This is a genomic window from Gorillibacterium massiliense, assembly GCF_000455485.1.
Lineage (GTDB): Bacteria > Bacillota > Bacilli > Paenibacillales > NBRC-103111 > Gorillibacterium > Gorillibacterium massiliense.
Genome location: NZ_CBQR020000072.1, coordinates 1 through 54,307 on the forward strand (window position 1 = coordinate 1; position 54,307 = coordinate 54,307).

At 52.1% G+C, this 54,307-nt stretch carries 48 protein-coding genes and 1 pseudogene; 35 read left to right on the forward strand and 14 right to left on the reverse strand.

What is annotated here, in order from left to right:
• Positions 1-111 precede the first annotated feature (111 nt).
• From TJ79_RS08175 to TJ79_RS08205, 7 genes are all read right to left on the reverse strand, one after another.
• The gene (locus TJ79_RS08175; RefSeq protein WP_040949808.1) at positions 112-675 is read right to left on the reverse strand and encodes a hypothetical protein; all 564 of its coding nucleotides are present in this window, start codon (positions 673-675) and stop codon (positions 112-114) included.
• On the reverse strand, positions 676-1,746 hold the full coding sequence (locus tag TJ79_RS08180; RefSeq protein WP_040949809.1) for a glycoside hydrolase family protein: 1,071 nt from the start codon (positions 1,744-1,746) through the stop codon (positions 676-678).
• Positions 1,747-1,755: 9 nt separating this feature from the next.
• Entirely contained in the window at positions 1,756-2,628 is an 873-nt protein-coding gene (locus TJ79_RS08185; RefSeq protein ID WP_040949810.1) for a carbohydrate ABC transporter permease, read from the reverse strand.
• A 12-nt stretch (positions 2,629-2,640) separates the two neighbouring features.
• Complete coding sequence (locus TJ79_RS08190; RefSeq protein ID WP_040949811.1) at positions 2,641-3,594, reverse strand: ABC transporter permease; 954 nt, start codon at positions 3,592-3,594, stop codon at positions 2,641-2,643.
• Positions 3,595-3,672: 78 nt separating this feature from the next.
• Positions 3,673-5,373, reverse strand: coding sequence for a type 2 periplasmic-binding domain-containing protein (locus TJ79_RS08195; RefSeq protein ID WP_040949812.1), 1,701 nt, complete (start codon positions 5,371-5,373; stop codon positions 3,673-3,675).
• 94 nt (positions 5,374-5,467) lie between these two features.
• Positions 5,468-7,153, reverse strand: a complete 1,686-nt coding sequence (locus tag TJ79_RS08200; RefSeq protein ID WP_040949813.1) for a response regulator transcription factor — start codon at positions 7,151-7,153, stop codon at positions 5,468-5,470.
• Between the two features lie 11 nt (positions 7,154-7,164).
• Positions 7,165-8,940 (reverse strand): sensor histidine kinase, encoded by a 1,776-nt coding sequence (locus TJ79_RS08205; RefSeq protein ID WP_040949814.1) that lies wholly within the window; start codon positions 8,938-8,940, stop codon positions 7,165-7,167.
• A 205-nt stretch (positions 8,941-9,145) separates the two neighbouring features.
• Between TJ79_RS08205 and TJ79_RS08210 the strand changes: the two genes are divergently transcribed.
• From TJ79_RS08210 to TJ79_RS08235, 5 genes are all read left to right on the forward strand, one after another.
• Positions 9,146-10,576: a glycoside hydrolase family protein gene (locus TJ79_RS08210; RefSeq protein WP_155987809.1), complete on the forward strand. Its 1,431-nt coding sequence runs from the start codon at positions 9,146-9,148 to the stop codon at positions 10,574-10,576.
• A 200-nt stretch (positions 10,577-10,776) separates the two neighbouring features.
• A complete protein-coding gene (locus TJ79_RS08220) occupies positions 10,777-11,691 on the forward strand; it encodes a GNAT family N-acetyltransferase (protein WP_040949817.1) in 915 nt (304 codons plus the stop codon).
• Positions 11,692-11,830: 139 nt separating this feature from the next.
• Complete coding sequence (locus TJ79_RS08225; RefSeq protein WP_155987810.1) at positions 11,831-12,535, forward strand: lysophospholipid acyltransferase family protein; 705 nt, start codon at positions 11,831-11,833, stop codon at positions 12,533-12,535.
• Positions 12,536-12,694: 159 nt separating this feature from the next.
• A complete protein-coding gene (locus TJ79_RS08230; RefSeq protein WP_040949819.1) occupies positions 12,695-14,806 on the forward strand; it encodes a glycoside hydrolase family 36 protein in 2,112 nt (703 codons plus the stop codon).
• Positions 14,807-15,161: 355 nt separating this feature from the next.
• Positions 15,162-15,911: a class I SAM-dependent methyltransferase gene (locus TJ79_RS08235; RefSeq protein ID WP_040949820.1), complete on the forward strand. Its 750-nt coding sequence runs from the start codon at positions 15,162-15,164 to the stop codon at positions 15,909-15,911.
• Here TJ79_RS08235 and TJ79_RS08240 read toward each other — a convergent pair.
• Positions 15,906-16,841, reverse strand: coding sequence for a DMT family transporter (locus TJ79_RS08240; RefSeq protein WP_420319380.1), 936 nt, complete (start codon positions 16,839-16,841; stop codon positions 15,906-15,908). The two genes, TJ79_RS08235 and TJ79_RS08240, sit on opposite strands and share 6 nt — an antisense overlap.
• The gene (locus TJ79_RS08245; RefSeq protein ID WP_052339397.1) at positions 16,838-17,698 is read right to left on the reverse strand and encodes an AraC family ligand binding domain-containing protein; all 861 of its coding nucleotides are present in this window, start codon (positions 17,696-17,698) and stop codon (positions 16,838-16,840) included. The genes TJ79_RS08240 and TJ79_RS08245 overlap by 4 nt, the downstream gene beginning before the upstream one ends.
• 255 nt (positions 17,699-17,953) lie before the next feature.
• Here TJ79_RS08245 and TJ79_RS08250 point away from each other — a divergent pair, with 255 nt between their 5' ends.
• Entirely contained in the window at positions 17,954-18,418 is a 465-nt protein-coding gene (locus TJ79_RS08250; protein ID WP_040949822.1) for a hypothetical protein, read from the forward strand.
• A 253-nt stretch (positions 18,419-18,671) separates the two neighbouring features.
• On the opposite strand, the gene TJ79_RS08255 is transcribed toward TJ79_RS08250, so the two are convergent.
• From TJ79_RS08255 to TJ79_RS08270, 4 genes are read right to left on the reverse strand one after another with little or no spacing between them, the layout of a single operon-like run.
• Positions 18,672-19,805 (reverse strand): ABC transporter permease subunit, encoded by a 1,134-nt coding sequence (locus tag TJ79_RS08255; protein ID WP_040949823.1) that lies wholly within the window; start codon positions 19,803-19,805, stop codon positions 18,672-18,674.
• The gene (locus tag TJ79_RS08260) at positions 19,802-20,737 is read right to left on the reverse strand and encodes an ABC transporter ATP-binding protein (RefSeq protein ID WP_081756784.1); all 936 of its coding nucleotides are present in this window, start codon (positions 20,735-20,737) and stop codon (positions 19,802-19,804) included. The genes TJ79_RS08255 and TJ79_RS08260 overlap by 4 nt, the downstream gene beginning before the upstream one ends.
• Positions 20,727-21,506: a hypothetical protein gene (locus tag TJ79_RS08265; RefSeq protein ID WP_040949824.1), complete on the reverse strand. Its 780-nt coding sequence runs from the start codon at positions 21,504-21,506 to the stop codon at positions 20,727-20,729. Before TJ79_RS08265 ends, TJ79_RS08260 begins: the two co-directional genes overlap by 11 nt.
• A complete protein-coding gene (locus TJ79_RS08270; protein WP_040949825.1) occupies positions 21,496-22,041 on the reverse strand; it encodes an RNA polymerase sigma factor in 546 nt (181 codons plus the stop codon). The genes TJ79_RS08265 and TJ79_RS08270 overlap by 11 nt, the downstream gene beginning before the upstream one ends.
• A 191-nt stretch (positions 22,042-22,232) precedes the next feature.
• Between TJ79_RS08270 and TJ79_RS08275 the strand changes: the two genes are divergently transcribed.
• The 15 genes from TJ79_RS08275 (at position 22,233) to TJ79_RS08350 (ending at position 35,669) form a co-directional block, all read left to right on the forward strand.
• Positions 22,233-22,547 carry a DUF1806 family protein gene (locus TJ79_RS08275; protein WP_040949826.1) on the forward strand — a complete coding sequence of 105 codons (315 nt, stop codon included), beginning with the start codon at positions 22,233-22,235 and terminating at the stop codon, positions 22,545-22,547.
• Positions 22,544-23,290, forward strand: a complete 747-nt coding sequence (locus tag TJ79_RS08280; RefSeq protein ID WP_052339398.1) for a PIG-L family deacetylase — start codon at positions 22,544-22,546, stop codon at positions 23,288-23,290. Before TJ79_RS08275 ends, TJ79_RS08280 begins: the two co-directional genes overlap by 4 nt.
• 213 nt (positions 23,291-23,503) lie before the next feature.
• The gene (locus tag TJ79_RS08285) at positions 23,504-24,403 is read left to right on the forward strand and encodes a LysR family transcriptional regulator (protein WP_040949827.1); all 900 of its coding nucleotides are present in this window, start codon (positions 23,504-23,506) and stop codon (positions 24,401-24,403) included.
• Between the two features lie 257 nt (positions 24,404-24,660).
• A complete protein-coding gene (locus TJ79_RS08290) occupies positions 24,661-25,569 on the forward strand; it encodes a transporter substrate-binding domain-containing protein (RefSeq protein ID WP_040949828.1) in 909 nt (302 codons plus the stop codon).
• Between the two features lie 26 nt (positions 25,570-25,595).
• Positions 25,596-26,378 (forward strand): amino acid ABC transporter permease, encoded by a 783-nt coding sequence (locus TJ79_RS08295; protein ID WP_040949829.1) that lies wholly within the window; start codon positions 25,596-25,598, stop codon positions 26,376-26,378.
• Positions 26,375-27,085: an amino acid ABC transporter permease gene (locus TJ79_RS08300; RefSeq protein ID WP_040949830.1), complete on the forward strand. Its 711-nt coding sequence runs from the start codon at positions 26,375-26,377 to the stop codon at positions 27,083-27,085. Before TJ79_RS08295 ends, TJ79_RS08300 begins: the two co-directional genes overlap by 4 nt.
• Positions 27,082-27,834, forward strand: coding sequence for an amino acid ABC transporter ATP-binding protein (locus TJ79_RS08305; protein WP_040949831.1), 753 nt, complete (start codon positions 27,082-27,084; stop codon positions 27,832-27,834). Before TJ79_RS08300 ends, TJ79_RS08305 begins: the two co-directional genes overlap by 4 nt.
• 18 nt (positions 27,835-27,852) lie before the next feature.
• The gene (locus TJ79_RS08310; protein ID WP_040949832.1) at positions 27,853-28,863 is read left to right on the forward strand and encodes an LLM class flavin-dependent oxidoreductase; all 1,011 of its coding nucleotides are present in this window, start codon (positions 27,853-27,855) and stop codon (positions 28,861-28,863) included.
• 42 nt (positions 28,864-28,905) lie between these two features.
• Positions 28,906-30,138, forward strand: coding sequence for an amidohydrolase (locus TJ79_RS08315; RefSeq protein ID WP_052339399.1), 1,233 nt, complete (start codon positions 28,906-28,908; stop codon positions 30,136-30,138).
• Positions 30,131-31,297 (forward strand): N-methyl-L-tryptophan oxidase, encoded by a 1,167-nt coding sequence (solA, locus tag TJ79_RS08320; protein WP_040949833.1) that lies wholly within the window; start codon positions 30,131-30,133, stop codon positions 31,295-31,297. Before TJ79_RS08315 ends, solA begins: the two co-directional genes overlap by 8 nt.
• Before the next feature lie 12 nt (positions 31,298-31,309).
• Positions 31,310-32,311 carry a GNAT family N-acetyltransferase gene (locus TJ79_RS28545; RefSeq protein ID WP_081756786.1) on the forward strand — a complete coding sequence of 334 codons (1,002 nt, stop codon included), beginning with the start codon at positions 31,310-31,312 and terminating at the stop codon, positions 32,309-32,311.
• A gap of 25 nt (positions 32,312-32,336) precedes the next feature.
• Positions 32,337-33,674: an LLM class flavin-dependent oxidoreductase gene (locus TJ79_RS08335; RefSeq protein ID WP_040949834.1), complete on the forward strand. Its 1,338-nt coding sequence runs from the start codon at positions 32,337-32,339 to the stop codon at positions 33,672-33,674.
• A 145-nt stretch (positions 33,675-33,819) separates the two neighbouring features.
• Positions 33,820-34,317 carry a hypothetical protein gene (locus TJ79_RS25810; protein WP_052339400.1) on the forward strand — a complete coding sequence of 166 codons (498 nt, stop codon included), beginning with the start codon at positions 33,820-33,822 and terminating at the stop codon, positions 34,315-34,317.
• Positions 34,318-34,330: 13 nt separating this feature from the next.
• Positions 34,331-35,080, forward strand: a complete 750-nt coding sequence (locus TJ79_RS08345) for a hypothetical protein (protein WP_040949835.1) — start codon at positions 34,331-34,333, stop codon at positions 35,078-35,080.
• A 43-nt stretch (positions 35,081-35,123) separates the two neighbouring features.
• Entirely contained in the window at positions 35,124-35,669 is a 546-nt protein-coding gene (locus tag TJ79_RS08350; RefSeq protein WP_040949855.1) for a GNAT family N-acetyltransferase, read from the forward strand.
• A gap of 2 nt (positions 35,670-35,671) precedes the next feature.
• Here the strand turns inward: TJ79_RS08350 and TJ79_RS08355 are convergent, their stop codons facing one another.
• Positions 35,672-36,376: an MBL fold metallo-hydrolase gene (locus TJ79_RS08355; RefSeq protein ID WP_040949836.1), complete on the reverse strand. Its 705-nt coding sequence runs from the start codon at positions 36,374-36,376 to the stop codon at positions 35,672-35,674.
• A gap of 351 nt (positions 36,377-36,727) precedes the next feature.
• Between TJ79_RS08355 and TJ79_RS08360 the strand changes: the two genes are divergently transcribed.
• The 14 genes and pseudogenes from TJ79_RS08360 to TJ79_RS08425 form a co-directional block, all read left to right on the forward strand.
• The gene (locus TJ79_RS08360) at positions 36,728-37,432 is read left to right on the forward strand and encodes a hypothetical protein (RefSeq protein ID WP_040949837.1); all 705 of its coding nucleotides are present in this window, start codon (positions 36,728-36,730) and stop codon (positions 37,430-37,432) included.
• A 121-nt stretch (positions 37,433-37,553) separates the two neighbouring features.
• The gene (locus TJ79_RS08365; RefSeq protein ID WP_040949838.1) at positions 37,554-38,000 is read left to right on the forward strand and encodes an SMI1/KNR4 family protein; all 447 of its coding nucleotides are present in this window, start codon (positions 37,554-37,556) and stop codon (positions 37,998-38,000) included.
• A gap of 240 nt (positions 38,001-38,240) precedes the next feature.
• The gene (gene hemH / locus TJ79_RS08370; protein WP_040949839.1) at positions 38,241-39,281 is read left to right on the forward strand and encodes a ferrochelatase; all 1,041 of its coding nucleotides are present in this window, start codon (positions 38,241-38,243) and stop codon (positions 39,279-39,281) included.
• A gap of 584 nt (positions 39,282-39,865) precedes the next feature.
• Positions 39,866-41,263, forward strand: coding sequence for an ethanolamine ammonia-lyase subunit EutB (locus TJ79_RS08375; protein ID WP_052339401.1), 1,398 nt, complete (start codon positions 39,866-39,868; stop codon positions 41,261-41,263).
• Positions 41,264-41,296: 33 nt separating this feature from the next.
• Positions 41,297-42,024: pseudogene (gene eutC / locus TJ79_RS08380) on the forward strand (ethanolamine ammonia-lyase subunit EutC).
• Between the two features lie 268 nt (positions 42,025-42,292).
• A complete protein-coding gene (locus tag TJ79_RS08385; RefSeq protein ID WP_052339402.1) occupies positions 42,293-43,924 on the forward strand; it encodes an amino acid permease in 1,632 nt (543 codons plus the stop codon).
• A gap of 197 nt (positions 43,925-44,121) precedes the next feature.
• A complete protein-coding gene (locus TJ79_RS08390; protein ID WP_040949840.1) occupies positions 44,122-44,511 on the forward strand; it encodes an iron chaperone in 390 nt (129 codons plus the stop codon).
• 83 nt (positions 44,512-44,594) lie between these two features.
• Positions 44,595-45,575: a substrate-binding domain-containing protein gene (locus TJ79_RS08395; protein WP_040949841.1), complete on the forward strand. Its 981-nt coding sequence runs from the start codon at positions 44,595-44,597 to the stop codon at positions 45,573-45,575.
• Positions 45,572-47,038 (forward strand): sensor histidine kinase, encoded by a 1,467-nt coding sequence (locus TJ79_RS08400; RefSeq protein ID WP_040949842.1) that lies wholly within the window; start codon positions 45,572-45,574, stop codon positions 47,036-47,038. The genes TJ79_RS08395 and TJ79_RS08400 overlap by 4 nt, the downstream gene beginning before the upstream one ends.
• Positions 47,013-48,569 (forward strand): response regulator, encoded by a 1,557-nt coding sequence (locus TJ79_RS08405; RefSeq protein ID WP_040949843.1) that lies wholly within the window; start codon positions 47,013-47,015, stop codon positions 48,567-48,569. The genes TJ79_RS08400 and TJ79_RS08405 overlap by 26 nt, the downstream gene beginning before the upstream one ends.
• 22 nt (positions 48,570-48,591) lie before the next feature.
• A complete protein-coding gene (gene xylF, locus TJ79_RS08410; RefSeq protein WP_040949844.1) occupies positions 48,592-49,734 on the forward strand; it encodes a D-xylose ABC transporter substrate-binding protein in 1,143 nt (380 codons plus the stop codon).
• 816 nt (positions 49,735-50,550) lie between these two features.
• Positions 50,551-51,660 carry a sugar ABC transporter substrate-binding protein gene (locus tag TJ79_RS08415; protein ID WP_040949845.1) on the forward strand — a complete coding sequence of 370 codons (1,110 nt, stop codon included), beginning with the start codon at positions 50,551-50,553 and terminating at the stop codon, positions 51,658-51,660.
• Between the two features lie 104 nt (positions 51,661-51,764).
• Positions 51,765-53,285 (forward strand): sugar ABC transporter ATP-binding protein, encoded by a 1,521-nt coding sequence (locus TJ79_RS08420; RefSeq protein WP_040949846.1) that lies wholly within the window; start codon positions 51,765-51,767, stop codon positions 53,283-53,285.
• 11 nt (positions 53,286-53,296) lie between these two features.
• Positions 53,297-54,307, forward strand: a 1,011-nt coding sequence (locus tag TJ79_RS08425) for a sugar ABC transporter permease (protein WP_040949847.1), incomplete at its 3' end; no start/stop codon positions are given.

Consider the following 54,307-nt stretch of genomic DNA (forward strand, 5'->3'; position numbering starts at 1 on the left):
ATGCCGTCCTTGCGCCCGGGATGCTCCAGCCGCCGGACAAGCTGATCGACGGGGAGAACGGGAAAAGATTTCATAGTGTATACCTCCAAATATCCAAATATAAGATTTCGTTCAATGATCGTAGGCAACTTCATCATACCAAGGAAGATCGGCGAAGGCAGCCACCCGGCGGCAGAACCCTGCCGAAGCTTCCGGCGAGAGTCCGTTCATGAGACAGAGGGCGAAAGCGCCTGTCCATGCTTCCAGATTTTCACCCTGCTTAAGAGGGATGACCGTCTGCGGAGTGCCTGTCCAAGTCGCTTCCGGTTCGTGGATCAGGATTTCCGTGAAACCGCTGATCTGACGGACTGCCCCCTGGGTGCTTGTTTCCGTCTTCAAGCCAATGACTACTCGGGCTCCCGCCTGAACGGCATATTCGCTCGCCAATGCCTGCAACGGACCGGGCAAGGTTCCGTCCATAAGCAGAAAATCGCCGGGAAACAGGCGGTGGTACAGCCTTTGCAGCCGTTTTCGGGTAAGCTCGCCCTCCTCCCACATATCCCGGATAAAGACGTGATTTTCCTCCAGCCAGGAGGCTGTTTCGGCATCAAGCAACCCTACATAATTGACATCCGCTTTCATTCGCGCAGCTGCTACAGCGAGGCGGGGGGCTTGCAGCACATAGATTCTCGACATTTACCATTCCTCCCGGCCAGAGAGCCCGCTATCCGGCAGAAGCAGCTCCCGGTGATAGATGCGGTATGTCCAAAGGAAGTCCCGATCCTTCAGTTCGGAGACGGTCAATGCCATGGGCAATCTGCAGGAATCCTGCAACCAGCCGTAAGCATTCTTGATGATGCCGGCATTATGGTTCCGCTCAAAGCCCGTATCTTCTGCTCCGAAATTATGAACGACGGTCCAGCCCCCCTCATTGCGCTCAAAATCGCTGCGGGAAATGACGGCAAGTTGGGTATAGGGGGCGATGAAATCCGGTGACCGGGTTTTATCAAAAGGAGTGCCTTCCCGCGATAGATAGATGAGATCGCGTTCTCTATCCCAGGCGATGGTCGGATTAAAAGCAGCCTCCGCTTTGGAGCCGTCGCGGTTCATGAGACCGCCCTCATGCATCGCTACCTCCTCACCGATGATGGGGTGGTCCGCATCCGACAGATCCAGATCACGCCAGAAGGTGCGGCAGAGCTGCAAACGGCGCTCATATTCATGCACGGTCTGGGAATACAGCATGCGGATTTTTCCTTTGCCGTCTAGAGAAAGCAGGGACGCCTGCCCATTCCCCCAGTGGAACACCTCGTCGTAGCCTACGATAGGATTCCCCTCGTATTTCACGTAGGGGCCTTCAATGGATTTGGCGAAAGCGATGCCGATCTGGTTGTGGTAGCAGTGGTGGATGTCGCAGCCGAGATAGACCATCAGCCACGAGTAGTCTTCTCCCCGGTAATGGAATTCTCCACGGATCACATCTGGATCGCAGACGTGAATGCAGTCCCAACCGGTGCGCTCCGGCTGAAGCACGCGGAATTTATCCCCGAATGTCCACCTGCCGTCTTCCAACTTTCCTTTGCGGGCGTAAATATCATCAATGACTAGCCCCGGCCACGTATTGGCGCAGTAAAAGATAACCATCGTTGTTTCATCCACACAAACGGGAGAGGGGCAATAGTTGTAAATGCCGTCCTCGTCGTCAAACAGCAGATAGGAAGGCGGTTCCTGCCGCATGTCCTGTGCCGTTTTCTTCTCTTTTTCCATCGCCTGTCATCATCCTTTCAGGGAACCGACCATGAAGCCGGTGACGAAAAATCGCTGGAGAAACGGATAAACCACCAAAATGGGAATGGTGCTGATCACGATGGCGGCCATCCGGATGGTTTGCACGCTGATCTTCTTTTGCACCTGCGGCGGAACGTATTGGCTGTTGGAAATGACGTCGGCTTCCCGGATCATTTTCATCAGGAACAGTTGCAGCGGCATCAGATTCTGCTTGGTGGTGAAGATCATCGCGTCGAAAAAGGAATTCCAATGCCCGACGGCGTTCCACAATGCAACCGTCGCCAGCACCGGAGCCGACAGCGGAATGAACAGGGAGACGAAGATGCGGAAGTCCCCCGCCCCGTCGACGGTAGCCGATTCGTGAATCTCCTCGGGAATCTCCCGGAAAAACGAATTGAAACTGATCATATTGAAGACGGAGAACATCGTCGGGATGACGTACACCCAGAACGAGTTGATCAGGTGCAGGTTTTTCAAGACGAGAAAATAGGGAATCAACCCGCCGCCAAAGAACAGCGTGAACAGATGAATCCAATAATACGGCGAGCGGCCGATTAGATTGCGCCGGGACATGGCATAGGAGACCATAGCGGTAAATAACACGCTGGTTACCGTACCGACTACCGTACGCAGGATGCTGACCGTGAAGCCGTTGTACAGCCTGTCGTCCTCCAGCACGACGGAATAGTTGGCCAGGCTGAACGCCCTGGGGAAAAAGTAGATCCCGCCGCGCATGTAGTCGTTGCCCTCATTGAAAGATCCGACAAGAACGAAGTAGAGCGGGTAGATGGTGATCAGGCAAAACAAGCCGAGCAGGGTATAGTTGACGACTGTGAACCAGTCCCATTTTTTGCGAGCCATGTGAATTCCCTCCTAGAAGATGCCCCGTCCAGCCACCTTTTTGCTGACCAAATGGCCGCTGACGAGCAGGACGAGAGCCACGACCGATTTGAACAAGCCGACGGCGGTGGTGTACGAATACCTCATCTGAGTGATGCCGATTTTGTAGACAAAGGTATCGATCACTTCGCTGCGCTCGAGATTGAGAGGCGTTTGGAAAACCCACAGCTGATCGAAGGACGAGTTGAGCAGATTGCTGACGGACAGCAGGAAAAAGACGATGATCGTTCCTGCTATCGAGGGGAGCGTGATGTGCCAGATGCGTCGGAACCGGCCTGCCCCGTCGATCGTCGCAGCTTCGTACAAGGTTGGATCGATGGACGTGATGGCGGCCAGATAGATAATGGATCCCCATCCAAGCCCTTTGATAATGGACGTGATGATAATAATCGGCCAAAAGGCACCCGGTTCCCCCAGCAGCGACACGGGCTCGGAGATGATCCCGAGTTTGAGCAGACCCGAGACGACGACACCGGTTTCCACGGACAGCATATTGATGACGATGCCGCCGAAGACGATCCAGGAAATGAAATGCGGAAAATAACTGATGGACTGTACGATCTTTTTGAACCGTTTGTGCATGATCTCGTTGATGAGAATGGCAAACAGGATGGGTGCCGGGAAATTGATGGCAAGCTGCAGCAGGTTCAAGCCGACGGTATTGAGCAGGATATCCCGGAATTGGTAATCGTTCATGAATTCCCGGAAGTATTGAAAACCGACCCAAGGAGCTTCTGTGAGACTCCTCATCAGGTTGACGGAATAATCGGCTTTCTTGAAGGCGATGACGATGCCGAACATGGGCGCATAGTTGAAAATGAGTACGAAAACGACGCCCAGAAGCGCCATCACCTGAATTTGCCACTGTTTGAGAAAGCGGAGAAACAGGCTCGTGCGGGATTTGGCGATCGGGTTTGGCGAAAGCATGGGCCGGACCCCTTTCCTTTGGATAAAGCTCGCGCCGGCATCAGGAACGCCGGCGCGAGGTCGGGACTATAACGAATGTTATTTGCGGAACGGAGGCCAGGAGCGGTCGATGCCGAGAGCTTCCTTGGCGCCCTGGAACAATTCGTTGTTGTAAGTGTCGAGATCGGCTCTACCCATGGCGTCCATTTTGGAGAGGACATCTTCATAGATGGAGCGGGCTTTCGCTTCGGATTCCGCCATAATGATGCGCGGCAGTTCCTTACCCCAGAACAGGGACAGGCGGTTGCTCGTCTCGAGCATTTTGTCGCGGTCGGGATGATCCGGGTTAGGTTTACCGCCCACAGCGCTCGTATCGTAGCTGTATTCCAGAAGAGGTTTCTTCATGGTTTTCTCGGCGAGATACTGATCCACCGGCTTTTCGGGCTGCGGGAACAAATCTTTGACAGAATACCAGTCCATCAGCAGGTTGAAGCCCATTCCCCATTTTTTCTCGGAGCCGTCGCCTTTGGCCAAGGCGTCTTCATACTCCTTCGTCCATTTGATGGTGCCGTCTTCGTTGTAGGTGTAGGTTTCGTTTTCCCAACCGAAGTGGACCATGTGCTGGCCTTCTTTGCTGTTCAGGAATTCCAGCAGCTTGGCGATTCGTTCTTGGGCTTTGGAATTTTTCCCTACCATTGTGACGAGCCAGCCAAAGCCGCGGATGTCGGTAAGGACCGGATCGTCGCCTTCATAGTTGCGGAGGGCGAAGGCTTCGTATTGGGCTTTGTCATCCATGTTGTAGAGCGTCCGCATTTGCTCGGTGAAATCCTGAGGAGCCGTCAAGGAAGCGAATACGCGTCCGCTGGCGATTTTCTCGTTGATCTGGTCGCGCTTGTCGGTGAAGTTGTCTTTGGAAATCAACCCGCGCCGGTAAGCGTCGTTCAGGAATTTCAGCACTTCCCAATATTTTTCCGAGTAGGTGCGATTCAGCAGCTTGCCGCTTTCATCCTCGTACGGGACAGCGAAGTATTCGTTCAGCCAGTTTACGGAGCTGTTGCCATTGGAGGTGAATTCATACAGTTGAAGCGGAATGAGCGACTTGCCGTCGTAGGTTTTGACTTCTTTCTTTACGCGCTCCAGAACATCCAGGAACTTGTCTGCGGTAGAGATGTCCGGACGGCCAAGCTGCTCGTAAATGTCTTTGCGCAGGGTGAAGGCGCTGTTCGGTTCCAGCTTCTCTCCCGGCTTCATCGCATAGCTGGAGTAAGCATAGTTGGGAAGGGCGTATGTCTTGCCGTCCGATTCCTTATACCAGTTGAAAATATCCTGATAAGGCTTGAAGTTCGGCACGTATTTATCGATCAGTTCGTTGATGGAAACCAGGTATCCGCCTTTGGCCAGCTTGGTTTTGTAATCCAGCCAAGATTCCACCGTCACGAGGTCGGGAACCTGGCCCGTAGCGATCATGGCGGACATTTGATCCGAGCCGTCTCCGGCTGGGGTGATGAAGTTGATGTTAAGTCCGAAGCGTTCCTTGATATATTCCGAGAACTTGTCCTTGCCGTAATTCCCCGGGTACTTCCACCAGGAAAGGTTGACGTACCAATCGATATTCATCACATCGTCATAGCCTTTTTCTGCAGGGGCTCCCGTAGGGGACTGGGTACCCGTTCCAGTTGCGGATGTGGCCGCCGGAGCGGTTTCCTTGGCGTTATCTTTGCTTCCCGCGCATCCGGTGAGCACGACCGTCATCATCAGGACAAACGCGAGCAGGCTTGCTGACCATTTCTTCAATTTCATTCCTGAACCTCCCTTGTTCATTCCGTGCAATCGGTTAGGCCTACCGTGCTCTCATTGTAGAGCGGAAATCCCGCCGGTTTCTACTTCGATCTTTTTACCTGTCCGGCTCTCTTCCGTTTACATTCAACCGATCGCGATACTCTTGGGGGGTGAGGCGGGTGGCTTTTTTGAAGAACCGGTAGAAATAATGGTCCGACAAAAAACCGATAGCTTGGGATACGTCCTGAATCCGATATTCGGAGTTGGCCAGCAGCTCTTTGGCTTTGACGAGCTTGCGCTCCGTGATGGTTTCGGATAAGCCCTTACCAGCCTTCTGCTTGTAAAGACGGGAGAGATAGGACGGGTTGTGCCCCATGGCAAGAGCCATGGTTTTCAGGGATAGATCGCCTCCCAAGTTGGCGTCTAGATAAGCGTGAATGCTTTGAACGACCCGATTCTCTTCCTTTTCTTCCGCGTGAAGCTGCATCTGGAAAATGAAGTCCCCCAAGGCCCGGAGCTGCAACCGCTGCTTCTCCCAATCGGAGATCAGGTTTCCCGATTTAGCTGTCTGCACGATATCATCGATGGACTCGGGCAGATCGTCCGTGCGCAGCTTTTCCAAAGCGGCTAGCAAAATGGAGAACAGCGAGCTGGCGAGCTGCAGGCAGGTAAGGCCTTGGCCAGTTTTATGCGCCTTGTCGCCGATGCGGATGAGAAACTCCAGCTTGCGGGTAAACTCTTCACGGTCTTTATGGTCAAGACAGTAGCCGAGATGCTCGTAGTGCTTGAAAACTTCATGCTGCAAAAGCGGAGATTTGGCCGGTTCCCCGCCGTCCTTCGACTGTTCGGGCTCCATATACAGCTGCTGTTTCTTGACTGTGCCCTGTAACTGTTCCAGCAAGCGGTCCATTTCTTCGTCAAGGGTATGCCAATCGACGGGACCTCTGCCGATGGCGAAGGATAGCGGCAGGTGAAGAAGGTCGAGGCAGGAGGATTGAACGCACTCGAAGGTGCCGTACAGGAAGTGGGAGGTCATGGCCGCCATGCTGCGGTTGCGCAATTCCTCCAGCCAAGGTTCGGCCTTCGACTGGACGAGCCAGACGATTTTGGAGTGATCATAGACGAAGGAGTAATAGATGGAGGACATAGACAAATATTCGTTGGAGATATTTTGCACGGCATAGAGCAGCAGGGAGCGGGAGTAGTGGGAGTAGTCGGATGGCCACTCGTCCACTTTAGCCACCGCGGCAAACAGCGGCTTGTCCGCCGACAGGGGAATGGCCAACTGCTCCAACTGTTGGCTTAAAGAGGCCCGGGCTGTCTTGTCGCCGATCAGCAGGCTCTCCACAAACTCCCGCTGCAGGGCGGGAAGCGCCTGGCGCACTTGCTTTCGAGCCTCTTCGATGACGTCTTGGGTTTCCCGTTCCTTGCGGGTAAGTTCGATGGCCTGATAGACGGCATCGATAATGACGTCGTCCGTCTCGGTTTTCAGGATGTAGTTCACCGAGCCGCCGCGAATGGCTTCTTGGGCATAGGAAAAATCATCATACCCGGACAGGAAGATCGCTTTGCAATGGGGCCATCTGGCCGCGATGATCTTCTGCAGCTCAAGACCGGTCATTCCCGGCATGCGGATGTCGGTGATGACGATGTCCATGGAGGTCGCCATCAGAACGTTCAGAGCCTCCGCGGCAGAATAAACACCTTGAACGTCCAAGGTGGGGTGCTTATCAGAGCTGAACAGGTCGACGAGACCGTCAACGACATATTCTTCGTTATCGATGATGAGCAATCGGTACATGTTGTTTCCTCCTAGTGGTCGTCTTCTGCGGCAATCGGCAGCCGGATGGTGACATGGAGGCCGCCCAACTCGCTTCTGGAAAGGGACAAGCCCGACGTTTCGCCGAATTTCAATTGTAGGCGGCGGTGGATGTTGACCATCCCGGTGACTTCGATATCACGCTTGCTGTCTTGGATCAGGTCTTCCGCTTCAGCCAGCTTCACGTCGGTCAGGCCGCCCCCATTGTCTTCAACGTGAATCAAGAGCCAATCGGATTGCTGCTCGGTCCATATCTTCAGGAAGCCTTTTTCCAAATGATCCTCCAGCCCGTACTCGAAGGCGTTTTCCACAATGGGTTGTAATATCAGCCTGGGCACGAGCAATCCTTCTGCGTCAGCGGGAAGGGGTTCGGTTTGAACGGACAAACGGCTGCCGAAACGCATTTGCTGAATGCCGGTGTAGGCTTCGATATGGGCGAATTCTTCACTTAAGCGGACCTCATCGGATTTGTTCCGGGTAATGAAGCGGAAGAACTGGCCGAGATGCTGGGTCAGCTTCTTGGCGTTGTCCATATCGTCGAGCTGGATGATTCGGTTCAACAGGAAGAAGATGTTATAGAGAAAATGGGGATTGATCTGCGCCTGCAATTGCTTCAGTTCCGCCCGGTTCAGGCGAAGCTCCTGCTCGAAGGCGTCTTGAATCAACTGCTGCAGCCGTCCCGACATTTTGTTGAACTGTTGATACAGATAGCTGAACTCGTCCTTGCTCCCGGAGGAGAGATGAACGCCGAAATCTCCTTTTTCCAGACGTCGGAAAGCCCCGATCAGGCGGAACATCGGCTGGTGCACCATCTTGTAGATCCAGGCGGAGAAAACGAGAATCATGAGAAGTGAGGTGGCTGCGAGAATGATGTATAAGCGCTTATAAAAGCTGATCGGTCCAAGAAAGCTTTCCTCGGGCAAATATACGACAAGGGATGCGTCCAATAGATTGGACGATTCATAGGCATACATATAGGCTTTCCCGTCGATCTGAAAGCGTCCGATTCCCCGAGACGGCGAGTCGGGAGAGAGATGATCCAGCTTAAGCCAGGCCAGCAGCTCGTTTAGCGGCATTCCGTCCCGGGGCAGAGTCCCCAGCGACCAGGCTCCCGCATGATCGACGATCAGCGCCTCACCACCGTTGTAGGTGGAGATTTCTTTCAGGGAGCGTTCCATATTCGACCGGGAGAGTTCGACCTCCAGCCAGAGCTTGGCCGGGGTTTCCGTCGCTCCGCCGGATGGGTAGCGTTCACCGAGAATGAGGCGGTCCCCTAGAGGCAGCAAGCGCTTTCCGGAATTATAGAGCCGGACCAGGGCCGATAGTTCATCTTCCGGAAGCTGCTTATCCACCCGGTGATTGTGGACGGTCGTCCCGAGATCGGGGATGTAGAGCTTCAGTTCCTGGACGAACAAACTGGAATCCTTAAATTGCTGCAGCCTGCGCTCGATATCTTGAATGGCGTAGACCTCATCGGCGTCCGAATAAATGTAATGAAACATCATCAAATCCTGCACTTGGTTGTCCAATATATATTGCTGCTTCATTCGCAGCACCCGCTCCATCTCCAGCTCAAAGGTGCTTAGGTAGAAACGGGCGTTGGACCGGAGGGAGTTGGTGATTTCCTTGCGGACGGAGGATTCACCGGATTTGTTCATCAGCATGCTGATGATCAGAATCGGTAGAAGGGCAAGCAGAAAAGCCATCAGCAGCTTTTGGATCAAATTGAAGCCGGAGGCGGGCACCGGCCTGAACGGGAGCTTCTTCATACGCTCGCTCCTTTCGGAAGGCTCATTCCTATTATCGCATGACCTGCTCTGAATTCCTCTCCCTTTTGTTTACGCGTTTCGACATACCCGAAGGTAAACAAAAGACAGTCAAAAGATCGAAGCTGACAAGGGTTTCGGACGGCCATTACGATGAAGGAGGCGGGCCATGGGTCCGCCCCATCCGATTCATCAAGGAGGACGTTTTGTGAAAACGAGGGTAAGCTGGTGTTTTGCGGTGTTGGCGCTGGTGCTTCTTGTTCTCTTGCCTTGGCAGACGGCGACGGCCGCGGTTCTGTGGGACACGGGAAATCTTGCCAAAGTTTACGATCCGGCAGGCAGCCGGTATGCCTATGCTCCCGCGGTTATCCGCGAAGGGAATACCGAGCATATGTGGACCTGCCATAACGAGGAAGACGGGGTGATCAAGGACAGCATCTATTATACCCGCATCGAAAACGGAGTCGTGGCGGAATCCCACCCCGTGCTTCAGGCTGGGGCGACCGGTACGTGGGACAGCTTTCACGTCTGCGATCCCACTGTGATCGCGGGAAAGTTCTTGTTCCAGGGAACCGAATATAACTATGCACTCTTCTATTTGGGGAACGACTTGAACATGAGCGCCCATAATCAAATCGGCGTCGCCTTCGCTACGGAGCTTTCCGGCGAATGGGTAAAATATCCGGACCCCATCGTGGCGTACCCCAATGACGGATACTGGGGAGTCGGCCAACCGTCGGCTACCAGCGTGGACGGCCAAGGACGCCTGCTGCTCTTTTTCACCAAAGGGGATGCCGCCGCCACCGGAGGATATCGCATCGATATGAACCTGAGGGACATGAGCGATCCCGTCATCGGAGACGCCGTTCCGCTGACAACGAACGGACTAACGGATGCCAACGGGCAGCCGGATTGGCTCAATAATTTCGATATCACCTATGATCCGAGCCGGGACCGTTTCATCGCTATCCGGGAACTTCATCCCTATCCATCCACTCAGCCGAATTATATCAGCGAAAGTCTGCAAATCGTGAGCATAGACGGAGGCTCGGTATGGGGCGGGGGAGGAACATGGAAGGTGGAAGGCGTTTTGGGGAGCCCACAAACCGGGTTTCCACGAAACCACAACGGAGGGCTGCTTCGCACGGTAAACGGGATGCTTCCCGATCCGACCGCGGTGGAGGCGTATTTCACCGACAGCGATGCGGCGCCGAATCTCAGCGGTCGGGCGGAATATACGTATGACATCTGGCGGATAAAAGGCACTTTGAACGATGCGGATATCGTGACGGAGAAAAAGCTGGAGCACTTCAAGAGCAGCCATTTTGCCGTATCGTCGATGACGCTTAACGCCACCTCCAATCAAATCGGCATACAGGGAATGCTAGACCTGAAAAAGATAAAGCCGTGGCTAAACGAAACGGTCTGGATCGGCTACCGGGTCTATGACGCAAAAGGCAACTTGACCGACGCGGGAACGGCCTACCGGGATGCAGCGGATGCCTCCGGCGCCTTCCGAATCTCCTTTCCAAAGCCGAAAGGGTTGGCTCATGACGAAGGCCGGCTGGAAGTTTACCTGCTGAACGCGAAAGGAAAGCCCATCGACTCGGCTGCAAGCAAGGTGACGTTTTCGTTCTAATTGCTTAGCATGGGTATTAACGAAGTGAAGATGAACGCTTATAACCGCTCCCTTATGGGGGCGGTTTTTCCGTATCTGTTCATGCAAGTTCCGCAATTCGGGATGAAGTTCTTTTTTTCTAAAAGTCTCCCTTGTTTCTCAAAGCTTTCTGCTTCATCATTTCATTATGAGATAGTTAATTTGAAAGGGAGAGTCGATTCATGAACCTGACTGATTTCGTCATCCGAAATCCGCAAGACGAGGATGTCGAGAATATTGCCAAATTAGATTTCGTCCTGAAATTGCTTATTTTGTATCATGGCGATTATGACAAGAAGAATATGTTTTGCGCCGTGAACGGGGAAAACGAGATTGTGGCGGTCGCCCACCTGATGCGTCACGACACATTCGATGCGGTAGGACACGATGATGAAAAGGATTTTGTCCGCTTTCTCACCTTTGAAATGGCCTTTGGGGAAAATGGCGAGGATGAAGCAATAAAAGTAGCTCTTACCGATGCGTTGATCAAACGCGCACGAGAAATCAAGGCGCAGCATCCGGAAAAACGCATTGTCATGGCCCAGTATATGGATGCGGATGATCTCACGGGGTTAAGCTATTATTTGACCCGAGGGTTTACTATATTTGAGAACATCGTTGTTTACAAGTTTGATCTGAACCGGGACATTCCCTGTTATCCGCTGCCGGAGGGCGTGGAGATAAAGCCTTTTGTGCTGGATAACGACGCGGCTTTGAAGCAATTCAACCAAGCGGAGCTGGCTTCTTTCGACGGGGTGGCATGGAGTCTGAACCATTTGCGTTGGATGCAGGGATCGCCGGAAATGATCAATTTTTGCGCCTTCAGCGGTAACGAAATGATCGGCAATACCTCTACATGGAGAATTACAGAGGAACGAAGCGCGACGGAAAATGTGTTCGTCACTCCGGAATGGCGCAAGCAAGGCATCGCCCGCAACATCATCTGCGCCGCGCTGGAGCATCTGAAGCAGCAGGGCAAAACCATCGCGACCTTGGGCACCCGCGGGACCAACCGGAAAGCGATCCGCCTTTACACTCAGATCGGTTATGAGTTGTATGGGTTTCGGTTTACGGTTGGGATGGAGATTGGGGAGTAGGAGGAAGTTCGGAGTAACGTTAGAAAGTCCGTCGATGTGGCGGGCTTTTTTTGTTAGAGCTATGATAAGATACTAGCAGGTAGTTTCATTTTGTACGGCGCGGTTGTGTTGTATGGATATATGAAGGAGTTAGTATGTGATGAATAAATTATTATTGAAGTTTGTTAATCTATTGCCAGAACCTTTACTAATCATGTTTGTTAGGTTTTATGTTAATTTGCAGATAAAAAGGCATGCAAGGTTAGATGTAAAAGGTCTTGAAAATTTAGACTGTGATTTTAAAAGGCCCTATTTGTTTGTATGCAATCATTTAAGTAATTCTGATGGTTTAGTATTGAATAAAGTATTGGAAAAAGAGAATATGATCTTTTTAGCTGGGAAAAAATTAGAATCGAATTCCATGACAAATTTGGGTTTTAAAATCGTGAGAACCATCCCAATATTGCCAAATTCACCTGACAAAGATGCGATCAAAAAGGTCATTAGCGCTGTAAAAGAAGGCAACAACATGTTAATATTTCCCGAAGGGACACGGAGCAGATCGGCAACGATGCTTGAAGGGAAAAAAGGAATTCTGCTCTTTGCAAAGCTCACCAACGCTCCGATAGTGCCAATAGGGATTTGGGGTACAGAAAAATTTATGCCTATAAAAAATGATATGGGTAAAGAAGCATTTTGTGATGCTGATATAAATATTAACATTGGTGAAGTTTTCAATCTGCCTAAAAAAAGCGATGATGAGACCAAAGGAAACTGGGAAGCGGATTGTTTAAATCACATTATGATGAAAATTGCTGAACTTTTGCCAAGAGAATATAGGGGGATTTATGATAACAAAATGTAAATTTTACCGCGTTTGCAATCCCAGAGGATAGGGCAATTTACGCCCTGTCTTATTTTTTTGCCAAAATATCATTTCACCCCTTGACGTATTTCTGGATTTGCACCTAATGGATTATAATGGGGGAAGGACTCGCCGACTCTAAGAAAAAGGGAGATTTCCATGACTCGCATACATATCCACGAAAACCGTATCCACATGGTGCTGGACATTACCGCCGACAACCAGGTGAAGCTGCTTCATTTTTCGGCTCAGCCTTTTGATGAAAAAGACATCGTCGCGAAGACGCGGGAAGGCAGCTTTAATCTGGTGGAACTCAATTTATCGGGACTGGACAGGCCGCTCGAGCGCCATGGCACGAAGTACATCGTGACGGCTCCGGGCTACCGGATGCAGTACGACAGCCACAAAGACTACCGCAACGCTCTCGGCCGTAAGCTAGAAGTGACGACCTTTGACGCGGAAACCGGGGTTTATGTGACTAGCCATATTCAGTTTTATGACGGCATTTCCGTTATCCGGGCGTACAGCGAGGTGGTCAACCGGGGTGCGGAAACGCAAACCTTGGAGTACATATCCTCTTTTAACTATACCGGCATTGAAAAAGAAGGCATTCTGCCCCGTGACGAAAAAATGCTGCTGAAAATCCCCCACAATTCCTGGCAGCGGGAGATGGACTGGAAGAGCTACACGCTGGATCAGTTGGGCCTATCGCAATCGCAGCAGGTTGTCGAGCAGCGTTCCTCGAAAGCCATCGGTGTTACAAACACAGGGAACTGGTCTACGAAGGAATACCTCCCCATGGGCTATCTCGAAAATCGGGAGACGGCAAGCAATCTGTTTTGGCAGATTGAGCATAACGGCTCCTGGCACTGGGAGATCTCTGACCAGACGGCTCATTTGTATTTGGCGTTAAGCGGTCCGACGGAACAGGAATCTCACTGGTTTAAAAATCTAGCGCAAGGCGATTCCTTCGTATCGGTTCCCGTTGCGGTTGGAGTAGCAGTGGGCGGTTTTGACCAGGCCATGGGAGAACTGACCCGCTACCGGCGAGTCATCCGCAGGTCTAACGAAGATAATGAGAGCTTGGCGATTATTTTCAACGACTATATGAACTGCTTATGGGCTGACCCGACGACGGAAAAAGAACTGCCCCTCATCGACGCTGCGGCGGAAGCGGGCTGCGAATATTTTTGTATCGACGCGGGTTGGTATTCCCCCGGTTTCTGGTGGGACAATGTCGGTGAGTGGCGGGAGTCCCGTGAACGGTTTCCGAACGGGCTGATCGAAGTCACTGATTATATCCGCAAGAAAGGCATGATCCCGGGAGTTTGGCTTGAAATTGAAGTCATGGGCATCAAATGCCCGAAAGCAAAGGAAGTACCAGAGGATTGGTTCTTTACCCGGCATGGCAAAAAGGTCCACGACCGCTCCCGGTATCAGTTGGACTTCCGCAATCCCCAGGTGGTGGAGCATGCTAACGAAGTGATCGACCGGCTGGTGGCGGACTATGGCGTCGGATACATCAAAATGGATTACAACATTGAGCCGGGAATCGGTACAGAGCTTTACGCCGACAGCATCGGCGAGGGACTGTTGGAGCACGAGCGGGCTTATCTCGCTTGGTTGGACGGGATTTTTGCCAGATATCCGCATCTCATCATCGAAAATTGCTCCAGCGGGGGCTTACGGATCGACTACGCCATGCTGCAGCGGCATTCCATCCAGTCTACCAGCGACCAAGAAGATTACCGGCGTTATGCCACCATCGCTGCCAACTCTCCGTCCGGCCTCACTCCCGAACAATCGGCCATCTGGTCGTATCCGCTGACGGAGGGAGACAAGGAAGAAGTTGTGTTCAACATGGTGAACGCCATGTTGCTGCGTATCCATCAAAGCGGCCATCTGGTCCACATTAACGCCGAGAGAAAGGCACTTGTGAAGGAGGCGCTGGATTGTTATAAGACGATCCGGCATGACATCAAGACGGCGCTGCCGTTTTGGCCTCTTGGACTCTCCAAGTTCGCTGATCCTTGGGTAAGCCTCGGCTTGCGTACGGAGCATAAGCAGTATGTTGCCATTTGGCGTAGAAACAGCGAAACCGGCACCTGCACGCTGCCGATCGCTTATACAGGCGGTCGTAAAGTCACCGTCCGCTGCGCTTATCCATCTTTCGAGGACTGCGAGTATGCTTGGAACGCCGGGAACCAAACTTTGACGGTGAACCTGCCGAAGACGTATAGTGCGAGGTTGTTTGAGATTACGTTGGAATGAACTTGATGATAAGGAAATATAGAAGCAAGCGATCACAGGATGTTGAATCCGGGGTCGCTTGTTTTTTTGCGAGCATGCCGCTCTTCCACTAAGAAGCTAGTTCTCCCATGCGACACCATTCAAGAAACGAAAAATTCGAGGGACTTTACGGTTGCGCAAGTAACATCCCATCGAGATTGAGGCTTTCTTTGAATAATCCAATAATGGAATAATCTCCTCGCTATAGCTTGATCTTAACGTCCGTTTCGTATCGTGGAGCGGACGTTTTTTTCTGCGATACCGCCGCATTGTTTATAAACGATTGATCGCTGAACCTCCGAATCTCTATAATAAAGCTTGAAGCGGGGTGAAGGGCATGAACGCCAGTGAGTACAAAGCTTTTTACGATGAAGTCGGGGTCGCCAACGGTTGGGATTTTTCCAGGGTAAAATGCATGACCGAAGGGACAAACTGGGACTTTTACACGGAAGTAACGAAAACATGCGCGAAGACGGATCTACTGCTGGACATCGGCACGGGAGGCGGAGAAAAGATTCTGAGCATCGCCGATTCCGCTTTGCTACTGGTTGGCATTGATCAATCTTCTGGCATGATTGAAACCGCAAAAAGGAATGCCGCCAGACCGGACATCCGCAATGTGCGCTTTTTTCAAATGGAAGCCGAGGAATTGGAGTTCCCAGAGGCATTTTTCGACGTCGTTTCTTGCAGGCATTCCGGTTTTCAGGCTAGTGAGATCGCTAGGGTGTTAAAGAAGGGCGGAAGCTTCCTGACTCAGCAAGTAAGTGAAAACGATAAGCGAAACCTGAAAGAAGCCTTCGGCAGAGGACAGGCATGGGGCGAAGCGGATGGTGCTATGATGGGGCGTTATGTCGCAGAGTTGAAAGAAGCGGGCTTTGCGGAAATTCAGACCTTTGAATTCGATGATACCGAGTATTACGAGACGGCGGAGGATTTGATCTTTCTTTTAAAGCATACCCCGATCATTCCCGGTTTTGGGAGTAGCGAACGGGATTTTCACATCCTTCGGCAATTCGTTACGGAGCATCAAACGGAAAAAGGGGTACGAACAAACGCCGCCCGCTTCGTCATTACGGCCCGGTTATAGCGATTCCTCCCGGGAGACCGTCTGCATCGGTTTGAGCCTGCTTTTTGGTTTGAGCTTTTTCTCCGAGAGGAAGAGGCCTGCCAAGGTCAAGAAAGCTCCGGCGAGGGCAGATCCGGTTATATTTTCCTGCAAGATCAGATAGGATGCCACGATGGTGACGACAGGCACCAGATAGATATAAGCGCTGGTTTTCACCGCGCCGAGCACGCCCACGCACCAGTTCCAGGTGACGAAGCACAAGGCAGAAGCTCCGAGACCGAGGAACAGGATATTCAGCAGATTGACTGGATCGGCAAATCGGGAGAGTTCAAGTCTCGTTCCGGACGTAAACTGTACCGGCATCATGAACACGAGACCGTAAAAGAACACCCTCCGGGTGCAGCCGATGGTCGGATAGCCGAGATCGCTGATTTTACGCATCAAAATGGAATACACGGCCCAGCAGACGCAGGCGAGAACGGCCAGAAAATCTCCCAAAGGGTTTAGCTTCAGGACATAGCTTCCGTTAAAGGTGATGAGGATGATGCCCAGAATAGCCACCCCGAAGCCGGCAAAAAAGGTCGGCCGCAGCGGTTCGCCTTTCAGAAAGAAATGGGCCAGAACCGCCGTGAAAAACGGAGCCACGGCCACGATGATCCCCACACTGGAAGCAAGCGTATAGGTAAGCGCGATATTTTCACAAAAAAAGTACAAGGTGACGCCGCACAACCCCGCTCCGGCGAAGAGCAGCTCTTCCCGCAAGCTTTTCCATTTGATGAAATGGGGATGAACGGCGAGCAGTGCGACATAGCCGATGATGAAACGGAACAGCAGAATTTCAAAAGGGGAGAAATCGGACAAGAGCACTTTGGTTGAGATGAAGGTGGTGCCCCAAACGAAAATGGTGAAGAGGGCCGCCATGTGCCCGTAAACGATGGCTTGCTGTTTCAAATCCATACCTTCCTTTCAACAGCGAACGATCCGGCGCAAGCTTCCGCAGAGAATATTCGCATGTATTGCCTGGGGGTCAACCCGATAAATTTTTTGAACGCATTAGTAAAATGGCTCTGATCGCTAAAGCCGGCGGCAAGGGCGGTTTCCATTGGGGACCTTCCTTGTTCCAGCCATTTTTTCGCGTTGCCGATGCGAACCGTCATCAGATATTGGTAAGGGGAGATCCCCTTATACCGCGTGAATGTCCGCAAAAAATGGTATTTGCTCATGTTCGCCAGCTTGCTTAATTCTTCAAGAGTGATTGCATGAGCGAAATGGGCTTCGAGGTAATCGCACACCGCCTTAAATTCGGAATCCGGCCTTTGCTCAAGAGGAGAAGCCAGCGGGACCGCATTATCCTGCAAAAGCTGGCCGATCAGGATCAGGTACAGCTCCTCCTTGATAAAGTCCGATTCGTCACCGCTGATCATGCGGTGCAGCTCTTTCAAGGAATCGGCAAGATCGGAGCCAGGCAGTACCGTTTCCGTAAAAACCGGCTCGAACGCTTGGCCCGTAATCTCCAGCGCCGCTTTTTTCATGATGTCGGATTTGATGTTCAGGCAGCGGTAGTCCAAGGTTTTTCCGTCGATCTGTTCGCAGGAATGGACATCCCGCGGATTGAAGAGGGTAATATCCCCGGGATTAATGATGTACTCTCTATTTTTGCAGGACAAGTACCGCTGCCCGGCTTCGATGAAGCCGATGACGTAGTAATCGTGGAAGTGGTCTGGGAACTTTTGCTTGATCCCCTCGAATCGGTACGTTTCGATCTGCAGGTCGGCGTCGTAGATGACGGTTCTTTTTTCGATGGGCATGGTTGACGCACCTCCTCCTGTTCGGCTTAAAGCAAGGATACAGGAAAATCGAAGCAAAGGATTGGATGATATTGCTGGGTAGGTCACAGCTGGCTAAATGGGAGTAGCTTCCGGACGAATGATGGTTACAGATGACTTTAGTGCTTCATATGGCAAAAGTAAAGAGGGAAGCCAGAAACAATTTTTATAAGAAAATCTTCCACGTTACCCTTATAATGAAGTCGAACTGGAATCGAATGGGAAGGTGTATGATTGATGCATGTATATTATTGCGACGAATGGTCAGATATCAAAAAGAAGCCATGGAACATTCTTGATGAACGGACTGCATCCCTATGTCATGAAAAGAAACAACAATACACAGCAGTATTAACTGAGGATGAAAAACCTAAGTACATTATAAATGTGACACAAGATTGGGTTTCAGTAGGGTTTTATGATGATAGGACCCGTAAATATTTGAATTATGATTTTAAAGTTATGAGCGATGCTAAACTCTTCTTAAGAACGGCAATGCATTGGGAATATGAGGGTCAAACCGATAAAAAAGCAAGCAGCTTGATTATTGGCTTTCGAGAAGATGGTCATATCGCTATGGAAAAGAGAGATTTAAACACGGGTTCTGTTGAGGAACGTGAGGCTAAAGACACCCTTGAAAAGAATTGGGATAGATTTCCTGAATTTGGTCAATATCATCATCTGTGCCAAGAGGAGCGATAGTCTATTTGGCGAATGACCCAACATTCAACCAATAACAACGGACGCAATTAGAAGGAAAGACCAAGAAGCAAGCACTCGGGCTTGAATTACGAAAAACCAAGGAACGAAGCGATATAATCTCGCCGGCTCCTTGGTTTTTGCGTTTTTTCAGGGGATAGGGGAAGCTCCCGGTTTCTTTCGCTAGGCGAGCCAGCGAATTTTTCTGCAGAAAGAAAAGGCCTGGACTCAGGGTCCGGGCGTCTTCGAATGGTTCTCACACCCTCAACCTGCGAGCAAAGGCTTTGGGAATAAGCGCAAGAGCGACGGCCGCCAATGCAACGGAGGAGACAATGGCAAGGGGCAGATACAAGACGGGGTATCCGAACACATTAAAGGATTTGTAGCTGCCGATGAGCGACGTGTTCGACATGATGCTGGTAGAGAAGAAGGCGATCCATTTTCCGAGAATACCTGGAAACGAGAACAGCGGCAGGAAAACGAGTACCGCAGCAAGTCCCAGGCTGCTCAAGCTGCTCTTGAGGGAAGCCGAGATCAGGGCGGTAAAGAGACAAAGACCGCATGCCCCCAGCAAAGTCATGGCGTACAGCAGCAGGAAGCCTTGAATTAGCGTCCAGTCATAGGGGCTCGTTCTATATAAATAAAGGCTGTTCAGCGGAGCGTCCCATCTCAAGAAGCCATAGGGCAGGCAAGAGGCCAAAACGCTGACGCCGAAAAAGACGGTTACCCAACCGATGGTAAAGATTAATCCGGCCAACAGTTTGGCCCGAACGATGGGGAGCCTTCCTTTCCGGCTGGACAAGATCAGCGCATCCATCCGGTGCCCGGCTTCCCCGGAATAAAGCGAACAGAGCGCCAGCACCATGATGAGGCCGATAAAGAGCGAGCCGGGCGGGGAGGCGATGTAATAGATCAGGTCTCTCCAGACATCCGTCACGTAAAAACCGGGAGTCTTTACGTCATCCAGCATCCTCAGCTTTTTTTGCATATCCTTGTACGCGAAGGTGTTCGTTTCTCCACTGGACTCCAATTGCCGCTTATCTTTCCGGAGCTCGTTCAGTTCGGCTTTGAATAGATCCGATTGATAGGCGGAGCCGGCGTATTCCTGCTCCAGCACACGTTTCATGACTTCCTCATGGGGGCCGGGATAAAAAGAGGCAGACGTCTCATATAACCGGGGTTCGTATTTCTTGGCCAGCGCTGGCTGGATGGGGCCTTCGTGGGACGAGACAAGCTTGGGATTCTCCCGATAGGCGGTCAACAGACTATTCGGCTCGGAATGTCTCGTTTGGATAAAATAGAAGACGGTCAGCGCCAGGCAGCCTAAAATGGCAATGATCACCCTGCGGTTCAAAATCTTCCGCAGCTCAAACCCAATCAACCGCTTCATCGGGCGATCCCCCCTCTCTTGAATACCTTGGCGATGGCGCTTTTGGCGAGTCGGTCATCCGATTCGGGAGTCATCGTCTGGAAGATGCTCATATACACGTCCTCCAGACAAGGCTCCGCCGCGACCGCGCTGTCACAGGGCGCCTCTTTGGACACCACTCGCAGGTCCAATCCTCCTTCCGCTTGCTGCATATTGACGACGATGCCTTTTTCCGCGATGCGGGCTAACTGTCTGTCCGGGACAACGGCTTGCCAAACCTCACCCCGAAGCGGCGAAGTCAACTCGCCGATGGTGCCTTGGCGCAGCAATTGACCCTGTTTCATCAGTAGCACCTGTTTGGCGGTATGGTCGATATCGGATACGATATGGGTCGATAACAGGACGATACGCTCGCTGGCGATTTCGGTAAGAAAGTTGCGGAACCGTACACGTTCCATCGGGTCTAGGCCGACGGTAGGCTCATCGAGAATGAGGATGCGAGGATTGTTTAGCATTGCCTGCATGATGCCAAGGCGCCGCTTCATGCCGCCGGAGTATTTGCCGCATTTTTTGTCCAGTTCATTTTCAAGATTGACGGTTTTGGCTAAATCTTCGATGCGTTCGTCCGCTTCTTCCTTGCTCAAGCCTTTAAGAGCGGCGATGTAATGCAAAAACTTGCGGGCGGTAAAATGATTGTACATGCCTAACTCCTGGGGCAAATACCCCAGTTGGGCGCGATATTGATCGTTCAGCTCGCTCTTGTCCATTCCATCCAGCAGCACCTTTCCGCCGGTCGGCTGCAGAACGTCGGACAGGATGCGCATGAGCGTCGTTTTTCCGGTTCCGTTAGGCCCGAGCAAGCCGTAGATGCCCGGGACCATCGTAAAAGAGACGTGATCCAATATTCTTTTCCTGCCGAAATCCTGTACGATACCGCAAAGCTTAAGCTCCAAGTAAAACCCCTCCTCTCGTAATATCCCGGCTGTTCATGGCCAAGGCCCCGCCTAACACCAGCGCTCCGGCTCCCGCCAGTCCCCAAAGCCAAACGAGTCCGACGGAGGCCGCCCAAGCGATGACAACATTCATTGATAGGAGGATTAGCCAAAAGACAGGCAGCAAGGCCAACATGACAGCCAGTTGTCCGAAGCTGCGAATGCGGGTGGCCGCAAACAGAGCGGCTCCGGCATTCACGAACAGCGGAATGCACCAGAGGAGCGCCACTCTCAGCAGCATCCCGCTGTCTTCGGCAGGGAAAAAGCGGAAGGAGGCGGCCGTATTCATGAGAACGGCAAGCAGTCCCATCAGCAGCAGCCGGGCTTGCAGATACCAATGCAGGGGAATGCGCAAGCTCCGGGTCAGTTCTCCCATGCCGCAAAGCGACTGCCGGGCCGTACCTGCTACGCATACCAGGTAAGGGATGCAGCCGATTACGGGCAATATTAAAAGCGGAGGAAGCACCTCGCGCCCGCTTAACAGGAAATAGCCAAGCAAAAAGAACAGAATCCCCAGCAGCGCTTCCTTCCACAAGCCTTGGGCGCAAACGATTTTCAGCTTATCCTGTAAGCGAAGGGGGGAAGGCGGGAGCGGGGCGGGCAAGCCCGCCCGGGCTTTGCGCCATCTCGCCATAGCCTCTTCGACGAAGCCTTTGGGCAGCGGGTGCACGGGTAACAGCCGAATGGCGGTTTCGATCGGTTCTGTCTTGGAAGTTTCGTCACCGTTCATTTCGCGTCTCCTTTCTTAAATGCGGGGAGGGGCTTATCTTACTCACTGTTTGATCCGCCCTGCCGCCAAGGGAATCCCGCAACCGGATCAGCGCCCGCCGTATCCGGGACTTGACCGTCGCCTCCGATTCTTCCGTGACGGCTGCGATTTCCGAATAGGTCAATTCATTTTTATAGCGCAGGATCAGGGCGTCTCGTTGACTGTCGGGCAGTTCCTGAATGGCTTGGTAGACCTGTCTCACGTCTTCCCGCAGCAGAACGCCGTCCAGAAAATCGCCCTCTGCCGCCAGTCGCTCATCCAGGCTTTGGTTCAATCCCGCCTGCCTGACGGCTTTGCTGCGTATGTAATCGATGCAGAGATGATGGGCAATAGCTAGCAGCCACGCCTTGAAGTTGCCCTCCTCCCCGCGGTAGGTATTCAGCTTCGTCCATGCTTTTTCATAGGTCATCTGGGACAGGTCCCACGCCAAATCGGCGTCATGGACTTTCCATCGAATGAAGCGGTAGATGTCGTCATACGTTTGTCGGATCAGCAATTCGACAGCCGCTTCATTTCCTTGCTTAGCCCAGTTGACGAGCTTGTCCTCTTTAATCGGCGTTCTCTCCTTTCCCGCATCCCTCTATATTACGAAATCCTGGAAGAAATCGATGCATCATACTTAACCGGACCCTTTTGTGATAGGATTAGAGAGCAATTGAACTTTATGAGAAAAGAGAAGGCATGATGATGGACAAAATAGTCAAAACCGAAGTAACTGCCGCGCTGCAAGCGTTCGTTGGAGCAGACGCTTATTTTCACAGTGAGGCGACTTCCTATGTTTTCGTGCGCAATTTCAAGGTCAAGGTGACCCATGCCTACATCGCAGGGGACGGACCGACTTATCGTGTGGCGCTCCGCTTCGACGGACACGGCTGGCTGCGAATGGAAGCCCTAACCCATTTTGAGATGGATAAGGAAGGCCGCCTTCTGCTGGCTGGCTTTGATGATAAGGGCCGCATGAATGTGGCGCTGCACGTGGGAAAGGAGCCATTTCCGGAATGATGAAAAATCAATATAACCAACCGCGCAAACTGCTTGCCGTCCTCGCGCATCCCGATGACGAATCGTTTATTTGTGGAGGGACGCTGGCTAAATATGCAGCCGCCGGAGTGGACATTACGCTGGTCAGCGCCACCCGGGGGGAAATGGGACGGAGGATGGGCAATCCGCCGTATCTCAATCGGGAGACGATCGCCGCAGCCCGTGAAATCGAGCTTCGCCAAGCCTGCGACAGCCTGGGAATCCGGGAACTGATGTTTTTTGACATCCGCGATAAAACCGTTGAGTTTCATGATGAAGAACTTTTAACCGCACGAATTGCGGCTCTTATCGACGAGATCGATCCCGATGTGATGCTTACTTTTCATGAAACCTTGGGCGGGCATCCCGATCATTGCGCCATCGGTAAAGCGGCGACGGCGGCCTTTTTGCAGAAAGAACGCCGGGGGGCGCTCTATTTCATCACTTTTGGTGAAGCGATGGAACGTCCGGAACGATATGGCTACAGCCGCGAAGATATCATGAAAATCGACGTGTTCGCTCATTTGAAAGCGAAGCTGGCCGCCTTTCGCGCTCACCGCTGTCAGTCGGAGATTGATGAATGGGTGTGGCTGCCGGATCAAGACGCGCTGACCCACTTTGGTCGGCACGAGTATTTTATTAAAGGGGCCCCAAATGCAAAGGTTGCGGATCGCCATGACTTGTTTCCCTATGAGGAAAAGGTGGCCGAGGATTCCGCCGTTTAGAATAATCTGAGTACCCTTAAGAAGGAGCCGTCCACGGATCGGCTTCTTTTTTTGTTGCTGTGGAAAAATAATAAAGGAAGGCCAAAGTGACGCCTAAGTATTGTAATAAAATGTTAATAACGGTGCCGCTTCGTGAAATTCCCTTTACTTCCTCCTAAATCCGAGTTATCTTATTGGAAAATAATAATTTAAACCTGCCGGGAGGTGGTTCGCATGAATATCGAGAATATCGAGGCGTTTGTCTATGTTATCCATTTCGGCAGCTTCAATAAAGCGGCGGAAGCGTTGTACCTGTCCCAGCCTTCAGTGACGGCGCGGATTCAGACCCTCGAACGGGAGCTGGACTGCCGTTTGTTCGACCGGCAGGGCAAGCAGATTCAGATCACCGAAGAGGGCAGGCGGTTTCTTCCCTACGCCCAGCAGCTTCTGCTCACCTATCAGAAGGGCAAGCTCCACATCAACCGGAAAAACGCGCTTCCTCAAGAGTTCCGTATCGGGTGTACCGTGTCGGTTGCCAACTACATCATTCCTGTGCTGCTGCCGCGGCTTGCGGCGCTGTTCCCGCAGACCCGCTACAAATTCGTGACGGGGCCAACGGACGAATTGGTCGGCAAGGTGCTGAACAAAGAAGTCGACATCGCCTTCGTTCGCAATGTGAACCACCCTTCCCTGCATTCTGAAAAATTTTATGAAGACCCCATCTCCCTATATGTTTATAAAGGCCACCCGTTTATCGGCAAAGAGAAGGTGACCGTGGAGGAAATCGCGGAGCAGCCCCTCGTCTTTTTTGAATGCGGGGCGCTGGATTGGTTGAGAATCCATCGGGTCTTCGAGCATCTGGAGCATCCGCCGAATATCCGCATTCAAACGGACAATTCGGAAATGGCGAAGAAGCTGGTCGTGGGCAAGGCCGGAATCGCTTTTCTGCCCGGCTTATGCACGAGGATCGAAGCGGCAGATGATCAGCTTGTTCCGGTTCCTGTCGAGGAAACGGCGGGAATCGCCTTGCAGACCAACGTCATCTCCAATATCGGGGAGCATTCCCAGGTGGTTCAGGGAATCATGGACATCGGCAGGCAGTTGTTCGAAGACAGGAGTCCGGCAGCGAGGTAAGCAACAATGAAGTGGAAGGAATCCATGTCAGGGCGCCGAGTGTCCTTGAGCCGGTCGGGTTGTGAAAACCTGACCGGCTTATTCGTGTATTCCAATCGTACTAATTAGAATTATTAGAATATTAAATTCGTTTATAGAAGATATCTATTATCGCAACTCAGGGCGTTGTGATATTCTTAGTCCTAACATCAAATTCATACTTAACCGCTAGGAATTGTAAGTTTAACAAAATGTGAATAAGTGGAGGGGACTTCTCAATGAAAAAAGGGTTTGGGTTGGCGTCGGCTTTGGTTCTGGCTTTAACGCTCGCGGCTTGTGGCGATAACGGTGGCGGAAACTCCGGTAGTTCGAGCAAAGCGGAGGCGGCCACGGACACGGCAAAAAGCTCCACTGTCGCTTCCGCATCTCCGAGCGCTTCAGCAGCGGCTGAAACAAGTGCGCCCGAGAAAGTGAAAAAGATCATCGTAGGCACGGGCAACCAATTTCCCAAGGTAGCTTTCGTAGACGATAAGGGAAAGTTGACGGGTTTTGATGTGGAACTGGTGCGCGAAATCGATAAACGACTGCCCGAATATGAGTTCGATCTGCAGGTGCTCGATTTTACCAACATTCTGCTCAGTCTGGAGACGAAGAAAATCGACTTGGCCGCCCACGAATTCGAAAAGAACCCGGAGCGTGAAGCTAAGTACTTGTTTAACAAGGAGCCTTATGCTCACTGGAAAAACAAAATTATCGTCGCGAAGACCAATAACGACCCCATTGAGTCTCTTGACGATCTGAAAGGCAAAAAGTTCTTAACGACGGCGACCAGCGCGGAAGCGACGATCCTGGAGAATTACAATAAGGAACATAATAATGCCCTCAAAATCGTTTATTCCGGTGGGGGAGCCAACGATACGGTCCAGCAAATCACCTCGGGACGGGTAGATGCCGCTATCGGCGCGGACTTCACGCTTCCGCTTATCGATCCTCAAGGCAAGTTGAAAACGGCCGGTAAAGAATTGAGCGAGTCGGATATTTTGTTTGTATTCCGCAAAAACGACCCGGATGAGCAGAAGCTGGCGGACGCGGTGGACCGCGCGATCGTGGAGATTCGGAATGATGGCACGTTAGCCAAATTGAGTAAGGAATGGCTCGGGTTTGACGCGACCGCAAGCGAAAAATAATCCCATTCGGGAAAGGAGGCAGGAAGATGGGGGCACCCTTCGATATTGGCTTTGTGTACGATTATTTCGTGAAGCTGCTGCCCTATATCGGCATCTCGCTTGCCATCGTGGCCGGTTCCATCGGCGTGGGTCTCATCGTCGGGTTTCTCGTCGCCCTGCCGCGGCTGTACCGGGTGCCCGTATTGAAGATGGCTTCTCAGCTCTACGCTTCCTTTTTTCGAGGGACGCCGATCCTGATTCAGCTCTTCCTGATTTATTACGGGTTGCCCGAGCTGCTTAAGCTGATTTCCATCGACGTATCGAAAGCACCTGTGTTGGTATTCGTCATCTTGGCCTACGGCCTGCACAGCGGGGCTTTTGTTTCCGAAGGAATCCGCGCTGCCGTTTCAGCAGTGGATCGGGGTCAGGTGGAGGCGGCTTATGCCGTAGGGATGTCGGGCTATCAGGCGTTCATCCGCATCGTCTTTCCACAGGCGTTGGCGATTTCCATTCCCATTCTGGCTAATCTGATCATCGCGACGCTGAAGGACACGTCTCTCGCATTTACTTTGGGCGTCATGGAACTGACCGGGAAGTCCCAAACGCTATTTACGATCTCCAGACATGTGGTGGAAAGCTATCTGGCTCTCGCTATCGTGTACTTCATTCTCAGCTTCTTCTTGGAGCGGCTGTTCAACCTGATGGAGCGGAGGCTTTTGAAGCACGAAGCTTCGACGGCAAAGGATGAGAGAGTGCCGATGGGCAAAAAATGGCTGAACCGTAAACTGAACGCGGATATATCCTTAGGCCAAGGAGGCGCCGGAGCATGAGCATTGATTTTCCCTATATCGGGACCGCGCTTTGGAAGCTGTTGCCCGCCCTTCCGACTACTCTGTACATCACGTTCGTATCGGTTGCTTGCGGGCTTATCATTGGCACTATCGTTGCTTTTGCCCGGATCTATAAGGTTCCGGTGTTGAGTCAACTCGGTACCGCCTACGTCACCATCGTCCGCGGAACGCCGATGCTGACCCATCTGCTTTTGATCTACTTCGGCTTATCCATGATTCTCGACAGCTTGTCTGTCAAATACGGCTGGTCCTTTAATTCGGTATCCATTCCGATGATCGGCTTTGCCTATATTTCCTTCTCCATCACGGCCGGAGCCTATCTGGCGGAGGTAGTCCGGTCCGGGCTGTTGGCGGTGGATAAGGGACAACTGGAAGCGGCCCATGCCGTCGGCATGACGACGTTCCAAGGGCTGCGGCGCATCGTGTTTCCTCAAGCTTTTGCGGCTGCGCTGCCCAATCTGTCCAATTCGCTGATCGGGATGCTTCACGGCTCTACCCTCGCTTTTACCGTATCGGTGGTGGATATCAACGCCAAAGCCCAGATCATCGCCACGACCAACTGGAAGTTCTCCGAGGCATATCTGGCGGCGGCGCTCCTGTTCTGGGGGCTAACCATTCTGATTGAGAGAGGCGCGTCCTTTTTGGAAAAACGCATCAACGTCTACAACCGCGGAGGTGTGGCATGATCAAGCTGACGGGAATCCAAAAGTCTTTCGGTCGCCATGAGGTCTTGAAGGGCATCGATTTGACGGTGCAAAAGGGCGAAGTCGTCGCCATCTTAGGGCCCAGCGGGTCGGGGAAAACGACGCTGCTCCGGTGCATCAACTATCTGGAACGGCCGAATGATGGGGAGATCGCCATTGGAGATTTCAGCATCAGTTGCAAGAAGCCGCAGAAGAAAGACATTCATACTTTGCGGGGGAAATCCGCAATGGTTTTCCAGCAGTATAACCTGTTCCGCCATAAGACGGCGCTAGAGAACGTGATGGAAGGGCTTGTGATTGTGAAAAAGCTGCCGAAGGAGGAAGCGCGGCAACGAAGTGTTGAGTTGTTGGAAAAGGTTGGGCTTGGAGGCAAGCAGGATGCCTATCCGAGCCAGCTGTCCGGCGGCCAGCAGCAGCGCGTCGGCATTGCCCGAGCGTTGGCGTTGAATCCCGAAGTCATTTTATTCGACGAACCGACCTCCGCCCTTGATCCGGAATTGGTTGGTGAGGTGCTGGCGGTCATCCGCAAAATCGCCAAGGAAGGCATCACGATGATCATCGTGACTCATGAAATGGGTTTTGCCCAGGACGTGGCCAACCACGTGGTGTTCATGGACGGAGGCGTCATCGTGGAGGAAGGGACGCCCCGAGAGCTGTTCCAGTCGCCGAAGGAAGAGCGGACCAAACAGTTCCTGGCGAGATTTACGCCGGAGTTCACGTATTCCATTTAAACGAACGGAGTGGTAGGGATGACCTTGAAATTCGGCATATTGGACCAAAGCATCATATTCCCCGGCCAGACGCCGGAGCAGGCGCTGGCTAATACCGTCAAGCTCGCCCAATTGGCGGAATCCCTCGGCTTCGAACGGTTCTGGGTATCGGAGCACCACGATTCTCCCGGGTTGGCCGGCACGTCGCCGGAGGTGCTCATTTCCCATCTTCTCGCCCGAACGGAAAAAATCCGCATCGGCTCAGGGGGTGTCATGCTCCAGCACTACAGTCCCTATAAGGTGGCGGAAAATTTCAACGTGCTGGCCGCCTTGGCGCCGGGGCGGGTGGATTTGGGCATCGGCCGTGCGCCGGGGGGACTGCCCCGCTCAACGAAGGCGCTGCAGCGGGGAGTGACGGAGCCGGAGTCCTTGGAGGAAAAGCTGACCGAGTTGGAGCAGCTGCGGTTCGGTCCTCTTGGGGAAGACCATCCCTTGGCGGGCCTTACGGCCGACCCGCTTCCGGCCCAGCCAGCGGAAATTTATCTGCTTGGCACCAGCGTATCCAGCGCCCGTCTCGCCGCCGAACGGGGATATCCCTACGCCTTTGCGCTCTTCCTTAATAACGATCCGGAGACGGCGAAGCAAGCCTTCGACCTGTACCGGGAGCGGTTCAACCGGGAAAAGGGCGGGGAACCCCGCACTCTTCTGGCCCTATCCGTCATCGTCTCGGACACGGAGGAGGAGGCGGCGGAGCTTGCCGGGGAATTTAAAACCGTGCGGGTCACCTTCGCCAGCGGGAAAACGGTAAACGTTCGCTCTCTTGAAGATGCGGAGAAGTTCGCCATTCAGACGGGGGAAAGCTACACCGCCGAGGTTCACGACGCGGACATCACACGGGGCACAAAAGAGACAGTTCGAAAACGCTTATTGGAGCTGCGGGATGCTTTTGACGCGGATGAACTGATCATTACCACGATCGTTCCTGATTTTGCAAAACGGGTGCGCAATTTGGAACTGTTGAAAGAAGCTTTCGCGGAGCAGCCGGTATAGGCGGACGGCACGGGAGCGGATAGCTGGAGGGAGTATAGGAATATGGGTATTTGGACTGTGGAAAAACTGGAAACCAAACTGATTGGCTACCGTCGTCATCTCCACGCTCACCCCGAGCTCTCGGGGGAAGAGCATGAGACGACGAAGACGATTCGGAAATGGCTGCGGGATGATGGGATACGCCTCGCAGATTATCCGTTGAAAACCGGAGTCGTCGCTGAAATCGGGGGGTTGCGCGGCGGGCCGGTCATCGCCATCCGGGCGGACATCGACGCGCTGCCTGTTCAAGAGGAGACGGAGCTGCCATTCGCTTCCCAATCTCCGGGGATCATGCATGCGTGCGGCCACGATGTTCATACGGCGATCCTATTGGGCGCCGCCCAATTGCTGAAAGAACGGGAATCGGAGCTGGAAGGTACAGTCCGGCTGTTGTTTCAGCCTAACGAGGAGAAGGCGAAGGGAGCGGGGCAAGTCATCCAAAGCGGAGCACTGGAGGGAGTGAGCGCGGTATTCGGTTTGCACAACAAACCGGACTTGCCGGTAGGGACCATCGGCATAAAAGCCGGGCCGTTGATGGCGGCGGCGGACGGCTTCGCGATCCACGTTGAGGGTCGCGGCTCCCATGCTGCCGTACCGGAGGCGAGCATCGACGCCATCGTCGCATCGGCGCATATCATCACCGCGCTGCAGTCCGTCGTGAGCCGCAACGTCAGCTCTTTGGATAGCGCCGTCGTCAGCGTCACCAAGCTGAATAGCGGCACCGCTTGGAATGTCATCGCCGATAAAGCCGATCTCGAAGGCACCTTGCGCACCTTCCGCGAAGACGTCCGCGCCAAGGTGCGGCAGCGGTTCGAGCAGGTGGTCACCGGCGTTGGCGCCGCTCTCGGCGCATTGTCGTCAGTTCGCTGGATATCCGGTCCACCAGCCGTCGTCAACGATCCTTTATGGGCGGAGCGTTCTATCCGCACGGCCCGGTCTCTGGGGTTGACGGTGGTGGAGCCGGCTCCCTCTCCCGCTGGGGAAGATTTCGCCTTTTATTTGGAGAAGACGCCGGGGATCTTCTTCTTCCTGGGAACGGCGGGGCCGGAGGAGTGGCATCATCCGAAGTTTGACGCCGATGAAGCCGCTCTGCCCATTGGCGCTTCATTCTTCGCCGCACTTGCAGTCGATGCTATCGCGGCGCTAAAGGAGGAGCGAGAAGGCGGGGCAATAAGAGCCCGAAGCGCTAGAAGTGTCGGTGAGACGGTGGCGGGAGGAGGATGGGGCGATGCGTAGATTGTATGACGTCATCGTCGTCGGCGCGGGCTCCATGGGAATGGCCGCAGGATATCAGTTGGCACGCAGGGGCGTCAAAACGCTGTTGATCGACGCCTTTGACCCGCCCCACGGCAATGGCAGCCATCACGGAGAGACCCGCTTGATCCGCCACGCCTATTCCGGCGGTCCAACCTACGTGAATTTGGCGCTCCGGGCGGACCGGCTGTGGACGGAGCTGGAGGAAGAAAGCGGCGAAGAGCTGCTGGTGCGGTCGGGGGTGCTCAATATCTCCGATCCCGCGGTCTACCGCTATGAGGAGCGGTTTCAAGACGCAGCCAATCATGGAGTAGCCGTGGAGTCGCTGAACGCCGCTGAAATGCGCAAGCGCTGGCCGGGATTGCGCCTGCCTGACAGCTATCAGGCCATGTACGAGCCGAACGCGGGTTTCCTTTACAGCGAACGGTGCATCGCGGCTTACCGCAAGCTGGCCCTGCGGGCCGGAGCGGAGCTGGTGACGAACCGTGTCGTCACGGGAATCGAGCCGGGGGACGGCATCGTCGCCGTGGCGACGAAAGAAGAGACCTTCTTTGCCAGCCATGTTATCGTCAGTGCGGGGGCTTGGTTCGGCGCCTTTGCCTCCTTGATCGACCTGCCGATCCGCGCTGTCCGTAAAGTAGTTGGCTGGTTCGAGCCGGAAGATCGTAGCTTCGATGCCGGAGCGTTCCCCGGTTTTACCTTCGGTACTACCAGAGGTGGTTACTACGGCTTTCCCAGCATCGGCGGAGCCGGGGTAAAAATCGGCCGCCACGATGGCGGCGTTCCCTGGAAGCTCGGCGAAGACCCTGCTCCCTTCGGCCATTACCCGGAGGATGAGGCGGATTTGCGCCAAGCTCTTAGCCTGCTAGCTCCAGCGGCTGCGGGCAACCTTTTGCGGGGTGGCGTGTGCAAGTATGAGCTGACTCCTGACGAGGATTTCATCCTCGACGTCCATCCCGAGCACCCGAACGTGCTGCTGGCCGGCGGTTTTTCCGGGCATGGCTTTAAGTTCTCCAGCGTCGTGGGGGAACTGCTTGCAAACCGGATCGAACAGGGGGAATGGGGACAGGATATCCGGCTATTTTCCACCGGGCGTTTCACTGCTGGAGATCCGATCAAGGAAGCGACCATTCAAGGATAAGGAGGATTTCCGATGAGCGGGAACATAGATTTGCCATCTGTTGATCTTGAGGCGTATTTGCATACCCACGAGCTGCTGCGGCAAGCGGTAGCCCCATTGACCAAAGGGCAACTGCGCTGGAAAGCGGCACCGAACAAGTGGAGCGTAACGGAAATTCTCTCCCATCTGACCGATCATCATATCGTGATCTCTTTTCGCATCCGCGAGATTTTAGCCGGTTCCGCCGCCAAGCTCCCCGGCTTCAACCAGGACGCATGGGTTGCTGGCCAGAAAGCGAACGAGGCTAATGTCGAGGACATTTTGGCGATCTTCCATCATCTGCTGCACTATAACGATCAGTTGTTCCGTCGGCTGAGGGCAGACGACTGGACCAAATCCGGCGAAAATTTCAACGGGAAAGCTGTGACTCCTGCTGCTATCGTTCAATCCTTCATCGCCCACGTTGGAACCCATCTCGGTCAGATTGAGCGGACAATTCAGGCTCAAAGAGACCAAAGGGCAACGATCCGGCAGGCGGAGGCGGCTGACCGGGACGCCATCGAGCAGGTGCTTCTCGAAGCCTATCAGCAGTACGAAGTGGCTCTCGACGGGCAACGCTGGGTGGAATACAAGGAAAATATTTTGCAAGCTATCGATGCACCGACGGCAAAAGAACGGCTTGTAGCGGAACTGGACGGCCGAATCGTCGGCAGTGTATTCCTTTATGACTCGTCGGCAGCGGCCTATGGAGCGCCTCAATTGGAAATTCACAATCCGATCATCCGGCTTCTCGGGGTCTCCCGCCAAGCTCGCGGACTCGGCATCGCCACGGCATTGATCCAGGAAAGCGCCCGTCGTTCTCTGGAGTGGGGAGCAGACACGTTGCACCTGCACACGTCGGATTTGATGGAATCGGCGGTTCGGCTGTATGAACGGTTGGGCTTTGAACGGGCTTACGATAAGGAGTTCCACAACGGCCACCATTTGGTGAAAAGCTACCGGCTGCGGTTGAAGGAAGCGGCTTTGCTTTCTTAATCAAAATTATGGGAGGGACAGGAGAATGGCGAAAACGAAAAAGCTAAAGCTGGGCACGATCATTCATGGCGTCGGAGGCAACGTATCCGCATGGCGGCACCCGGAGGTCCCCGCGGATGCCAGCGTGAATCTGGAATTTTACAAGCGGCAGGCCCAAATCGCGGAATCCGGAAAATTCGATTTGGTTTTTATCGCCGACGGACTTTATATTAACGAAAAATCGATCCCCCACTTCTTGAACCGCTTCGAACCGGTCACCATCTTGTCCGCCCTTGCCGCCGTAACCCGAAACATCGGTTTGGTAGGCACGCTATCCACTTCCTACAGCGAACCGTTTACCGTATCACGCCAGTTCGCTTCTCTCGATCATATCAGTGGAGGACGCGCTGGTTGGAACGTTGTCACCTCTCCTTTGGAAGGCTCCGCAAAAAATTACGGCAAACCCGAACACCCTACCCATGACGAACGGTACCGCATCGCCGAGGAATTTTTGGAGGTGGCCCGGGGACTGTGGGATTCGTGGGAAGACGATGCGTTTGTCCGAGATAAGGAATCGGGAGTGTTTTTCGATCCTGCCAAAATGCACCGTCTAGACCATATAGGCAACTATTTCTCCGTTCAAGGGCCGCTTAACATCGCCCGTTCCGAGCAAGGCCATCCGGTGATTTTCCAGGCAGGCTCCTCCGAAAGCGGCAAACGGCTCGCCGCCAAGAGCGCAGATGCCGTGTTCACCGGCCATGAAACCATTGAGGATGCGAAGGCGTTTTACAAGGACGTCAAAGACCGGGCCGTTGCCTTTGGCCGCTCCCGGGACGACATCGCCATCTTCCCCGGAATCGGTCCGATTATCGGGGACACGGACGAGGAGGCGGAGCAGAAGTATTTGGATTTCGCGAATCTGGTGACCATCGACAAGGCGCTGGAGTACCTCGGCCGCTTTTTCGAGCACCATGATTTTTCCCAATACCCGCTGGATGCGCCCTTTCCCGATATCGGCGACTTGGGGAAAAACAGCTTCCGCAGCGGCACCGACAAAATCAAGAAAGACGCCCGCGAGCAAGGCTTGACCTTGCGCCAGGTGGCGATCCGTGCGGCTACGCCGCGAAGCGAGTTCATCGGAACGCCGCAGAAAATCGCCGACCTGCTTCAGCGCTGGTACGAAGAAGAGGCAGCGGACGGCTTCATCCTTCACGCGCCGACACCGGACGCCCTGCGCAATTTCGTGGAGAAGGTCGTGCCGATTTTACAGGAGCGGGGTATTTACCGAACGGAATACGAAGCGGACACTCTGCGAGGCAATTTGGGCTTGCCCATACCGGAAAACCGGTATACGGCGGCTGTGAAAATTGGCGTAAGCGGCTGATTGACCGAATACACAATATAGAGATAAGCGGCTTCTGGCGGCGAATGCGCCTGGAAGCCGTTTTTGCTTTTTCCAGATGAAACAAAAACAAGGAGAATGGCGTCGAAAAGAAGAAGGTGTAATCTAAAACAGGAAGAATATTCAAATGGGGGGTGCGAAGCAAACCATGCGTAAGGCCTTGATTCCACTACTGTCCATTTCGCTGATAATGCAGCTTATGCTTTCCGGCTGCAACGCGAAGGTTTCGCAAAGCAAAGAGTCCCAACTTGTTGCGAAAGAAGCGTCAACCGGTTCGCTGGATGAGCATTTATCGTTGACCTTAAAAGGAGCGGAGAGACAATTTACGACGCACAACGCGACGGCGGAAGAGGTGCTCGCGCAGATCCCGGATGCGAATATTTTCATGTACAAAAATACGATCTACAACGCCGGAGTCGATTGGGTGGACGATTTAAGACTCACGTTGGGGGAACAGGAGACCGAGATTACGGCTCGGAGAGCGCTCGGAAAAGCATTTCAAGACGGAACGGCCAACAAGCTGCCGGTGGGGACGAAGATTTTTCGCGTGAAGGAACGGAACGATGTATTAGTTGCGGATACGAAGGAAGGGTATATTCTGTTCTATCAATTGGTCGAGGGGTAGGAGTGGTTCGCGCATGATAACCAACACCCAGAAGAAGTTCAAAAGAGAGATGAAAAAGCTCGCGAAGGAGCGGTCGGCGAATTCGGAACGTCAAGCCGTTTACAGTTACATGGAGGATCAATTTACCGATGGTTCTCCCGTTATCGCGAGAAGAAGAGGCTTCAAAGGGTGGTGGGTCGTTTCCTTGGTCGTTTTCGGTGCTTTAGGCACGGCCGGTTATTTTGCGGAACATGATCGCTCAGGTATTTCCCACACGAATGGTGTTTTGGCCATGATGCTAAGGGGTACCTTTCCTCGGAATTCGACTGATGAAGGGGTAAAACGCTATCTCGACCAAACGAAGGAACAGGATGCCCGGATGATGAATGTTTTAAATGACGCCCTCGCCATCTATGGGGATGCGATGTCCGGCACCGGGGAGCGTAGCGCTTCTGTCAGCCAAATTCAATCGAAACAGCAAGAAGCACGCACTCTTTTGGCTAACGAGATTTCAACCAAAGACGTGCCGGACGGGCTGAGCGATTACCGTAGTACGCTTATGTCCAAATACAATACCGTTCTCAATGTCTTGGCATACGCAGTTCAGTCGATCCAAGATGGTGATGAAGAGAAAGACAGACAGCTCAGGGATTTGGTAGATCACTATAATGTTCTGAGCAGCCAGCAATTGGTGCAGCTTACGGGGGATTTTGACGAGATGGGAATTAAATGGAAAAAGACCGAAACGGGGATCGAATACCGGATGAACGTACGTAATCCATAGCGGGGCATTTAAATTCATAATATTAGGGGTACGACAGATGGAAATTACCGTTTTGTTATTTGAACGCGACAACCGCAGGCTCAGGGAAGAGGCGGCGGATCTTCTTGCGGAATGTTTTCCTCATGCATACGGAGATTGCGCGATGGAAGAAGTGGACATCATCTTGGCTGACGGCCGCATTGCTGTGATGGCGCTGAGCGGTGGGAATGTGGTAGGGTTGGTCGGGGCCATGCCACGGTATGGGGTTACTGCATGGGAGCTGCATCCCCTCGCGGTAAGGGCGAGCGCCCGCATGCGAGGTATTGGTACCAAGCTGCTGCAAGCCCTTGAGGCGGAATGCTCCAAACGGGGCGGCATCACTCTCTTTTTGGGGAGCGACGATGAATTCAGCCAAACGACCTTAAGCGATACGGACTTGTATGTGGATACGTATGCAAAGATTCAAGGCATTCGGAATTTGCAGGGACATCCCTATGAATTCTATCAAAAAGCGGGGTACGCTATCGTCGGCGTCATTCCGGATGCAAACGGGTTAGGCAAACCGGACATATGGATGGCAAAACGGATCGCGAGCAGACTATCTTCGTAAAGTTAAATAATCCTTACTATATGCTCGGATATTCTTGGATACTTTTCAATTACAGACGCATCATGACTGGGTAGAGGAATAATGCCCTCATTATACACCTGCTTAATAAACTCCCTATTTTTCTCTAAACTATACACATTTCCATTTGGAATCTGCCTCTCAAAGTTATCAAGCAAATAGGTTTCATCTCCAGAGATGACAAACTTTTCTTCTCCTTCATTAAAATAAATGACAGAAGATCCTTTCGTATGTCCACCGATTACCTTAAAACAAAATGAACCTTGAACTTCAAACACATCTTCAACAATCTGAATTTTTGATGTTTGCATTAGTTGACTTGTAACCTTTGGATATGCCTTTTGCATTTCCTCCCACGCATCTTTTGCAACGATTATGTCTGCTCCTTGGTACAATTCCAGATTTTCAACATGATCAAAATGTTCATGTGTTATAAAGATAATATCTGCTCTTCCCCCTGTTAAGGCAAGCACTTCCTCCTTCACATCAAGCAAATGCGTACCAAATCCCTTTGCTGTTTCCTCGCTTCGAAAACCAGTATCAAACAAAACTACCTGCTCTCCTACCTTTGCAACATAGTACAAAAACACAAACCCAGGAACCAACTCGGTTCGCTCATCATTATGATAAATTGTACGATAATCTGCATATTTAAATTCGTTTGCAAAGTGTACTGCGTAAAGTTCCATCTGATCTCACTCCATTCAATATAATAGTTTTAAAATTCTCTTGATTTCATGGCGTCTGAGCATGTGGTTACAGGCTCACTCTAATCTCGTACCTGTAAAATCATGCCATATTCTCTCCTTTGAAACAATAGATAGTTTTCAGACACGCCATAGCAACAACACTTGTTCTGCTCGTAAGGCAGAAGAAATACCTTGCCGTACAGCAAATCCAGTCCTCTAACTGAATTCAAAGCCTGATCATAATGGTGGTAATCGGTAAAATAGTTAAAAGAACTAGGAAGAAAATTACAGAAACAGATTAACGGCTTTAATAAAATAAACGGTATTAATAACAAGGGAGATGATAAATGAATGGAAGAAAAACTTGCTTTTTTAAGGAATTATAATCGTGATGTTCGAATATTAACCATCGATGAAATAAGCAGACTAAATGATAATGCAATACCAAACGAATGGAGAAGCTTGGTTTATATTGACGATAGTAAAGAGAAAATGGATAGACTGCTTAGCTTGTGGAAAAAAAGCGTAGGGTTAGAATTACGAAACACGATCTCCTATTTAAAAGAGCATCTTATAAACGTTGAAATTATGGAAATAGGAAGCGTTTATTCCGTTTTATACACAATAAGAAATTCCAAAGGAGACATTTTATATTACGAAGGACGTAATCCTCAAGAAGGTCAAAAAAACTTAGAATTAGAAGAATCATGGGATAAGATTCCTACAACGATTCGAGATTTTTATGAAAATGTTCATGATGGTTTTTATTATTATGCAAGTGAGTCTATGGGCTTAGTCCCATTAGAAGCCGTAACATTTCTTGGTGACGAAGATATTGAATGGGGTATTATTGATGACTTAGAAGAACCGATTAAAATAAACCTCGATTCTTCGTTTGGTTTTTTTACTAATGGTATGGGGAGCTATATAGCTATAGATTACTCAAATTGCGTTGATAATAATGCTACTTTTTGGTCAGCAAAAACAAAGCCTAAATATAATATAAATTTTTGGAACTATGTAGACGAGTGGATAGTAATTGGCTTTGAAGCGTAAGTTGAAAAAAAGGTTAAGGTGGGGGCTGCCCAGTGCCGTATGAAAATTATCCATTTCGGTTGTGCGCACATCACAGGCTAGTTGAAAATGGCGGTAGTAGTGATTTCAGGAGGGGTAAAAATTGAACCGAGATGAATTATATACATTTATTGAAGAACATTCGGACGATTCTGATTTTACTGGTGGGGTTTTAGACACAGACATTGCCAAAATCGAAGGGGAACTAAAGGTTGTATTTCCGCAGAGCTATAGATGGTTTTTAGAGAATTATGGTTCTGGTGGACTGTTTGGCGTTGATATTCTAGGGTGTGGAAAATCAGTAATCCCTTCTGTAGTATCGAATACTAATAGACTCCGTATTCTTGGGTTACCGTCGGAATACATTGTAATTGAAGATTGCGACGAATTCTTTTATTGTCTTGATATAGGAAATTTATTGGATGGAGAATGTCCAATTATATCATGGGATAAAGTGTCAGGATTCAGTGGGAAGCGAGCAAAGGATTTTTATGATTTTTTAGGCGAAAGACTCAGTGATGCTAAAGAGAATTGGGATGATGACTTTTAATTTATAGTTAGTGGAGCCACCACCTTCTAAGGTTAAGATTACAACTTAGGAGACGGTAGAAGCTTTCAGCCTGTCGGAGATGAAAATGGGCTTTTCATTGTGGCGACGGCGGGGCGGAATTGGTTCCTTACTCAAAAGCCATCCCGGCCTTTTCCCGCGGCGGTCAATATAAAAGGTTGCCCCGAGCCGTTTTCCCTTTCGGAAATCTCTTTATCTATCGAGTAGGAGGCAGTTGCGTTCATGGATAGTCAGCCTATTGGCGTGCTTTTGTCCCAGATTGGGACCCCGCCGGAACCGACGGCGAAGGCGGTACGCCGGTATTTGAAACGGTTTTTATCGGACCGCCGGGTCATCGATACTTCACCCTTGATCTGGCAGCCGATTCTGCGGGGGATCGTCCTTCGCGTCCGACCTAAAAAGTCGGCAGTATTATACCGCTACATTTGGACGGAGCACGGTTCGCCGCTTCATCTGCATTCCCGCATGCAGCAAAAGGGCTTGCAAAAGCGGCTCGGTTCCGGCTTTCATGTGGAACTTGGACTGGCTTACAGCGAACCGGATGTCGAGCAGGCGATTGCGGCTTTTGAACAAGCTGGCATTACGCGGATTGTCATTCTGCCCATGTTTCCGCAATATTCGTCCACGACGACGGCAACGGTCTATGATTCGGTAAGCTTTGCCGCTTTAGGCAAGAGAAGGGCGGACGGGCCTGCGGCGAAACGGTTCGTACCGGCGCTGCGATTCATCGATGCTTACTATGATCATCCCGGTTATATTGAGGCGATGCGGCAGCATCTAGATAAGGTCATGGCCGCTATGCCGGTGAAGCCGGATCATGTTGTGCTCAGCTTTCACGGTATACCGGAGCGGTACGCGGATACGGGTGATCCATACCCGGAGCAATGCCGGGAAACCGCCGGTAGATTGGCTGAAGCCATGGGGTGGCATGAGAAGGAGTGGACGTTAAGCTTCCAGTCGCGTTTTGGCAGGGAACGCTGGGTAGGTCCTGCGACAATGGAGGTTTTGCACGGATTGCCTACCGCAGGGGTAAGGAATCCCCTAGTGTTTTCCCCAGGGCTGGTGACAGATTGTCTGGAGACGCTGCATGAGTTGGCGGTGGAAGGCCGGGAAGTTTTTGCGGCGGCTGGTGGAGAGGCGGATCAGTACTCTGTTTCCCCTTGTTTAAACGCTGATGAGACATGGCTTGATTTTTTGGCTGAGCTCATTCGGGAAAATGCTCAAGGATGGAGTCAGTCTGCGGCTAAGAGCGTGCCGCTCTGATGTGGAGTCTGCCTGTGGCTGAGAGCATTCAGCTCTGAGGTGGGATCATTCTGCTGCTGAGAACGCGATACTCTGGGATTACGCCAGTCAGTTCGTTCAACGAGATGCAATTTCTGCAGCTTATTTTCGCAGAACCCCGGCTTTGGAGCAATAAGATGTATATACTGCATCTTATTTTCCCTCAACACGCTTGTTTTTGGGAAAGGCTGAGAATGTGATGCAGCTTTTGCAGTATAATGCCCGAAAAAGCGGATTTGGCTAAAATATACTGTAGTTTTTGCAGTCTATATCGCTCACCACCATTGCCGCTGGCAACTCATGCAGTTCAAGCTCCTAAAGTTCTTCCGGCAAGTGCACTTTCGAAGTTGATTCCATATTCTTGCCAACAGACGCAAGACCGTGCATAACGGTTTTGCGTTTTTTTTGTTGGCTGATCCAGGAATGCGTGAACGCTTGTCAATTTAATGTCATATTTTATTACAAATTATAAGAATATCTGGAATAATCGCCATTTTCATGTTATAAATAATAACATATAACGAACAAAAGAGCGGATGTAGCGGGTTGAGCGGAAAGGAGGAGCCATGAAAAGGTCTGTTTCAATCAAAGGCAGTACGTATACGTTTGCCGGTATGAAGGAACTGATGGCGAAGGCCAATGAGGAGAAGTCGGGAGACCAGTTGGCGGGCTTGGCGGCTGCGGATATGCGAGAGCGGGTTGCAGCGAAGTATGTGTTAGCAGACCTGACATTATCCGAGTTGCGGGAGAATCCAGTCATTCCCTTAGAGGAAGATGAGGTGTCACGGCTCATCGATGGCATGGTGTCGGATGATGTCTATCACGACATTTGTTCCTGGACGGTTGGCGAGCTGCGGGAGTATATCCTGCGAACAGATGTGTGGGGGGCGGAGTTGTACGAATTGTCCCGGGGACTGACCAGCGACATGATCGCTGCTGTGGCCAAGTTGATGAGCAACTTGGACCTGATCCAGGCGGCTTCAAAAATGGAGATTAAAGCAAGGTGCGTCACAACCGTGGGTGGAAAAGGAAATCTCGCTTCCCGTGCCCAGCCGAATCATCCGAAGGACAGCGTGCCGGGCGTGCTCGCCTCTCTTTATGAAGCGCTCAGCTATGGGATCGGAGATGCGGTGATCGGAATAAATCCTGTGATCGATGATCCTCATAACATCCGTGCCTTGCTGGAGGCTTCGAAAGAAGCCATCCGCAAGTGGGAGGTGCCGACGCAGAACTGCGTCCTCGGCCACGTGACTTCGCAAATGCAAGCTATCCAAATGGGAGCGCCGGCGGATTTGATATTCCAGAGCTTGGCGGGGACGGAGCGGGGGAACGCCTCTTTTGGTGTCAATATCGCTCTGCTTAATGAAGCGGATGCCCTCATTCATAGCATGGGAACCGCGCCGGGACCGAATCGCTGGTATTTTGAAACCGGCCAGGGCTCGGAACTGTCCTCGGAAAGCCACTGCGGTGTCGACCAATTGACTTTAGAAGCCCGCTGCTACGGTTTGGCCCGCCACTATAAGCCTTTCCTCGTCAACACTGTCGTCGGGTTTATCGGACCGGAATACCTGTACGACAGCAAGCAGGTGATTCGTGCGGGGTTGGAAGATCATTTTATGGGAAAAATGCACGGCCTGCCTATGGGTGTCGACGTTTGCTATACGAATCACATGAAGGCTGACCAGAACGATATGGATATTCTGGGTGTTTTGCTGGCATCGGCCGGCGTCCAGTTTCTCATCGGAGTACCGATGACCGATGACTGCATGTTGAACTATCAGTCTCTCAGCTATCACGATATCGCCGCCTTGCGGGAAACTTTGGGACTAAGGCCCGCGCCGGAATTTGAGGCATGGCTGACGAGGCTCGGGTTGATGGAAAACGGCCGATTGACGAAAAAGGCAGGGAACGCTGAAGTCTTCTCTGGCCGCGCCAATCATCAGCCGTTTCATGCAAACCTGTAAGACGAATTTGAAAAAAGGAAAGGAGGGGGAACGATGGCGACAGAGCTTTCAAGCTTAACGGATCCGGGAACCGCTCATTTGACGCCGGCGCGCATTGGCGTATCCCGCACTGGCACACGCCCACTAACTCGGACATTGCTGGAACTAAGGTGGGATCACGCCTGTGCTTTGGACGCCGTATACAGCGAGCTGGATTCGGATTGGCTAGCGCCTTACGGTATGGTCATGACGGAAAGCCGCTATGAGGCGAAAGAGATTTATTTAAAGAAGCCGGACATGGGAAGGTTGCTGACGGAATCGTCGGAAAACGCCATCGCGCGGGAATGTGCGTACAAACCGCAGGTGCAGATTGCCGTTTCCGACGGACTAAGCGCCAAAGCGGTTGAGGCGAATTTGCCGGTACTGCTTTCGGCGCTTGAAAAAGCGCTGGAGCAAGCGGGGCTTGAAGTTGGAACCCCGGTGTTTGTTAAAGGGGGCGGGTCGGCATCATGAATGCCATCGGCGACATCCTTGCGCCGGAATGTCTCGTGCTCTTGATCGGCGAGCGCCCCGGGCTTGCGACAGCGGAGTCTCTCAGCGCCTACATGGGATTCCAGCCGCGCCGCGGTAAAACCGATGCGGACCGGGCGGTGATCTCCAATATCCACCGGCAAGGCACGCCTCCCGAGGAAGCGGGAGAACTGATCGCCCGGCATTTAAAAGCAATCCTTGAGCGGGGCGGCAGCGGAGTGGGCATGGGATCGTGGAACGTGTCCATTTAAGTAACCAGACAAAGAGAGATTTTCCTGCAAAATGCGGAGGGAGTTCTATATAAAGTGAACGAAAGAAAGGGATGAAGGAACGGAGAAACCGATTGTTCTGGAAAAGCGTCAGCGGTCGCCTTTGCGATCAGATTCCTACCTTTATGGAGTTGTTTAATCAGGGAATCTGGTCGCAACAGCGACTCTCCAGAATAATCAGGTTTTGCAGTGACGGAATCCTTACACTCTTAAGTTCAACTTATATAGCAAATGATCGGAGGGGAACGGTATGGTTTATTTAGGTATTGTGCTCATTGCCGCGGCTGCAATCGTAATGATCAGTTTGGCGGTAAAAGCGGCGGGAAGCGTCAAACGCTCGAAAGGCATCGCGGGCGGGGATAACGAACTGAAGGCTTTCGGTTATAAACAGGAGTTGTTGCGGGATATGGGCGGTTTCTCCAACTTCGCCATCTCGTTCTCGATCATCTCCGTATTGACCGGGGCGGTGACGCTCTACGGTTTCGGCTTCAATCAAGGAGGCCCTGCGGTGATGGGGCTGGGTTGGCCGCTTGTTACGCTGTTTGTCTTGTTCATTGCCGCTTCCTTGTCCGAAATGACATCCGCCATCCCTACTTCGGGGGCGATTTATCACTGGACGTCCATCTTGGGCGGCAAAGGTTGGGGTTGGTTTTCCGCCTGGTTCAACTTGGTTGGTCAAGTGACGGTGCTTGCGGGCATCGATTACGGCTGCGCTGGTTTCGCTTCGTCGTTGATTTACGGCGAGCCGACCAAAGGACAGACGCTGACGATATATGCGGTCATTTTGCTGAGCCATGCGCTGATCAATCATTTCGGCATCCGCGCCGTCGCGAAAATGAACGACATCTCCGCACTGTACCATGTCATCGGCGTGGGCATCATCATCGGGGCTCTGGCTTACTTCGGGCCGGAGCAAAATGTCAGCTACCTGTTTGATACATCCTTCTCCGGCGCCACTACTAGCACAAGCCCATACTGGTTCTGCTTCCTCGTCGGCCTGCTGCAGGCGCAATGGACGTATACCGGCTATGACGCCTCCGCCCATACCAGCGAGGAAACGGTCGATGCAAAAATCCGCTCGCCTTGGGGCGTGTACCTGTCTGTTGCGCTCTCCGGCGTCTTCGGCTTCCTGATGATCGCTTTGGTCACGATTTCCATAAAAGATCCTTCCGCGGTAGCGGCAGCAGGAGGCAACGGGTTCATCGTCGCCATCGAACAGGCGATTGGCGGCGCCTTTGGCAGAGCCGTGCTGTGGATGGTCACGGCAGCGATGTGGTTCTGCGGCTTGTCCTCCCTCACTTCGGTCAGCCGGATGATGTTCGCCTTTGCGAGAGACGGCGGCCTGCCGCTGTCCCGTATTTTTAGCAAAGTATCCAAGCGGTTCCGCACCCCGGCTCCCGCCATCTGGATCGGCGCACTGATCGCCTTCCTGTGCGTGCTGGCGGCAAACGTGTACGCCCTTGTGACGTCACTCAGCGTTATCAGTCTGTACGCTTCTTACGGAATGCCGATCCTGCTCCGGCTGTATGCCCGTTTCAAGGGTGTCTGGACCGACAAGGATAACGGCCCTTGGTCTCTCGGGAAATGGAGCACAGCCGTTAACTTTATTTCCGTCGCCTGGATCGCCTTCGTCACGGTTCTCTTCGTTATTTCCCCTAGCGATGTCGCTTGGAGCGATACGTATACCTTGCACTATGCCACCGGAAAAGTGTTCGCCGGCGTGGTCGTGCTGCTGGTGATTTACTATACGCTCTATGCCAGACGCAGCTTTGCCGGCCCACATCTCGGCTCGTACCGGGAAATGCGGGAGCGGATGGCGAACCGTCCCATTTCGCTTCCGGCGGCGGAAGGTCCCGTTTTATCGCCGGACTCAGCCATTTGACCCTTCTGGCCTATTTGAACAAACGACGGTCGTTCCCTTTCATCGGGGATCGGCCGTTTTTTTGCATTCTGACAATCCTGCGAAGGAGAAAGGAGCCCGACAGCGAAGTAATAGGCGGGTAATGCTGTGCTGAACATTCCATCCTATAAAGCATAAGGCGATCTCATGGACGCCACAAAATAAGGAGGAGTAAGCGAATGGAACCGACCAAAGCCGCTTTTTCCAATATCGACGAATATATCGCACAATATCCGCCTGAGGTGCAGGAAGTACTGCAAACGCTCCGCAGCGTCATCAAAGAGGCAGCGCCTGGCGCGAAGGAGAAGATCAGCTACGGGATGCCCGCTTTTGAATTGAACGGAATCCTGGTCTATTTCGCCGCGTACAAAAAGCATATCGGTTTTTATCCCACCGCTAGCGGCATATCCCACTTCAAAGACCGGCTGTCGGCTTATACCGTTTCCAAAGGAACCGTGCAGTTGCCCATCGACAAACCGCTTCCATACGACCTTATAACGGAGATGGTGGAATTCCGCGCTGAAGAAAATCGCATGAAGGCGGAGAGCAAAATGAAAAAGAAACCATAACGCTGCCGATTCCGCAGATGATATGATGGATTCAGCCTATCAGATCCGCATATAAGCCTATTGGGGAAATGGAGATCATGCTCTTGCGAAAAGCAGTCACGATCATACTCGGCTTTGCTTGTCTCGTATTTTTGTATTTTACGATAGTGTCCGCCCATACCGCGTTTCGTTCCAGCAGCCAAATGCCGGGAGGCACCCAAGAAAAACAGTCCCAGTACCGCCTCGTGCTGATCACCCAGGAGCTGGAAACCCCTTTTTGGGACCAGGTCGGCGACGGCGCAACCAAAGAGGCACAGAAGGACGGAGCCAGCATCGAGATTTGGGGCAGCTACGGGAAAAATCAGGAGGATTTTCTGAAAAAAATCGAAATCGCCATCGACTCCCGGGTGGACGGCATTATCGTGCAGGGCCTAGACTCCGACGAGTTTAAAGAATTGACGAAGATCAAAGCGGCTTTTTACGGCATTCCGATCATAACGGTAGCCAATGACGTGCCGATGGCGGAAAGTTTGCGGCGGACCTATGTCGGCTCCGACCAGTACTTAGCGGGCAAGATGATCGCGAGGCAGCTTCTTGCTGATATGGGGGAGTCGGGCAAAATCATTCTCATGGGTGACAGCCGACAGGAATATTATCAACAGCAGCGGTTAAAGGGTATTTACGATGTGCTGGTGGGATACCCCAATGTCCATACGGAATATGCAGTAACCCCTGACACGAAGGAACCGCAGGTAATCGCCACGACTCAGGATTACATGAACCGGATGCCGGATGTGAAGGCTTTTGTGGCTGTTGACGCTAACATTGCAAGCGCTATGATTCAAGAAATTGGCAGAAGATCGCAAGTGAAGCCTTATTTTATCTATTCCTTCGACGATAGTCCGGAATCGCTTACGCTGTTCAAGCAAGGCAAACTGGACGGGATGATCGAGCAGCACCCTGAAGCCATGGGAAAAATCAGCGTAAGCCTCATGATTCAATGGCTGAAGAACGAAACGGTGCCGCTGAATACGGATGGCTATTTGACCGATATCCGGATGCTGAAAGCGGTGGATAAGCCATGAACAGCATTCAGAAGAAAATTTGGACCCTCGCCGCCGTCGTCCTGTTCATCATGGCCGCTATTTGGATCACCCTGACGTATTACAACCAAAAAACTCAAAATCAATACAACGATATTTTGCAGCGCTATTTGCGGATGAACGAAGTGACCAGCGCCAGCCAGGCGACAGTCGCGGCTCTCCATAACTACCTTCAGGAGCCGAACCCGCTCAATTTAGATCAATTGAACCGGGGCAAGGAACAGCTGCGTAAGGCAAGAGTCGATGTCCTCGATTTGAAGAATTCGGAGAACGATTTTGCTCTGACCAGTTACATGAACTTGATCGACAGTCTCGTGGAAACGACGGACCGCATCCTGATGTTCCAATCCGAGAAGGAAACCGAGGATTCCGCCAAAGCGTTTTCCGAGGCGCAGAACATCCAGAAATATATATCCGATATGACCCTGACTTTGCTGGATACGGAACTGAAGACGTACGACCGCTTTTATCGCGGCATCATCGAGCAGTCGGCAGCGCTCAAGAAGTTGGGGGTCTGGCTCTTGCTGCTGATTACAACTCTGCTGCTTTTATTCACCTATTGGTTCTCCCTCAGCATTACAAGACCGGTGCAGAAATTAACCCAGGCAGCGAAGGAGCTTTCCCGGGGCCGTTTCGATTTGCAGATCGAAGTGACGTCCAACGACGAAATTTCCTTTTTGGCCAAAATGTTCGACCGCATGCGTATCAACATCAACAATTTGATTTCGGAAATCCAGCAGAAGGCCCAACTGGAGAACGAATTGCAGCAAAGCAAGCTGCTTCTGCAGGAGAGCCAGCTCCGCAGTTTGCAGAGCCAAATCAACCCGCACTTTCTATTCAACACGCTGGATACCCTCTCCAAGAAAGCCTATTTGGAAGGCTCCGAGGAAACCAGCGATCTGTTGGCCAGCGTAGCAGGCTTGCTGCGGTATAACCTCAAACGATTGAACCGCTCGGTAACACTGTACGAGGAAGTCAAAGTGCTCAAGCAGTACATGGAAATCCAGAAAACCCGGTTTACCGACCGGCTGCATTTTATCCCAGATATCGACGAGTCATGCCTTTACGTTCAAATTCCCGGCTTGACGCTGCAGCCTATTGTTGAGAACGCTGTCATTCATGCGGTGGAACCGTCAGAGAATGGCGGCACCATCTGGTTCCGCATCGTCGATGACGATGATCGGGTGATTGTCGAGCTTGCCGATGACGGACCGGGGATGTCGGAGGAGAAGATCAAGATCATTTTGGAGGAGCGGCCCATTGAAATCGAAGGCCATTCCACTGGCATCGGCTTTAGCAATGTGGTGAAGCGGCTGCGGCTTTTTTATGGGACCCACGATATTATCGAGATTCATAGCGGAGCGGGGCTTGGAACGAAGGTCGTGATGAAAATTCCGAAGGCGAGGAGAAATGAACAGTATGATAAAGCTCCTGATCGTGGATGATGAACAGATCGAGCGGGAAGGGTTGCAGGCCATCCTGCAAAAGGGCTTTCCTGGAATCATCATCGAGCAAGCGAAAAATGGGCATATCGCCATCGAGTTAACGGAGCGGTTCCAGCCCGATTTGATCCTGATGGACATCAAGATGCCGGGCATGAGCGGGTTGGAAGCAGTGGAGCGGATCAGCACGGAGTATCCCGACATCAAGTTCATCATGGTCACGGCTTACGATAGCTTCGACTTCGCCCGCAAAGCGATCCGATTGGGCGTGAAGGATTACCTGTTGAAGCCGAGCAAAGCGGGGGAAATCATCGCCATCGTCGGCAAGGTGCTGCAGGAGATCGAGGAAGAGCGCAAGACCTTGGAAATGAACCGTTTCGAGCGGGATACGCTGCAGCGAGCACTGCAGGTGGTGGAGACCGATGTCGTCACCCAACTGCTTTTCGATCATGTCCATGAGGTGCATTTGGATGAACTGGTGGGACTCTTGGGCATCAAGGCGTCAAACGAGAAGTTTGCCATAATCGTCCTGCTGCCATCTGGCTCGGAAGGCTATTATTCGGCGGTAAAATCAAAGGTTCGTCAGACGGGGAGCGGCTGGGTCGGCGCTCTATACGGCAGGCAAATTCCGATCATTGTTTTCCGAGACCCGGAAAAATCTTTCCGCACTCAAGCGTTAACCCTGGCGCGGGAACTGCTGTCTGTCGCTAAGCCCGCGGCGGGCACCGGCTGGTTCGTTGGAATCGGCAGTCCCTACGATTCTCTGGATCAAATCCGCCAATCCTATCAGGAAGCGCAAATTGCCGCCATGGACTCGACCTTGCCTGTTAAGTACCGCTTTTTTGAGGATACGCCGGTTTTGGGGGTTGCCAAGGACGGCTATTCCGCGAAGCAGCTGGAGAAGCTTTTCTTTGAAAAGATACGTCTCGGAGAGTGGAACCAGGTGCATACGAATCTGATGGAATTCATCAGGAGGTATGAAAACGAAGGTGTCGACCTGCTGCAGGCCCAGCAGCGCATGCTGGAGCTGCTTTGGATCGCATCCCGGGTCCTTCTGGAGATGGGCGTCGAAGCCGAAATGCCTCTGTTCTCCTTTCAAGCTCAGGACTACCGGCAGTTATACGCGGAATCGAGCTTGCTGCTCGACCGTATGCGTGAGTCCTTCGCGGAATATTATGACCGGCTTGAACCGGACACGATCCAGCAGATCAAACAGTTCATTATCGAGCATTCCCATGAGGATATATCTCTGGAGACCATTGGTCGAAGAGTTGGCTTAAGCCCGTTTTATATCAGCAGCATGTTTAAAGATCAGTTGGGTATCAATTACATTGATTTTCTCACCGAATGCCGCATTGATCGGGCGAAGAAGCTGATGGGAGACCCGGACCGCAGCCTGAAGGAGATCACCTTTGAAGTCGGATACCATGATCCGAATTATTTCAGTAAGGTGTTTAAAAAAATGTGCGACGTCTCCCCCACCGAGTACCGGAAGACTCTCCTTGGCAAAAGAGAGAAACGGGAAGTTCAATAAAGTTGCGAAGGATGCGTTGTGAATGAAACGGGGTTTCAAGCAAGCCAATTGGACGGTGCTGGCGTTGACGCTGGTCTTGACCTGCCTGGTTTCGGCCTGTGAAGGAAACGGGACGAAATCGGCATCCGGCAATTCCCCAACACCTGCCGTAACACCAGCGCCGGAGCCGAGCAAGCAAGCGGAGTCAAAGGGGACGACTAGTCCCGAAGCGTCTTCGGAGCATAAGCGAATCAAAGTCGGTTTTTCCATGGACACCCTGTTAGAGGAACGATGGCTAAAAGACCGGGATATGTTTAAAGCAGCTGTGGAGGCGCAAGGCGCGGATGTCGAGGTGATGGCGGCTAACGGTGATGATGCCAAGCAGATTTTTCAAGCGGAAACGCTTATTAGCGACGGAGTCGATATTCTCGTCGTGGTTCCCCATAACGCGGAAGCTATGGCGGCAATTGTAAAAAAAGCCCATTCCGCCGGCATCAAGGTGCTGGCTTATGACCGGCTGATCAAGAACGCCGACGTCGATCTGTACGTTTCCTTCGATAACGAGAAGGTAGGGGAGCTGCAGGTGCAAGCCATCATGAAACGGGTACCGCAAGGAAAGTATGTTTATATCGGCGGTGCCGATACGGACAATAACGCCCACCTCTTTAAAAAAGGCGTATTCAACGTACTGCAGACCTTCATTGATCAAGGCGCTATTTCCATTGTCTATGACCAATGGACGAAGGATTGGACGCCGGCCAATGCCAAAATCAACATGGAGGACGCGATAAGCGCCAACGGCAACCGGATCGATGCGGTCATTGCAGCTAACGACGCGACGTCTGGCGCCATCATTCAGGTATTGGCCGCCCATGGCATGGCTGGAAAAGTGCCGGTAGCCGGAATGGATGCCGACTTGGCGGCTGCCCAGCGGATCGTCGAAGGTACCCAGACCATGACCGTATATAAGCCGATCAAGGTTCTTGCTACCAAAGCGGCTGAGCTTGCCGTTAAGCTGGCGAAGGGAGAAGATGTCGGCGCCGACCGTAAAGTAAACAACGGTAAAATTGAGGTGCCATCGGTGCTCCTCGCCCCCATTGCGGTGGACAAGTCGAATATCGACGAGACGATCATCGCCGACGGTTTTCACTCCAGAGACGAAGTTTACATGAACGTAAAAAAATGAATTGTCGTCGCACACCTAAGCCAACCGGACAATCCGGTTGGTTTTTATATGCCCCCAGTTCGATTGGGGGGTTAGGAAAGCTTAATGCGATGAGTGGGGAGTCCTTTGAATTCGATGATAAAGTGAATGTCGGTCTGCCAACCGTGCAAATGAAATCAAAGGTAAATAAAAGATGGATAAGAGCAGTCTCCTTAGGTTGAACCATTGAAACAAGCTGGAAGCGGAGAGTGAGTGGGTGAATACCTGCAAACATACCGTTATTGCTCTCCCCGTGAGGGAAGTTATTGCAAATACCCGCAATCCTGCAGTTATTTCGAGCCCAAACTCTTTTTTCGGAATCATTGGTCAAATATACCTGTACAATCGCAGGTATTTCTGCAAATGGGTCAGTTTTGCTGATAATAGCTGCATTTTCGCAGGTATTCGCCACAACGCTGATCCAAGCCCCACGCAGGATCATGTCCACATGCGGGTAGTATTTGAGAGTAGAACGAGCTCATTGATCCGTTTATGGGGGAGTCAGCCAAAAAAGGCAGGTAGTGTGTCCCCTTTAGGGGCAAGCCTGCGAACGTTCCGCGGTTGGCAGATCTTCAGTGCGCCTTTGAGGCGCTGTCTTGTACCATGCCCTTATAGAGCTGACGAAACCAACCGGATTCATCCGGTTGGTTTTTTTGCGTACAGGCATGAGCTTGGCAACTGCAAAAAAGTATAGATGGTCTTAAAAGAGTGCTACAGGATAGCGCTTTCATTTGGTTGTCCCGGTGATAAGATGGGTCTTGTCAGAAGCCAAACCAATTATTGAGAGGGGCAGATCAAATGAAAAAGGGGTTCAAAATCGTTTCGCTCATGCTGGTCATTGCGTTGTTTGCAGCCATGGCAGCTGCTTGCGGCAAAACGGGCAGCGGAAGCAAAGTAAGCGTCGGGATCGTATTGCCGACCAAGGATGAACCGAGATGGGTGCAAGACGAAACCCGCTTCAAAGATGCTCTGAAAGGCACGAAGTACACCACCGAAATCCTCTTTAGCCAAGGCTCCTCCGCTAAGGAAAAAGAAAACGTAGAAACCTTGATCAACAAAGGCATTAAAGTCCTGATCATCTGCCCACAAGACGGTGACGCTGCTGCAGCCGCAGCAGACGCAGCCAAAAAAGAAGGCATCAAGGTCATCTCTTATGACCGCTTGATCAATAAAACCGATGCTGTCGATTACTACGTCACCTTCGATAGTATCGCAGTAGGTGAAGCGCAAGCGAAATATTTGGTTGATAAAGTGAAAGGCCAAGGACAGCCGTTGTATCTGTACGCAGGCGCTGCTTCCGACAACAACGCGTTCCTGTTCTTCGAAGGCGCATGGAACGTGCTGCAGCCGAAGATCGCCGACGGTACCTTCAAAATCGCCAACTCCAGCGAAGCTATCGCTTTGAAAGACAAAGCGAAGCTGACCCGTGAAGAAATGAGCAAGATCATCAGCCAAGTCACCACCAACTGGGATGCTAACGAAGCTAAGAACAAGGCTCAAACCCACTTGACTGCAGCCGCAGCCGACATGAAGGGCGACGTATCCATCCTTGCTCCGAACGACGGCACCGCCCGTTCCATCGCCGACGTATTCGGCGCCGACAAAGCTGTGAAGAGCTATGTGGTCACCGGCCAAGATGCTGAAAAAGCTTCCGTGCAATACGTCATCGACGGCAAGCAATCCATGACGGTATTTAAAGATGTTCGTACCCTCGTAAAAGACGCCATGGGTATGGCCGTTGACATCCTCGACGGTAAAACGCCGACAACCACCGGCGAATACGACAACGGCAAGAAAAAAGTGCAAGCCAAGCAAACCCCTGTTATCGTCGTTGATCAAGCCAACGTGAAGAAAGCACTCATCGATTCCGGTTATTATACCGCGGGCGACTTCAAAAACCTGAAATAATCATCTAAACGAATATTGAAAGCATCGAACGGACGGAATCGTGATAGAGTCATCTATCACGATTCCGCAATTGTAAGACTTGTTTGGTTAAGGAGTGCATAACGATGAGCGATAACATTTTGGAAATGCGGCAGATTTCCAAAGAATTCACGGGCGTCAAAGCGCTCACCGATGTTAATTTCAAGGTTGAAAGAGGCGAGATTCACTGCCTAGTAGGTGAAAACGGTGCCGGCAAATCCACACTGATGAAGGTGCTGAGCGGCGTCTACCCCCATGGAACCTATTCCGGCGACATCGTGTTTGAAGGGCAGGTTCAAAACTTCGCCAAGATCAGCGACAGTGTCAAAGCCGGCATTGCCATTATTTATCAGGAGCTCGCTTTATTTCCCGACCTGACGGTATATGAAAATATTTACGTAGGCAATGAAGTAAAACGCAGCGGTGTTGTGGATTGGAACCAGACCATCGTCCAAGCGCAGCAAATGCTGCAGAAAGTGAAGCTGAATGTAAATCCGGAATCCTTGATCAAAGATCTGGGCGTGGGCAAGCAGCAGCTTGTGGAAATCGCCAAAGCGTTAAGCAAGAACGTCAAGCTGCTCATCCTGGATGAGCCGACGGCAGCGCTGAACGAAAACGACAGCGAAAACCTGCTCCAGCTGCTGCGCGAACTGAAACATCAAGGCATCACCTGCATCATGATCTCCCACAAGTTGAAGGAGGTCATCGCCATTGCGGATAAAGCCACCGTGCTCCGAGATGGGCGGACCATTTGCACCCTCGATGCGGCGAAAGGCGAAATCTCCGAAAACGTGATTATCAAAAACATGGTCGGCCGCGAGATCGACGACATTTATCCGAAACGGCTAGACCAAACCTTTGGCCACACGGTCCTTGAAGTCCAGGATTGGTCCGCCTACGATCCGCAGTTGGGCCGCCATGTGGCGAAGGAAGTCAATTTCCACGTTAAAAAGGGAGAAATCGTCGGATTGGCCGGTTTGATGGGCTCGGGACGAACGGAACTGGCGCTTAGCATCTTCGGCAATCCGAAAGGGTACAAACTTCAGGGCGAACTGTTGATGAACGACGCTCCGGTTTCCTTTTCCCATACGAGCGACGCCATTAAAGCAGGAATCGCCTACGTAACGGAAGACCGGAAGGGTGACGGGCTGTTTTTGATTCAGGATATCAAAAACAATGTCTCCATCGCCAATCTTCATTCGATTTCGTCCCGCGGCGTCATCAACGATAACGAAGAAGTGAAAATCGCCAATCATTATAAAAGCTCGCTTACGGTGAAGGCGCCGTCCATCGAGCAAATCGTCGGCAATCTGAGCGGCGGCAATCAGCAAAAGGTTTCGCTAGGCAAGTGGCTGTTCGTCGGTCCGAAGCTGCTCATTTTGGATGAGCCGACCCGGGGCATCGACGTCGGCGCCAAGTTCGAAATCTATACGATCATGAACAAACTGATTCGCGAAGGCATGAGCATCATCATGATCTCCTCCGAGCTGGGCGAAGTGCTGGGTATGAGCGACCGCATTTACGTCATGGCCGAAGGCCGTATCAAAGGGGAATTATCCCAGGCGGAAGCCGATCAGGAAAAAATCATGCAACTCGCAACGCAATAGGAGGAACACCTATGAAATCCAAGATTAACATTCGCGAATACGGCATGTATATCGCCCTCATCGTCATTATGGTTGTCTTCACGATAATGACCGACGGTTTGTTCATGTCTTCCCGTAACATCAGCAACATGCTGGATGCCACCGGCTATATCGCCGTTCTCGCGGTGGGCATGACTCTCGTCATCGTCATTCGACATATCGATTTGTCGGTAGGGTTTGCCGCCGGTTTTCTCGGCGCCATCGCCGCCATCCTGCTTTCCCAGGCTGGGGTGCCGGTGTACTTGACGGTTCCGATCATCCTCGTGCTTGGTATCGTTGTCGGCATGTTCAACGGGGTGCTCGTCGCCTCCGTCGGAATTCCCGCTTTCGTTTCATCCCTGGCTGGGATGCTGATTTTCCGGGGAGCTCTGCTGCAAGTGACGGAGAAAACGGGGACGATTATCGTCAGCGACAAATATTTCAACGCTCTCGGCAACGGCTACATCCCCGAAATCGCCAACGTAGGCGGCCTGAATTTGCTTTCTTTGATTTTAGGCTTATTGGCGATACTCGTGTACATCTACTTCGAATTTTCCAAACGCAATAACAAGCTGAAATACCAGTTCGAGGTCGTGTCCAAAAGCATATTCACCTTGAAGCTCGTGTTCGTTTCCGCTATTATCGCTTACATTACCTGGATCATCGCCGGATATAACGGTTTTTCCTGGACGGTCATCATCATGTTGGCTGTGGTCATCATCTATCACTTCCTGACGACGAAGACCGTGCTTGGCCGGCATATTTACGCCGTCGGCAGCAACCCGGAAGCCGCTCATCTGAGCGGGATCAACGTCAAGAAGATCACCTATATCGTCTTCGGCTCCATGGGCTTGCTGTCGGCCCTGTCCGGCATCCTGTACACGGCGCGTTTGCAATCGGCGACGACCACCGCCGGTACGCTGTTTGAACTTGACGCCATCGCTGCGGCATATGTCGGCGGCGTATCGGCGGCAGGCGGCGTCGGCAAAGTCACGGGCTCCATC

What these genes read in the sequence shown, in the direction of transcription:
- TJ79_RS08375 (WP_052339401.1), top strand. Translation starts at nt 39,866, where the DNA reads ATGAAAAGGTCTGTTTCAATCAAAGGCAGTACGTATACGTTTGCCGGT.
- solA (WP_040949833.1), top strand. Translation starts at nt 30,131, where the DNA reads ATGCGTAGATTGTATGACGTCATCGTCGTCGGCGCGGGCTCCATGGGA.
- TJ79_RS08255 (WP_040949823.1), bottom strand. Translation starts at nt 19,805, where the DNA reads ATGAAGCGGTTGATTGGGTTTGAGCTGCGGAAGATTTTGAACCGCAGG.
- TJ79_RS08280 (WP_052339398.1), top strand. Translation starts at nt 22,544, where the DNA reads ATGATGAAAAATCAATATAACCAACCGCGCAAACTGCTTGCCGTCCTC.
- TJ79_RS08300 (WP_040949830.1), top strand. Translation starts at nt 26,375, where the DNA reads ATGAGCATTGATTTTCCCTATATCGGGACCGCGCTTTGGAAGCTGTTG.
- TJ79_RS08180 (WP_040949809.1), bottom strand. Translation starts at nt 1,746, where the DNA reads ATGGAAAAAGAGAAGAAAACGGCACAGGACATGCGGCAGGAACCGCCT.
- TJ79_RS08225 (WP_155987810.1), top strand. Translation starts at nt 11,831, where the DNA reads ATGAATAAATTATTATTGAAGTTTGTTAATCTATTGCCAGAACCTTTA.
- TJ79_RS08315 (WP_052339399.1), top strand. Translation starts at nt 28,906, where the DNA reads ATGGGTATTTGGACTGTGGAAAAACTGGAAACCAAACTGATTGGCTAC.
- TJ79_RS08275 (WP_040949826.1), top strand. Translation starts at nt 22,233, where the DNA reads ATGGACAAAATAGTCAAAACCGAAGTAACTGCCGCGCTGCAAGCGTTC.
- TJ79_RS28545 (WP_081756786.1), top strand. Translation starts at nt 31,310, where the DNA reads ATGAGCGGGAACATAGATTTGCCATCTGTTGATCTTGAGGCGTATTTG.
- TJ79_RS08405 (WP_040949843.1), top strand. Translation starts at nt 47,013, where the DNA reads ATGATAAAGCTCCTGATCGTGGATGATGAACAGATCGAGCGGGAAGGG.
- TJ79_RS08195 (WP_040949812.1), bottom strand. Translation starts at nt 5,373, where the DNA reads ATGAAATTGAAGAAATGGTCAGCAAGCCTGCTCGCGTTTGTCCTGATG.
- TJ79_RS08390 (WP_040949840.1), top strand. Translation starts at nt 44,122, where the DNA reads ATGGAACCGACCAAAGCCGCTTTTTCCAATATCGACGAATATATCGCA.
- TJ79_RS08175 (WP_040949808.1), bottom strand. Translation starts at nt 675, where the DNA reads ATGTCGAGAATCTATGTGCTGCAAGCCCCCCGCCTCGCTGTAGCAGCT.
- TJ79_RS08355 (WP_040949836.1), bottom strand. Translation starts at nt 36,376, where the DNA reads ATGGAACTTTACGCAGTACACTTTGCAAACGAATTTAAATATGCAGAT.
- TJ79_RS08245 (WP_052339397.1), bottom strand. Translation starts at nt 17,698, where the DNA reads ATGCCCATCGAAAAAAGAACCGTCATCTACGACGCCGACCTGCAGATC.
- TJ79_RS08205 (WP_040949814.1), bottom strand. Translation starts at nt 8,940, where the DNA reads ATGAAGAAGCTCCCGTTCAGGCCGGTGCCCGCCTCCGGCTTCAATTTG.
- TJ79_RS08400 (WP_040949842.1), top strand. Translation starts at nt 45,572, where the DNA reads ATGAACAGCATTCAGAAGAAAATTTGGACCCTCGCCGCCGTCGTCCTG.
- TJ79_RS08360 (WP_040949837.1), top strand. Translation starts at nt 36,728, where the DNA reads ATGGAAGAAAAACTTGCTTTTTTAAGGAATTATAATCGTGATGTTCGA.
- TJ79_RS08305 (WP_040949831.1), top strand. Translation starts at nt 27,082, where the DNA reads ATGATCAAGCTGACGGGAATCCAAAAGTCTTTCGGTCGCCATGAGGTC.
- TJ79_RS08335 (WP_040949834.1), top strand. Translation starts at nt 32,337, where the DNA reads ATGGCGAAAACGAAAAAGCTAAAGCTGGGCACGATCATTCATGGCGTC.
- TJ79_RS08220 (WP_040949817.1), top strand. Translation starts at nt 10,777, where the DNA reads ATGAACCTGACTGATTTCGTCATCCGAAATCCGCAAGACGAGGATGTC.
- TJ79_RS08385 (WP_052339402.1), top strand. Translation starts at nt 42,293, where the DNA reads ATGGTTTATTTAGGTATTGTGCTCATTGCCGCGGCTGCAATCGTAATG.
- TJ79_RS08415 (WP_040949845.1), top strand. Translation starts at nt 50,551, where the DNA reads ATGAAAAAGGGGTTCAAAATCGTTTCGCTCATGCTGGTCATTGCGTTG.
- xylF (WP_040949844.1), top strand. Translation starts at nt 48,592, where the DNA reads ATGAAACGGGGTTTCAAGCAAGCCAATTGGACGGTGCTGGCGTTGACG.
- TJ79_RS08290 (WP_040949828.1), top strand. Translation starts at nt 24,661, where the DNA reads ATGAAAAAAGGGTTTGGGTTGGCGTCGGCTTTGGTTCTGGCTTTAACG.
- TJ79_RS08345 (WP_040949835.1), top strand. Translation starts at nt 34,331, where the DNA reads ATGATAACCAACACCCAGAAGAAGTTCAAAAGAGAGATGAAAAAGCTC.
- TJ79_RS08235 (WP_040949820.1), top strand. Translation starts at nt 15,162, where the DNA reads ATGAACGCCAGTGAGTACAAAGCTTTTTACGATGAAGTCGGGGTCGCC.
- TJ79_RS08230 (WP_040949819.1), top strand. Translation starts at nt 12,695, where the DNA reads ATGACTCGCATACATATCCACGAAAACCGTATCCACATGGTGCTGGAC.
- TJ79_RS08185 (WP_040949810.1), bottom strand. Translation starts at nt 2,628, where the DNA reads ATGGCTCGCAAAAAATGGGACTGGTTCACAGTCGTCAACTATACCCTG.
- TJ79_RS08250 (WP_040949822.1), top strand. Translation starts at nt 17,954, where the DNA reads ATGCATGTATATTATTGCGACGAATGGTCAGATATCAAAAAGAAGCCA.
- hemH (WP_040949839.1), top strand. Translation starts at nt 38,241, where the DNA reads ATGGATAGTCAGCCTATTGGCGTGCTTTTGTCCCAGATTGGGACCCCG.
- TJ79_RS08285 (WP_040949827.1), top strand. Translation starts at nt 23,504, where the DNA reads ATGAATATCGAGAATATCGAGGCGTTTGTCTATGTTATCCATTTCGGC.
- TJ79_RS08295 (WP_040949829.1), top strand. Translation starts at nt 25,596, where the DNA reads ATGGGGGCACCCTTCGATATTGGCTTTGTGTACGATTATTTCGTGAAG.
- TJ79_RS08310 (WP_040949832.1), top strand. Translation starts at nt 27,853, where the DNA reads ATGACCTTGAAATTCGGCATATTGGACCAAAGCATCATATTCCCCGGC.
- TJ79_RS08420 (WP_040949846.1), top strand. Translation starts at nt 51,765, where the DNA reads ATGAGCGATAACATTTTGGAAATGCGGCAGATTTCCAAAGAATTCACG.
- TJ79_RS25810 (WP_052339400.1), top strand. Translation starts at nt 33,820, where the DNA reads ATGGGGGGTGCGAAGCAAACCATGCGTAAGGCCTTGATTCCACTACTG.
- TJ79_RS08200 (WP_040949813.1), bottom strand. Translation starts at nt 7,153, where the DNA reads ATGTACCGATTGCTCATCATCGATAACGAAGAATATGTCGTTGACGGT.
- TJ79_RS08190 (WP_040949811.1), bottom strand. Translation starts at nt 3,594, where the DNA reads ATGCTTTCGCCAAACCCGATCGCCAAATCCCGCACGAGCCTGTTTCTC.
- TJ79_RS08265 (WP_040949824.1), bottom strand. Translation starts at nt 21,506, where the DNA reads ATGAACGGTGACGAAACTTCCAAGACAGAACCGATCGAAACCGCCATT.